Source organism: Amycolatopsis sp. NPDC004368 (assembly GCF_053602515.1).
Genome location: NZ_JBSGDT010000016.1, coordinates 56769 through 112391 on the forward strand (window position 1 = coordinate 56769; position 55623 = coordinate 112391).

Sequence of the window (55623 nt, forward strand, 5' to 3'; positions counted from 1 at the left end):
GACTTCCGATTCCGCGGCGGCCGGTAGCGGAGGCTGTGCGGACGACCGCACGAAGTGCGACGCGGTCTACAAGTACCTGTACGACAAGAGCAAAGACCTCTCGACGTACGCCACGGATCCGCTGTGGCAGGTCGTGGACGGGCCGTGGCACCTCACGTCGTTCGACGCCGAGGGCAACATCTCCTACGACCCCAACCCGTCCTACAGCGGGCCGGACAAGCCGCACCTGGCGCACTACAAGATGCAGCCGTTCACGAGCACCAGCGCGGAGTTCAACACGCTGCGCAGCGGCCGGACCATCTCCGTCGGCGGCGTTGCCGGGGCGGATCTCCCGCAGAAGAAGGCGAACGAGAAGGTGCCCGCGACGAACCCGTTGCAGGCCAACTACAACCTCGTGCCCGCCGCCGCGTGGGGGTGGAGCTCGACGATCCTGAACATGGACAACCCGAAGTTCGGTGCGGTGTTCAAGCAGCTCTACGTCCGCCAGGCCTTCCAGCAGACGCTGGACCAGGTCACGGACGTGAACGTCGCCTACCGCGGCTACGCCACCGTGACCACCGGCCCGGTGCCGATCAACCCGGACAACTCCTACGTGACCGCCGCCGAGCGCGGCGCGGGGCCGTACCCGTTCGACAAGGCGAAGGCGAAGAGCCTTCTCGCGTCCCACGGCTGGACCCTGCAGAACGGCGCCATGACGTGCACCTCGCCCGGCACCGCGCCCAACCAGTGCGGTGCCGGCGTGGCGGCGGGGACGCGGCTGGAGCTGACGTTGCAGTACTCCACCGGCAATCCCGCGTACGGGCGGATCATGCAGCAGTGGAAGTCCGACGCAGCCGAGGCGGGCATCGTGTTCGACCTCAAGGGCCAGGAGTTCAACGCGCTGCTCAACGACGTCAGCGGCTGCCACGGCTCCGGCCCGGCGTGCGAGTGGCAACTGGGCTACTTCGGCTACCAGCAGTACAACGCGGTGCCCACCGGCGACCAGCTGCTGCTGCCCGGCTCCACCGGCAACATCGGCAACTACAACGACCCGCAGCTGAACAAGCTCATCGACGCCACTCTCCACAGCGACGACAAGAACGCGTTCGCCGCCTACGAGGACTACGCCACGAAAACCCTGCCGGGGCAGATCAACATGCCCCTGCGCGGCGCGATGGAGGTCGTCGCGAAAGACCTCGGGGGCGTGTCGTTCCCCGCGGTGCAGACGGCGCGCGCCCCGGAGGAGTGGTACTTCACGAAGTAGGTCTTGTTTGCCGGGGGCCGCTCTTTTTCGGGGGCGGCCCCCTCAGTCATTTCTGCGCAGCCGCACCAGCTCGAACACGAAGATCCACACCAGCATCCCCACCATCAGGCTGCCGGCCAGCCACGTCCACCACGTCGCCTCCGCCCACCACAGGCTCGCCACCAGAAACCCCAGCCCGAGGACGATGCCCAGGCCCGCCATCTGGACCGTGCGGACTCCGGTCCTTCGGTCGTTCATGGCGGAGAAGACTACTGAGACCCAGGGTAGAGCGACGCCGCCGAACGAAGGACACGACCTCCGTCCGCTGGGCCATTCGTGTGCCACCCTTCGTGACCGCTGCCCGGAACTACCACCGAGGGTGTCTTTTCACCTCTTGCCGCGCGTTTGCGGAAATCCGTTGGGTGGTGCGGCGCGGTCCCGCTGACGTCCTCAAAGGACGGTCACGTCGTTTCATCGGGCCGCTCTGCCTGTCGCGAGCGTGGCGGGCATTCGAGAGCACTGCTCTTGACAGTTCGCGGGAGGTTGGTGAACACTGCTCATAACAGAGAGCACTGCTCTCACCGTCAAGGAGGCGACCGTGATCGAGACCGTGTGGCGCTGGGGGAACCTGGGCCTGGCTTTCCTGCTGGAGCTGGCGGCGATCGCCGCGCTGGGGTACTGGGGGTTTAACGCTGCCGAGGGAACCGCGGGAAAACTGCTGCTGGGCCTGGGTGCGCCCACCGTGGGGATCGGGCTGTGGGCGCTGTTCGCCGCGCCGACGGCGAGCCTGCGGACGCCCCTGCTCTATGCGCTCACGGTCGTCGTGGTCGTCGGGGGTGCCGGCGCGGGCCTGTGGTTCTCCGGGCTCCGGACGCTCGGGCTGCTCCTGCCCGTGCTGTTCGTCGCGAACCTCGCCGTGGTGAAACTGATGCACCTGGACGCCGCGACCGCGCCCGCCCAGGTCGCAGTCGGTCGGTGAACAACCGGCTCAGGCCTGGCGCAGCTTCCACGCCACGCACTCCGGCCGCACCCGGGTCTTCGCGAACTCCTCCACCGCCTGAAGCACCAGCTCCGCCGGCACATCACTCCCGGGCGGCTGCGGGAAGTGGCTGCCCTGCAGGCTGAAGTAGTCGGCGGCCGCCGTGCCGGAGCCGTCGGCGGGGAGGTGGGTGGTGCCGTTCTCCTGCCACACCAGGGTGCCGCGGTCGCCGCGAAGGCCGGCGACCAGGTGGGGCAGCCCGGGGCCCTGACCGGCGTAGATCCACCACACGACGCCGGCCGTGGCCGACGGGGGGACGGCCGCGCGCAGGGCGGCGAGCAGTGTCTCGGCGGGCACGCTCGTGACGTCGTACCCCGTGCGCCGGTCGCCGGTGCTGGCCATGGTCCGCTCCGCGTTCAGTGAGGATCGACGCTGATCCTAGCGGCCCTCGGGGCGAGCGCGAAGCGGCCCCACTGTCCGAAAAGGACGGTCGCTGCGCAGCCGTGCGGCGCGGACCGTCAGGAAGCGGCGTTCCGGGAGGCTGGGGGTGCGGGCGGCCGCGGCCTCGTAGCAGCGGATGGCGGCCGCGGTGTCGCCGGCGCGTTCCAGCAGGTCGGCGCGGGTGGCGTCGAGGCGGTAGTGGCCGGCGAGGCGCTCGTCGAGGGTCGCGAGCAGGTCCAGACCGGTCGCCGGGCCGTGGACCAGGGCGGTCGCGATCGCGCGGTTGAGCGTGACCATCGGGTTGTCCGCCAGGGTTTCCAGCCGCTCGTACAACGCCAGGATCCGCGGCCAGTCCGTGTCGCCGGCGCGCAACGCGATGTCGTGCGTGGCCGCGATCGCCGCCTGCAGCCCGTACTCGCCCGCGGGCCCGCCGGTGAGCGCCGCGGTGGCCAGCACCACCCCCTCGCGGATCAGCGACCGGTCCCACCGCGTGCGGTCCTGCTCCTCCAGCGGCACGAGCTCGCCGTCGGGCCGGGTCCGGGCGGGACGTCGCGCGTCGCTGAGCAGCATGAGCGCCAGCAGGCCCGTGACCTCGGCGTCGTCGGGCAGCACGGCGTGCAGCAGCCGCGCGAGCCGGATCGCCTCGCCCGAGAGGTCCGTGCGGTGCAGGCTGTCGCCGGCGCTGCTCGTGTAGCCCTCGTTGAACACGAGGTACAGCACGTGCAGCACCGACTTCAGCCGCGCCGCGCGTTCGTCGTCGGCCGGCAGCCGGAACGGCACACCGGACGCCTTGATCTTCCCCTTCGCCCGGCTGATGCGCTGCGCCATCGTCGCCTCGGGAACGAGGAACGCGGCCGCGATCTCCGCGGTGGTGAGGCCGCCGACGGCCCGCAACGTGAGCGCGATGGCCGACGCCGGCGTGAGCGCCGGGTGGCAGCACAGGAACAGCAGCGTGAGCGTGTCGTCCTGGTCCGACACCTCGGCCGGGCTCGGCGAACACCGCCAGCTCACGGCGCGCGCGGGCCTCGTCGCTGCGGAACCGGTCGGTGAGCCGCCGGGCCGCCGCCTGGATCAGCCACCCGCGCGGGTTGTCGGGCACACCGTCGGCGGGCCAGTGCAGCGCCGCGGCGAGCAGGGCCTCCTGCACGGCGTCCTCGGCCGCGCCGAAGTCGCCCGACCGCCGGGCCAGCACGCCGAGGACCTGCGGCGCGAGTGTGCGCAGCAGGTCCTCGAGCGCCTCGGGTGTCATCAGGCCGGTGCGCTCATCAGTTGACGGACCTCGATCGGCTGACGGATCGGCGTACCCCCGATCCCCGGCGCCGCCGAAAGCCGCGCGGCGATCTCGAGCACGCGGTCCTCCGAGTCGACGTCGACGATCCGGTAGCCCGCGATCAGCTCTTTGACCTCGGCGAACGGCCCGTCCGTGACCACGGTCCCGCCCGCGCCCCCGGACACGACCTTCTTCGCCGCCTCCGGCCCGGACAGGCCCTGCGCGTCCACGAGCTCACCCTTGTCGGCGAGCTCGGCGTTCAGCGCCTGCTGGAACGCGACGTGCGCCCGGATGTCCTCGGGTGACCACTCGGTCATCGGCACGTCGCAGCCTTCGCCGCCCGAGTACGTCTGGATCACCATGTACTTCGTCATCGTGGCTTCCTCCGCCCTTCCGGCGTGCCGCGTCTCGGCACGCTCACTGTAAGGACGGAGCCGCGGTTTTGTTCTCTACACGCGCCCGAGCAGCACGTCGCGGGTGAGCTCGAGGTGCCCGCGGTGCTGGGCGAGCTCCTCGTACACGTGCAGCAGCGCCGTGCCCTGATCCGCGCCGATCGGGGTGCCCCGGTACTTCGGCGGGACCTCGCCGGCCGGCGCCGCGTCCGGGACGGACCCCGCGACGTCGGCGCCGAACTGCTCCCGCACCGCCCGCAGCCGCGCCAGCAGCGGTGCGACGGGACCCGTCGCCGCGAACTCGGCGTCCCGGTCGCGCTCCACCTCGCGCCCGGCGACGACGTGGCCGCCCCAGAACGTCATCACGCCGAGACAATGCGTGACGATCGCGTACGGTGAGTTCGTCCCGGCCGCTTCGGGGCGGGCGTTCACGAGCTCGTCGCCGAGCTCGGTGAGCGTGGCGGCCATCCCGTCGAGCGCGCGGTCGACGAGGTACAGGTATCCGTCGGTGGTGATCACGCCGTGAGCCTATCCGCCGTGGTCAAGACACCGCTTGGGTCCACTGTGGACTCACCGGCCGATCGTGTCCAGCTCCGCCACCGCCTCGGCCGGCAACACGAGGTCGGCCGACGCGATGTTCTCGCGCAGGTGCCCGCGCGACGACGTGCCGGGGATCAGCACGGTCGTGGGGGACCGCTGCAGCAGCCACGCGAGCGCCACCTGCTGCGGCGACGCACCCAGGCCCGCCGCGACCTTCGCCAGCGTCTCCGACTGCACCGGCGTGAACCCGCCGAGCGGGAAGAACGCCGCGAACGCGATGTGCTCCGCGGCGCAGCGCTCGACGAGGGCGTCATCGTCGCGGGCGACCACGTTGTACAGGTTCTGCACGGTCACCACGGGCGCGATGGCCTGGGCCTCGGTGAGCTGCGCGTCCGAGACGCCACTGAGTCCCAGGTGCCGGATCCGGCCCTGCTCGCGCAGCTCGGCCAGCGCGGCGAACTCGGCGCCCAGCGGGGTGTCGTCCGGCCCCTCGTGCGCGCCCACGCGCAGGTTCACGACGTCGAGCACATCGAGCCCGAGGTGGCGCAGGTTCTCGTGCACCTGCGCCTCGAGGTCCGCGGGCTCCAGTGAGGGGAGCCACGAGCCGTCCGTGCCACGCCGCGCGCCGACCTTCGTCACGATGCGCAGGTCGGCGGGGTAGGGGTGGAGGGCTTCCTTGATCAGCTCGTTGGTGACGACCGGGCCGTAGAAGTCGCTGGTGTCGATGTGGGTGATCCCGTGCTCGACCGCTTCGCGCAATACCGCGATCGCCTCGTCGTGGTCCTTCGGCGGCCCGAGGACGCCGGGGCCGGCCAGCTGCATGGCGCCGTAGCCCATACGGGTGAGCGTGAGGTCGTCGGCGAGGGTGAGGGTGCCGCCGGGAAGGGTGTCGGCCACGGTCGGGTGCCTTTCGCGCTGGGTACCGGGCGGGTTCTGCCGCCTTCGGTTCCACGGTGCGCCCGCGGGCCGGCCGGTGGGACGGCCCCGGTTTTCCTGGGAGTGGCAGGGCCGGGATTCCGGGAACCGCCTCGATTCCGCCGCGGAGGGCGGGCGGGAACCGAGGCGGTCCCGAGCACTACCGCTAGCCGGCCGCCAGCCGCGGCCCGATCACGTCCTTGAACGCGGCCACGTCGGCCTCCGGCAGGTCGTAGCCGGACTCCGCGGTGTGGGACGGGAAGAAGAACACGTGGTCCACGCCGGACTCCTGCTTCGCCTGCAAGAGCCGCTCGGCGCAGTACTCGGCCGGGCCGAACAGGCCGAAGGCCTCGCTGATCCGCTTGGCCTCGGCGTCGGTGAAGGCCGTGGGGTCGTGGTCGGCGGGGATGTCGAGCCCGGCGGCGCGCAGCCAGCGCAGGTTGGCGGTGCTCGGGTAGTTCAGGAAGGGCTTGTCGGGGCGGAAGTAGCGGCGCACCCACTCGCGCGCGGTGTCGAACGGCTCGATCGCCGTGGGCACGATCAAGATCTCTTGCACCGACTCCGGCGTGCGCCCGGCCCGCTGCGCGCCCGCGCGCACGTGCGAGCGCGCGGCCTCGATGCTGTCCGGGTGCAGCCCCGCGAGCATCACGACGCCGTCGGCGACCTCGCCGGCGAGCTCGAGCATCTTCGGCCCGGCGGCGAGCACGAAGATGCCCGCCGCGGGCTTGGCCACATTGTTCATCTTGATCTCGTGACCGTCCACAGTGGCCTTCTCGTCGGCCACCAGCTTCCGGATGGCCGTCACGGCCTCGCCCAGCTGCGCGCGTTGCCCCTGCGGCCGCCCGGCCTTCTCGACGGAGAGGAACCCGGGCGCGAGCGTGAGCAGCACCCGGCCCGGCGCGATCTCGGCCAGCGAGTTCGCGATGGCCGCGAGCACGAGCGGGTGGCGCGTCACCGTGTTGGTGGTGGCGGGGTAGAGCTGCAGCTTCGACGTCGCCGCGGCGGCCAGCGTCAGGGCGGAGTAGACGTCGCGGCCCGAGTGGTGGTGGTCGTGCACGCCGACGCCGTTGAACCCGGCTTCCTCGCACGACACGATGAACTTCGTCAGCTCGGGCAGCGGGCGGCCGACGGGCACCCGGATGTCGACCTTCACGGTCATGGGGAAGTCCTTTCTCGACAAGGAAACAACTCAGGCGGGCAGGGGTTTGCCCTTGGTTTCGGGGAGGAACAGCACGGCGATCATGCCCAGCAGGTAGATCGGCGCGAAGATCGCGGCCGCGTGCCCGAACCCGCCCACGGCCGAGGCGAGCGGTCCGATGAGCACGGCCCCGGCCATCGCGAGGTAGCGCGAACCGCTGAACACCACGCTGATCGCCGTCGCGCGGATCGACGTGGCGAACAGCTCCGGCGTGTGCACGGTGTACCAGCTGTACACGCCACCGGTGAGGAACCCGGCGACCAGTTGCAGCCACGTCGCGGTCGACGCGTCGTGCACCAGCAGGAACACGATCGGCACGATCGCCGCGCACCCCAGGAAGTAGGCCTGGATCGACCACTTGCGGCCCCAGCTCTCGGCGAGGAACCCGAACAGCACGCAGCCCACGATCTCGCCGAGGTTGTACAGCGCCCCGGCCCATCCCGTGAAGAACGCGATGCGCTTCGGATCGTCCACGAGGCCGCCGACGAAGCTCGGCAGGAACGAGCTCACCGCCCACCAGCCGCCGGTGATCGCGATCGAGACCGCCAGCGCGCCGAGGAACTTGCGCCGCACGCCGGGTGCCAGCAGCTCCCCGACGCGGACCTTGGGCTGCCGTTGCGCGGCCCACCGCGGCGATTCGGGAATGCTGCGCCGCGCCAGCAGCACCACCACGAGCGGCAGCACCCCGAACAGGTACATCCAGCGCCACGACAGGCCCAGCGTCGACCCGAACAGCACCCACAGCCCGGACACGAGCACCCCGCCCACGGAGAACCCGGCCTGCAGCAGCCCCGCGCCCTTAGCTCGCCACTTCTGCGGCCACACCTCCTGCAACAGCGAGGTGCCCACGCCCCACTCGGCGCCGATCCCGAGCCCGGTGAGGAACCGCGTGAGCCCGAAGACCCACCAGTTCCCCGAAAGCGCCGAGCACGCCGTGAACACGCTGTACACGGCCACGGCCGCGATCATCGTGCGCCGTCGGCCCAGCCGGTCGCCGACGACACCGCCCACGATCCCGCCGGTCGCCCAGCCCGCGAGCGTGATGGCGACCAGGTAGCCCTGGTAGGTGGTGAGGTGCGGCAGCTGGTCGTGTGGCAGCAGCTCGGTGAGCGTCGGGCGCGCGGTGATCAGCAGCACGAAGGTGTCGTAGCCGTCGGCGACCCAGAACACGAGGGTCAGCGCCAGTACGCCCCACGCCTTGCGGTCGAGCCGCGTCGGGTTGGCCAGTGTGGTCATGTTTCACTCATCGAGGTAGGTCCGGATCACCGAGAAACGCAGGTATTCGTCGTTGACGTGCACGATCGTGACGGCCACCGGCCGCTCGTCCGCGTGGATGTGGGTGTGACGCAGCCGCAGCAACGGCCGTGTCACGGGGATGTTCAGCGCCGCGGCGACCTCCGGCGGCGGCAGCACCGGCCGGACCTCGGCCACGGAGTAGCACACCGGCGAGCCGATGTGGCGTTCCACGAACTCGAACGTCGACTGCAGGGGCTCCAGGGCGAGTGGGTCGTCGCCGAGCAGCCGCACGGGGAAGTGGTCGACGCTGTGCACCGCCGGCGCGCCCGCCGCGGCGAAGACCCGCTCGATCCGCAGCGCCTGCTCGCCGGCCGGGATCTCCAGCGACGCGGCCGTTTCCGCCTCGAGCCTCACCACGCGCCGGTCGGCCGTGCGCACCGACGCCGGGTGCCCGGCCTCGGCGAGCAAGTCCATGAACGCCCCCGCCTCGGCGAGGTTCGCGCCGAGGCCCAGGGCGTGGCGGTTGATGAACGTGCCGTGGCCGTGCAACCGGCGGATGCGGCCTTCCTTCTGCAGCGACTGCAGCGCGGAACGCAGCGTCGCCCGGCTCACCCCGAGAGCGGCCGAGAGCTCGGCTTCGGACGGCAGCCGCAGCCGGCCCGCCTCGCCCAGGCGCTTGATCACCTCGCGCAGCCGGTCCTTGACCTGCCGGTACGCGTCCGACGTGATCGCCGAGAGCGCGGACAGGTCACCGGGCAGCGCGGGCTCGGGATGAATCCGGGTGACCACGGGTCAGCCTTCGCTGCGGTGACCGATGGGGCCGTTGTACGTGCGCAGCCAGTCGACGAGCTCGCCGAGGCGCCCGACGATGTGGTCGTGGTAACGCTTGCCCTTGTCCTCCGACAGCCCCTTCGACGAGCTGAACGAGCCGGTCGGGGTGAACGCGCGCTGCTCGTCGCCGGACCAGATGATCTCGACGCCGTCGGGCGCCGGGCCGAACAGGTCGTTGCCGACGAACCCGCCGAAGACCTCGTCGAAGTCGACGGAGGCGTCGGTGAGGCGGTCGGTGCGGATCTTGCCGGGGTAGCGGTAGTGCACGTGGGAGAGCTCGAGCTCACCGGCGTGGTGCTCGTTGGTCTCCTTGATCGTCGGCGAGGCCGAGCGCGCCAGGTGCAGCGGGTCCGCGACGGCGAACAGCACCTCGGGCAGCTCCTCGTCGTGCAGCACGCGCACGGCGCTGTTCAGCGCGGGCAGGTTCGAGCCCTTGTGCCCGTTGAGCAGGATGATCCGGGTGAAACCGTGGCGCGCCAGGCTGCGCGCGACGTCGCGGATCAGGAGCGTGAGCGTGTCCGGCCGGACCGTGATGGTGCCGGGGAACGCGCCGTGGTGCGACGAGTCGCCGTACCAGATCGGGGGCGCGACCAGCACGCCCTTGCGCTCGGCCACGTCCTCGGCGAGCGTGATGGCCACGTACGAGTCGACACCGAGCACGCCGGCGGGGCCGTGCTGCTCGGTGCTGCCGATCGGCACGATGACGATCCGCTCGGTCTCGAGGTACGAGCTCACTTCTTCCCAGGTCAGGTCCTGGATCCAGACCGAAGGCAGGTTCTCCGCCATGGGCACCTCCCAGATGGTGAAACAGGTCGTTAGACGTCAGACGTCTAACTTAAGCTGCTTGGCAACCCCGGCCAATCGTGACCAAGGAGTGGGATGGACCGCGTGACCAAAACCGACGACCGGCAGGCCCGGCCGGGACGGCTGCGCGTGCCGCCGCTGTTCGGCGCCGCGCTGCTGATGGCCATGAGTGCGGCGGGACCGGGCTTCATCACCCAGACCGCCTCGTTCACCGTGCTCTACGGGGCCTCATTCGCGTGTGCGGTCGTGGTCTCGATGATCATCGACGTCGCCGTGCAGCTCAACGTGTGGCGCATCCTCGGCATCTCGGGGCAGCGGGCGCAGGACCTGGCGAGCAAGGTGTTCCCGGGTGCCGGCCAGGTGCTCACGGTGTTCGTGGTGCTGGGCGCGGTCGTGTTCAACATCGGCAACATCGCCGGCACCGGTCTCGGCCTGCACAACCTGCTGGGCGTCGACCCCCGCATCGGCGCGGCCATCAGCGGTGTCCTCACGATCGCGATCTTCCTCGTCCGCTCGGTGCTCACGGCTGTGGACCGCGTGATGGTGGTGCTCGGTTTCGTGAAGATCGCGCTGATCATCGCGCTCGTGATCGCCACGGCGCCGCCGGTCGGGCAGGCCGCGGTGGGTGTCGTCGACCCGAAGGGCCTGCCGTTCCTGCCGATCCTCACGCTCATCGGCGGCACGGTCGGCGGCTTCATCACCTACTCGGGCGCGCACCGGCTGATCGACGGCGGCCTGGTCGGCGTGTCGAACCTCAAGCGCATCAACCGCGGCGCGTGGACCGGCATCCTCGTGGCCTGCGTGCTGCGGATCGTGCTGTTCCTCGGGTTCTTCGGCGTCATCGCCACCGGTGCGCACCTGGCGAACAAGAACGATGCGGCGGGCTCGACGTTCCTCGCCGCGTTCGGCACGGTGGGCCTGCACCTGTTCGGCCTGGTGTTCTGGGCGGCGGGGATGACGAGCGTGATCGGCAACTCCTACACCACCGCCACGTTCCTGCAGTCCTACGTCAAGCCCGTGCGCACCCACTTCAACCGCGCGGTGATCGTGCTGATCGGCCTCGCGACGATCATCTTCATCGCCGCGGGCCAGACGCCGCAGTCGATGCTGGTGTTCGCCGGCGCCATCAACGGCCTGGTGCTGCCCATCGGCCTGGCCATCATCCTGTGGGTCGCGCTGCGCCGCCGCGACCTGATCTCCGGCTACCGCTACCCCAAAGTGCTGCTCGGCGTCGGCATCGCCGCCTGGCTGTTCACCGCCTACGCCGCGGTGGAGTCCCTGACCTCACTCGGCTCGATCTTCTCCTGAGGAGTGCGTCCATGACCATCACCCCCGCTCTCGAACCGGCCGCGGCTCGCGAAGCCTTCCGCGGCGGACTGCGTGTGCCGACCGCCGGCTGGGCGCCGGGCTACGCGCAGGCCAACCTGATCATCGTGCCGCGCGAGTACGCCTACGACGCGCTCCTGTTCGGCCAGCGCAACCCCAAGCCGTGTCCCATCATCGGCGTCACCGACACCGGCAGCCCGCACACCGACCTCGCGGCCGGCGCCGATCTGCGCACTGACCTGCCCTCCTACCGCGTCTGGCGCGACGGCGAACTGGTCGACGAGCCGGACGACGTCAAGGAGTACTGGAACGACGACCTCGTCACGTTCATGATCGGCTGCAGCTACACCTTCGAGACGCCGCTGGTCGCCGCCGGCATCGAGGTCCGCCACATCAGCAAGGGCCAGAACGTCTCGATGTACAAGACGAACCGCGCCTGCGCCCCCGCCGGACGCCTGAGCGGTCCCATGGTCGTGTCGATGCGCCCGATCGCCGCCGACCGCGTGGCCGACGCCGTGCGCATCAGCGGCCAGTTCCCGTCCGTGCACGGCGCCCCGGTCCACATCGGAGCCCCCGAGGCCCTCGGCATCGAGGACCTCTCGAAGCCCGACTTCGGCGACCCCGTTGAGATCCGCGAGGGCGAGGTCCCGGTGTTCTGGGCGTGCGGGGTCACCCCGCAGGCCGCGATCATGCAGTCGAAGCCGCCGTTCGCGATCACGCACGCGCCGGGGTACATGTTCGTGACCGACGTGCCGGACTACACGTACGCGGTGTGAGCCGGGCCGGCGAGGGCCGCCTCCCGATCGCCCTCGCCGAACCCCGGTGCATCGGCTTCTCCCGATGGTCGATCCGGCACTCCTGCGGGGCAACGGGTGCAACGCCGCCCCCGCCGTGGGGGAGATCGGCTAGCGTGGCGCCGTGCAGATCTCCGAATTCGGGTCCTGGGCCACGCCGTTCACCGCGAGCCTGATCACGCAGAGCGCCGTGCGTGTCACCGATGTGCGGGCGGACGGGGGTGCCGTCGTGTGGTCGGAGGCGCGGCCCGGCGAGGGTGGCCGCGTGCAGCTCGTGCGGCGGGCAGCCGACGGGACCACCGCCGACCTGCTGCCCGACGGTTTCGGGGCGCGCACGTCGGTGCACGAGTACGGCGGTGCCGACTGGTGGGTGCGCGACGGGGTCGTGTGGTTCGCCAACTGGCCGGACCAGCGGTTGTACCGGCTGGCCCCGGGCAGTGCGCCCGTGCCCCTCACCCCCGAACCCGAGGTGCCGCGCGGTGATCGCTACGCCGACGGCGACCTGACCGCCGACGGCACGCGCCTGGTCGTGGTGCGCGAGCACCACCCGAAAGACGGCCGCGGCGCGGTGGACGTGCGCAACGAGATCGTGGTGCTGACCGGTGACGCCGAGCCCGAACTGCTCGTGTCCGGACCGGATTTCGTGGCGAGCCCGCGGTTCTCGCCCGACGGCGGCAAGCTCGCGTGGGTCGCGTGGGACCACCCGAACATGCCGTGGGACTCGACCGAGCTGCGCGTGCGGGACCTGGCCACCGGCGAGGAGGCCGTGGTCGCCGGCGGGCCGGGGGAGTCGGTGTCCGAGCCGCGCTGGCACGCCGACGGCACGCTGTACTTCCTGTCCGACCGCAGCGGCTGGTGGAACCTGTACCGGTGCGACGCGGCCGGCACCGTGAAGCCGGTGATCCGGCTCGAAGCCGAGATCGGCGTGCCCGCGTGGGGCCTGGGCACGGGCCGGTACGTGGTGCTGGCCGACCACCGCGTGGTGTTCGCCCGCTGGTCGGGTGGCTTCGACGGGCTCGCGATCGCCACGCCCGACGGCACGGTGACCGACCTCGACACGCCGTTTTCCGCGGTCAGCGCGCTGCGCCCCGGCAGCGAAGGCGAACTGCTGCTGCTCGCCGGCTCACCCACCGCCGAGACGAGTGTGTACGCGCTCGACGCCACCGGAGCCGTCCGCACCTTGCGCGAGCCGCGCGACACCGGGATCGGCGCCGAGTACGTCTCCGTGCCCGAGGCCGTCGATTTCCCGTCGGGCGAACGCGTGTCCCACGCCTTGTTCTACCCGCCCGTGAACCCGGGCTTCTCGGGTCCGGCGGGGTCGAAGCCGCCGGTTGTCGTGATCGTCCACGGTGGACCGACGTCGCAGGCGGTTCCCGTGCTGTCCCCGGCGATCCAGTACTGGACGAGCCGCGGCTTCGGCGTGGTGGACGTGAACTACGCGGGGTCCACCGGATTCGGCCGCGCCTACCGTGAGCAGCTGCACGGCACGTGGGGCGTCCTCGACGTCGCCGACTGCATCGCGGCCGTGCGCTGGCTCGCGAGCGAGGGGCGCGTCGACGGCGGCAAGCTGCTCATCCGCGGCGGCTCCGCCGGCGGGTACACCGTGCTGGCCGCCCTTTCGCGCGCCGACACGCCCTTCGCCGCCGGCACCGACCTGTTCGGCGTCGCCGACCTGCAGGCGCTCGCGGCCGACACGCACAAGTTCGAGAGCCGCTACCTCGACCGCCTGATCGGGCCGTACCCCGAGATGCGCGAGGTCTATCTCGAACGCTCACCGATCCAGCACGTCGAAGACTTCGCGAAACCCCTGCTCGTGCTGCAGGGCGCGGACGACCCCGTGGTGCCGCCGAACCAGTCGGAGCTGATCGTCGACGCCCTGCGCTCGCGCAAGGTGCCCGTGGCCTACCTGCTGTTCGAAGGCGAGCAGCACGGCTTCCGCCGCGCCGAGAACATCCGCCGCTCCCTGGACGCCGAGCTGAGCTTCTACAGCCAGATCCTCGGCTTCGACCTCCCCGACGGCGAGGCGATCGACCCGGTCGAGGTGGAGAACCTCTGACGTAGCAGCGCCGCGAACGGCCGGAAAACCCTGACCACCGGGGATTTCCGGCCGTTTTCGCGCACCCTCCACAGAGGACCCGGCCACTGTGGATCTTCACCGGGAAATCCGTCCTTGACAACTCCCGGTCCGACCTCCACCCTCTCTAATTAACCGTACGGTACATTAGCCGACGGGCGAGGCAACGGCGCACCGCAGAGGAGAGAAACGTGAACGGTCGAGGAGATCGAGCGGCGCCTGCCGCCGGTCGGCCCGCGAAGGCGGCGCTGGCCGCCTGGATCGGCAGCGCGCTGGAGTACTACGACTTCTTCATCTACGGCACCGCCGCCGCACTGGTCTTCGGCAAGATCTTCTTCCCCTCGTCGTCGCCGGCCGCGGGCACGTTGCTCGCCCTGTCGACGTTCGGCGTCGGGTACGTGACCCGCCCGCTCGGCGCGCTGCTGCTCGGGCACCTCGGCGACCGCTTCGGCCGCAAGCGGGTGCTCATCGCGACGCTGCTGCTCATGGGCGCCTCCACGGTCCTCGTCGGCTGCCTGCCGAGCTACGCGTCGCTCGGGATCGCGTCGCCGGTGCTGCTCGTCGCTTTGCGCCTGTTGCAAGGGCTTTCCGCCGGTGGTGAGCAGGCGAGCGCGAACTCGATGAGCCTCGAGCACGCGCCGGAGGACCGCCGCGCGTACTACACGAGCTTCACCCTCAGCGGCACGCAGGCCGGGCAGATCGTGGCCACGGCGGTGTTCCTGCCGGTCGCCGCGCTGCCGCAGGACGCGCTGCTGTCGTGGGGCTGGCGGGTGCCGTTCTGGCTGAGCGCGGTGATGGTCGCGGTCGGGTACTTCATCCGCCGCTCGGTGGAGGAGACGCCGGTGTTCCGCGAGGAGGTCGCCGCCGGTGAGGTGGTGCGGCTGCCGCTCGCGGTGCTGCTGCGCGACCACTGGGCCGACGTGCTGCGGGTGATCGTCGCCGCGCTCATCGCCTCGGTCAGCACGATCTTCACCGTCTACGCGCTCAGCTACGCGGTGAACACGGTGGGGCTGAGCAAAACGCCGATGCTGTGGGTGGGTGTGCTCGCCAACGTCGCCGCGGTGATCTCGATCCCGTTGTGGGCCAAGCTTTCCGACCGCAAGGGCCGCAAGAAGATCTTCATCGCCGGCTCACTCGCCTGCGCGGTGCTGATCTTCGGCTACCTCGGCGCGATCGCCGCCGGCAGCTACGTGTGGATCTTCGTGCTCGGCATCGGCATGTTCGGCATCGTCTACACCGCCACGAGCGCCATCTGGCCGTCGTTCTACGGCGAGATGTTCCCGGCCCGCGTGCGCCTGTCGGGCACCGCGATCGGCACGCAGATCGGCTTCGCCATCAGCGGTTTCCTGCCGAGCGTGGCGGCGGCCGTCGCCGGGGACGGGCGCGGCGCGTGGCTCGGCGTCGCGATCTTCACCGCCGGGCTGTGCGTGGTCAACGCGATCGCCGTGGCCACCGGCCGCGAGACCTACCGAGTCCCGACCGCTCAGCTCGGCCTGAAGGACGCCCCGGTGCACCAGGTGAAGGAGGTCGGCGTCCAGCCGTGAGCACGTTCGAGGTCCACGCCCTGTGTTACGGCCGCCGCGAAGGCGTGCGCGGCGACCATTTCCTGGGGCACGGCAAGGATTCGACCGAACCGCACCCCACGGCGTACTACGTGTGGCTCGCCGCCTCGCCGGAGCACACGGTGCTCGTCGACACCGGGATGCACCCCGACCGCGCGGCGGGCGTGCCCGGACTGGAGTACGTGGACCCGGTGGAGCTGCTCGCCGCGTTCGGCGTGGCTCCCGAAGCCGTGGACCACGTGGTGCTCACCCACCTGCACTACGACCACGCCGGCCGGGCGAGCGCTTTTCCGAATGCGGCCGTCACCGTCCAGCGGTCCGAAGTGGACTACTGGACGGGACCGTGGGCCGAGCGCATCACGCGTGAACGCTGGCTCCTCGACGAAGCGGAACTGAAACGACTCGGCGCCTCCGGCCGGCTGAAGATCGTCGAGGGCGACGCCGAGGTCGTGCCCGGCCTCACCGTCCACCTCGTCGGCGGCCACACCGCGGGCACGCAGGTGGTGCGCGTGGCGACCGCGGCCGGCCCGGTCGTGGTCGCCTCCGACGCCAGCCACTTCTACGAGAACCTCGAAGCCGACCACCCCGCGCCGCTGCTGCACTCGACGACCGGCGTGTACGGCGCCTTCGATCGCATCCGCGAGCTGGCCGAGACGTTCCTGCCAGGCCACGATCCGCGCGTGCTGGAGCGCTACCCGACCGATCACACCGGCCGGATCGCGAGGATCGCGTGAGGGCCTCAGCCGGCGGTCAGGTAGCTCACCAGCAGGTCGCCGACCATGCGCCGGTGGTGCTCGCGGGTGGCCGGGTCGAGCAGGTCGCGGTCGAAGATCGCGTTGAACGTGTAGCGGTTGGCCGTGCGGAACACGCAGAACGCGCTGATCACCATGTGCACGTCGAGCGCGTCGGCGTCGGCGCGGAACACGCCGGCGGCGCGGCCGCGCTTCAGGATGCGGGTGAGCACGTCGAGCGCCGGGTTGGCGAGCGTCGAGAGCGTGGTGGAGCGCGTGATGTGCTGCGCGCGGTGGATGTTCTCGATGCTCACCAGCCGCACGAACCCGGGGTGCGAGTCGTGGTGGTCGAACGTGAGCTCGGCGAGCTGGCGGATCGCGTCGACCGGGTCGAGGTCGTCGACGTCGAGGTTCTGCTCCAGCTGCCGGATCACCGTGTAGGCGCGTTCCAGCACCGTGACGAAGAGCTGGTCCTTGCTGGTGAAGTAGTAGTAGATCATCCGCTTGGTGGTACGGGTCCTCGCGGCGATCTCCTCCACCCGGGCGCCGTCGTAGCCCTTCTCGGCGAACTCGACCGCGGCGACGTCGAGGATCTCCGCCTTGGTCCGCTCGGCGTCGCGGGTGCGTTCTTTCCCGGCGGCGTCTTCCGGCGACGGTGCGGCCACGGACTTCCCTTCTCGCTCCGGCTGGGTCGCGTCCCACTGTAGGCCCGCGCGGCCCCGGCTCCCGTTCAGCTCTTGTCCGCACGTCGAAAGGAACCTCGTGCACCCAGCCACGGTCGTGGACGCCGTCCGCGAGCACGCCCGCCGCGCCGGCCCCGGCGCCGTGCTCGCCGGGCTCGTCGGATCGGGCATCGGCCCGTCGCTCAGCCCGCCGCTGCACGAAGCCGAGGCGGGCCGCCTCGGCGTGCGGCTCGCGTATGGCCGCTTCGACCTCGACGACTGGGGCCTGCCCGCGAGCGCCGTGGGCGAGGTGGTCGCGGCGGCGCGCGCCGCGGGTTACGCCGGGCTCAACGTGACGCACCCGTGCAAGCAGGCCGTGCTCGCCCACCTCGACGAGCTCTCACCCGACGCGGCGGCGCTGGCCGCCGTGAACACGGTGGTGTTCGACGGTGACACGGCGGCGGGCCACAACACGGACTGGTCCGGCTTCGCCCGCGGCCTCGAAAGCGGGCTGCCCGGGGTGCCGCTCGGCTCCGTCGTGCTGCTGGGCGCGGGCGGCGCCGGCGCGGCGGTCGCCCACGGCCTGCTCACGCTGGGCGCGGGCCGCGTCCACGTGCTCGACCTGGATCCGGCGCGCGCCGACGCGCTGGCCTCAGCCCTGCGCACGAGGTTCGGGGCCGACCGGGCGTCGGCCGGGGGCTCGACGGCGTCGGCACTGGCCGGCGCCGACGGACTGGTCCACGCCACCCCGGTCGGCATGGCCGCGCACCCGGGCCTGCCGCTGCCCGCCGAGCTGCTGGACCCGCGGCTCTGGCTCGCGGAGGTCGTGTACCGGCCGCTGGAGACCGACCTCGTGCGCCTGGCCCGCCGGGTCGGCTGCCGGGTGCTCGACGGCGGCCGCATGGCCGTGTTCCAGGCCGCCGGCGCACTCGCGCTGTTCACCGGCACCGCACCGGACACCGGCCGGATGCGGCGGCACTTCGACCGGCTCACCGCTCCTGGAGAAAGGGAACCCGCCGATGTCCTCGACTGACCCCCGCCGGGCGATCGCCACCGTCTGCCTGTCCGGCACGCTGGAGGACAAGCTGACCGCCGCCGCGGCGGCCGGGTTCGACGGTGTCGAGATCTTCGAACCCGACCTGCTCGCCTCGCCGTGGTCCCCGAAACAAGTGCGGGAGCACTGCGCGGACCTCGGCCTGACCGTCGAGCTCTACCAGCCGTTCCGCGATTTCGAGGCCGTGCCGCCCCCGGTGCTCGCGGCGAACCTGCGCCGCGCCGAGCACAAGTTCGACGTGATGGCACAGCTCGGCGCCGACACGATGCTCGTGTGTTCCTCGGTGTCCCCGGACGCCGTGGACGACGACGAGCTCGCGGCCGAACAGCTGCACGCCCTGGCCGAACGCGCTGCCGAACGCGGGCTGCGGATCGCGTACGAAGCACTGGCGTGGGGCCGGTTCGTGAACACCTACGAGCACTCGTGGCGGATCGTGCGCCGGGCCGCGCACCCCGCGCTGGGGCTGTGCCTGGACAGCTTCCACATCCTCTCGCGCGGCAGCGACCCCGCCGCGATCCGCACGATCCCGGGGGAGAAGGTCTTTTTCCTGCAGCTGGCCGACGCGCCGCGCCTGGAGATGGACGTGCTGCAGTGGAGCCGCCACCACCGGCTGTTCCCGGGTCAGGGCGCGTTCGACCTCACGGACTTCACCGCTCACGTGCTCGCCGCGGGATACGCCGGGCCGTTGTCGCTGGAGGTGTTCAACGACGTCTTCCGCCAGGTCGACCCCGGTCCGGCCGCCGTCGACGCGATGCGGTCCCTGCTGGCGCTGGAGGAAACCCTCGGCACGACGGCGCTGCCCGTCGCACCGGTGCTGAGCGGGCACGCGTTCACGGAGATCGCCACGGCCGGCCCCGAGGTTTCGCAGGCGCTGGCCGGGCTCGGGTTCACACACTCGGGGCAGCACCGGACCAAACCCGTGGCGCTGTGGCAGCAGGGTGACGCGCGGATCCTGGTCAACTCCGGCGTTTCCGGGGACAGCGCGTCGGTGGCCGCGCTGGCGGTGGAGAGCGCGGATCCGCCTGCGTCGGCCGCCCGTGCGCAGCGGCTGCTCGCGCCCGTGCTGCCCCGCACGCACAGCGCGGGGGAGGCGGACCTCTCCGCCGTGGCCGCGCCGGACGGTACCTCGGTGTTCTTCTGCCGTACCGGGGGAGTCGACAGCTGGCTCGACGATTTCGCCACGGTGTCGGGAGAAACGGTCTCGGGAAAAACGGTGCCGGGTGCCGGGGTGATCGGCGTCGACCACGTGTCACTGACCCAGCCCTTCGACCACTTCGACGAGGCCACCCTCTTCTACCGCGCGGTGCTCGGCCTGGAACCGGAGCCGGTCACGGAGTTCGCCGCGCCGTTCGGGCTCGTGCGCAGCCGCACGGTCACCGGCGGCGCCGTGCGCATCGCCCTGGACTCGGCCCTGCTGCGCCGCGGCGACTGGGCACCGGGTGTCCGCGAACCGCAGCACATCGCGTTCACCACCGAAGACGCCCTGGCCAGTGCCCGCGTGATGCGTGAACTCGGCGCGCCGCTCCTGCCGATCCCCGGCAACTACTACGACGACCTCGACGCCCGCCTCGCCCCGCCGCCGGACCTGCTCGACGCCCTGCGCGCCCACTCGATCCTGTACGACCGCGACGAGCACGGCGTCTTGCTGCACTTCTTCACCGAAGTGCTGGGCGGGCGGGTGTTCTTCGAGGTCGTCCAGCGGATCGACGGCTACGCGGGCTACGGCGCCGCCAACGCGCCCGTCCGCATGGCAGCCCACCGGCGCAGCCGGCTCGCGAACCCGCGCTGAACGGACGGGTGGTCTCCGTCTCACTCGACGGGCGCGCACCGCGAGGGCGAGCTAAGTTGCGCGGAACAACCCGCTACCCGCGCGAGGAGACCACCCGGTGAGCACGACGACCTTCGCCGCGGTGTCCGCCGTCAAACGGCGGTCGCCCGGCGGTTTCGACGCGGACATCAGCCCGCTGTGGACGATCGGTGGCAAGCCCAACGGCGGTTACCTGCTCGCGTTGATCGCGCGGGCCGCCGTGGCCGACCGGGAGCACGCCGACGTGCTGGCCGCCAGCGCCCACTACCTGCGTTCGCCCGACCCGGGGCCGGCCGAGGTCGAGATCGAGACGCTGCGCACCGGCCGCAACTCGAGCCAGGTGCGCGGCCGGCTGCTGCAGGAGGGCAAGGTATCCGTCGAGGCCCTGTTCACCGTCGGCACGCTGACCGCCGGTGAGCCGTACTGGCAGGACGGCCTGCCCGACCCGCGCCTCGGCATCGAGTCGGTGGTCCGAGTTCCGGGCACCACGCCGCTCGGCCTGCCGGTGGCGATCATGGACGAGATCGAGGTCCTCCTCGACGCACCGAGCGCTCGTGTGTTCACCGAAGGCCCCTCCGGCGGCGGCGAGCTCGTCGGCCGCCTTTCGCTGCCCGGCGACGAGCCGTTCGACCCGGTGAGCCTGCTGTTCGCCGTCGACGCGTTCCCGCCGGCCACCTTCGACATCTCGGCCAGCGGCTGGGTGCCGACGCTCGAGCTCACGGCCTACGTTCGTGCCCGCCCGGCTCCCGGTCCGCTGCGGGTGCTCCACCGAGCCCACCTGATCACCGACGGCCGCGTCGACGAGTCCTGCCACATCTGGGACCGCACGGGCACCTTGGTCGCCCAGGGCACGCAGCTCGCCGGCATCCGCCTCTGACTCCTCGGCAACGCACCCGCTGTGATGTCCACATCGGACACCGCAGCGGGTGCGTTCGGGGGAGGGCGGGGAGACGATTCAGCCGAGCGAGGCCGCGCGGGCCACGCTGTTGAGCAGCGACGAGTTCATCAGGAACTTCAGTTCCAGCTCCGGATCGTCGCCGAGTGCCGCGAGCTCGGCGAGCCGTTCCTTGCGCCGCACGGGGTCCTTCTCCTCGAGCCGGCGCTTGTTGGTCACGGTCTGCTGCTGCACGAACTCGATGTTCACCGTGCGCCGTCGCAGCGTGTAGCGGTCGAGCACGGATTCGTCGCGGCTGCCGGCGAACTCGTGCAGCGAAGCGGCCAGCTCGACGGCGTCGTGGATGCCGCAGTTGAGGCCCAGTCCGCCGATGGGGTTGTTCACGTGGGCGGCGTCGCCCGCGAGGAACACCCGCCCGGAGCGGAAGTCCTTCGCCACGCGCTGGTGCACGTTGTAGAGCTTGCGGTGCACCAGCCGGCCGGCCGGGTCGCCCGACAGCGCGAGGCCGGCCAGGCGAGCGCGCGCGCCCTCGTCACCGACGGCTTCCTCGTCGGTTTCGCCGACCGTGGTGGGGAAAACGGCACGCCAGCGGCCCTTGCCGTCGTCGCCCGCGACCTTGAACAGGTTGACCCACTCGCGCGGGTCGGCCCAGTAGTTGCGGTAGCTGCAGTCCAATTCGGACTGGAAGTCGAACAGCGTGGTGAGCACCAGGAACCGCTCGGGCCAGGTGTAGCCCTCGAACTCGATCCCGAGCGCCTTGCGCACGGTGCTGCGCCCGCCGTCCGACCCGAGCACGAAGTCGGCCTCGATCGGGCCGTCGGCGGTGTGCACCGTGGCCGAGTCCGCGGTCTGCGTCACGCCCGTCACCGGCTGTCCGAACCGGACGTCCACTCCGGAGAGCCGCTCCAGCACCATGTTCACGATCTTGTGCTGTTCGATCTGGACCACGAACGGATACGGGGTCACGTCGCGCAGCACGTCGTGGTCCAACCGGGTGATCATCGATCGATCCGGCCGGTCCCAGAAGTCGAAGTACCGCGCCACGAGCCCGCGCTCCACGACGTCGTCCATCAGGCCCAGTTCGCCGAGCATAGCCAGGGTGGACGGGTGCACCGTCGCCGCGCGCGGTGCGTCCTCCACTCCCTCCTCCGCTTCGAGCAGCGTCACGTCGAACCCCCGCCGGGCGGCGGCCAGCGCGAACACCGCGCCGACCGGACCCGCACCCACGACCACAACACGCTGTCCCATGGTGTTCAAATCCCCTTTCAGCCGAGTTTCGCGAGCCAGCCGGCCACGGTGTCCACCAGCGCCTCGCCGGAGCCGTCGAAGCGGTGCCCCTCCGTGCCTTCCGGCGAGGGCAGCGACACCGACGTGACCGACGGCGAGATGCCTTGCTCCAGCGCAGCTTGAAGCCAGCCGGGCTCGAAGTCGTGGATCACGGTGTCGTGCTCGTCGCGAACCATCAGGATCGGGTTCGGCACGCGCGCGATCCAGTCGACGCTGCGCGCGCCGGCGGTGCCCGTGCGCCGGTAGGTGAGGAAGTGCTGCGCCGTCACGGACATCGACCGCCCGCCGAGCCACGACATCTTGGTCGAGAGCGTGCGCCCGAAGTCGCCGGCCTGCACGGCCGCCACGGCTTCCTCGGTGAGCGCGCGGTAGGTGGCCTCGTCGTTGATCAGCAGGTGCCGGGACTTCCACGGCAGATCCGCGAACATGCCGGTCAGCGCGATGCCCGCGATCTCGGGGTGGAAGTGCGTGGCCGCGAAGTACGTGACCTGCGAGGTGCCCAGGCTGTGCCCGTGCAGCACGATCTTCGAGTACCCGAGTGAGCGCGCCGTCCAGAACGCCGCTTCGATGTCGCGCACGGTCGCGTAGAAGCTGTCGGTGTTCACGGCTTCGCCCGACTGCCGGGTGTTGATCGCGAGCACCGGCACGCCGCGGCCGCTCAGGCCCAGCGCCAGCGTGCGCACCGGCAGGCTGCCGATGCTGCCGCCGCTGCCGTGCACACTCAGCACGAGCGGGGCGCCCGCGAGCGGCTCCGCCGGCACGAGGTGCGCGGCCGGTCCGGAGCGTCCGTCGAGGGACGTGATCTCGTAGTACTGCAGGGAAACGCCGTCGGGTGCGTGGAAGTCCTCGAGGGAGGACGGGGTGCCCGCGGGGCGGTAGGTGACCGCCGCCGCGGTGCTGTCCGTTGTAGACAACTCTGGTGCTCCTGTCACTTCGAGCCGGTGTACACGAGCTTGCTGTAGTCGACCGTGCCGCCGAAGCCGCCGAACTTCTTCATGGCGTCACCCCAGATCTTCAGGTCGTTCTGGGAGACCTCGGTGGTGAACTCGCCCAGCGGCGACTTCTTGGCCTGCTCGGCGGTCACCTTGGTGTAGCCGGCCAGTGCGACGTAGGCCTTGTCGTTGTTGTCCTTGATCCACTGCGCCGCGTCCTGCAGCGCCGCCTTGAACCCGTCGGCGAGCTTGGGGTTCGCCGAGGTCCAGTCCTTCGAGGCGATCCAGTACGTGCCACCGAGGTAGTTCGGGCTCAGCGCCCGCTCCGGGTCACCGAGGCTGCGCATGCCGGCCTGCTTGCCGACGCTGATGAAGGGGTTGATCACCTCGACGGCGTCGACCTGGCCGGCCTTCAGCTCGTCGATCATGTTCGGCGTCGGCACCTGCACGAACTGCTCGGCCGCGGGGTCCACGCCGTTGCTCGAAAGCCACGCCTTGGTGGAGATGTTGATGTTGCCCGTGAGGGTGGGGGAGCCGATGCGCTTGCCCTTGAGCTGTTTCACGTCGGTGATCTCCGGGCGCACGAAGATCTGCACGCTCTGGTCCTCGGGCGAGTCGCCGTTGTTGCCCGACACGGCCACGAGCGGAACCCCCGAGGAAGACGCGCGCAGCATGATCGGCGCGACGCTGAACCCGAGGTCGTACTGCTTGCCCAGCAGTGAGGGCACCAGCGTGATGTCGTTCAGCGTCGTCGTCTTCACGTCTTTGATGCCGTGCTTGGTGAAGAAACCCTGTTGCTGGGCGACGACGACCGCGAGCGAATCGTTGGTGTTGTTCAGCGCCACGCGGATCGTGCCGTCGCTCGATGCCGAGTCGCCGGAACCGCTGCAGCCGGACACGGCGAGCGCGCCCGCGAGAACTGCGGTGACCAGCGTGGTGATGCGGGTGCCCCTCATGACGCCTCCGTGGGAGTTGGGGGGAGTGGGGATCGGGGAGTAGTTCACTATCCGAAGTAGTTGAGCAGAGACAGTAACTCAAGTTAGCTAATCTCTCAATGGTCCAGCTCAGGGCCGTGGTAACAGACTTGTTAAGGCTGGATCGCAGACGAAAAAGCACTACTCAAGTCATTGACGTGTGGAAGGTTAGGCGCCCATCATGGCCAACGCCAGCCCTGAAGGAGGTCCCGATCCCGTGACCGTAGAAGCCACCGCACCGGCCACCGAGACGGCGGATGCGTTTTCCTGTTCGAAGCTCTTCGTCGAGTACCGCACGCGCAACAAGGTGCTGCGGGTGCTCGAAGACGTCGGGTTTTCCTGTGCCCAAGGGGAGTTCCTCAGCATTCTCGGGCCGTCGGGCACCGGGAAGACGACGCTGCTGCGGATCCTCGCCGGACTGTTGTCCCCGGGCGAGGGTTCGTCCGTGCGGTTCCGCGGGAAGGAGATCACCGGCCCGCCGACCGGCGTCGGCATCGTGTTCCAGAACTACGCCGCGTCGCTGCTGCAGTGGCGCACCGTGGAACGCAATGTCGCGCTGGGCCTGGAAGGCCGCACGAGCAAGGCCGAACGCGACGAACGCGTGCGCGAGGCGCTCGAGCTCGTCGGCCTGGCCGACCGCGGCAGGGACTACCCGTGGCAGCTCTCGGGCGGCATGCAGCAGCGCGTGCAGATCGCGCGCTCGCTCGTGATGCGGCCCGAAGTGCTGCTGATGGACGAGCCCTTCGGCGCGCTCGACGCGATGACCAAGGCGCAGCTGCAGGACGAGCTGCTCAAGGTCGCCGCGGTCACCGGCGCGACGGTCGTGTTCGTGACCCACGACATCGACGAAGCCGTGTACCTGTCCGACCGCGTGCTGGTGCTCGCCGGTCGCCCGGCCACGGTCGGGCGTGAACTGCGCATCGACCTGCCGCGCCCGCGCGACCAGGTGGCCACCAAGGAACTCCCGGCCTACCTCGCCGCCCGCCACCGCGTGTACGAGGCGCTGAAGGCCGAGTCCGAGGCCCAGGAATCGGGGGCCGAATGAGGCGCCTGATCGGGTTCGCGGTGCCGGTGGCCGTGATCCTGCTGTGGCAGCTGGTGAAATCGGCCGGGCTGCTGCCCTACGACAACGTGCCGGCCCCGTCGGACATCTGGTCGTCCACAGTGGATCTGGCCTCGTCCGGTGAGCTGATGACGAACACCTTGCACACGCTCGCCGCCTGCCTCGGTGGCTGGGCGCTGGGTTCCGTGCTGGGCCTGCTGCTCGGCTTGCTGCTGGGGCTCGTCCGTCCCGCGTGGACCTACGGCATGGCGTCGGTGGAGGTGCTGCGCGCGCTGCCCGCGATCTCGTTCGTGCCGATCGTGGTGATCCTGCTGGCGCAGACCGTGGAGATGGAGATCGTGATCGCCGCGTGGGTCGCGATCTGGCCCGTGGCGATCAGCACGATCGACGGCGTGCGTGGCGTGAACCCGGTGCACCGGGACCTCGCGCGCACCCTCGGTCTCTCGCCGGTGGCCAAGGTCGTGAAGTTCGCGCTGCCCACCGCGCTGCCGAAGATCATCGTGGCACTGCGGTTGAGCCTCTCGGCCGCGCTGGTGCTGGCGATCGTCGCGGAGATCGTCGGTGACCCCGAGGGCATCGGTTACGCGCTCGTGCAGTCGCAGCAGTCGCTGCGCCCGGCGGCGATGTTCTCCTACATCCTGCTCACCGGTGTGCTCGGCATCGTCCTCAACTTCATTCTCGTGTGGACACTCCGGTTCGTGCCGGGTGCCCGTCAAGCCGCCAGGGGAGCCGACGATGCCGCGTAAAACCCGCAAACCCGGGGTCGCGCCGCTGCGGGGCCTGCTGCCGCTGGCGCTGCTGCTCGTGCTGTGGCAAGTGATCGGCGACAGCTCGAGCACGTTCTTCCCGCCGCCGGCGCAGTGGTTCAGCCAGACGTGGGAGCTCACCTCCGGCGGTGCGTTGCTCGGCGGGCTGCTGGCCACGCTCGAGACGTTCGTGATCTCGCTGCTGGCCGCGACCGTGATCGGCGCGGTGCTCGGCCTGCTGATCGGCCACGTCCCGCTCGCGGAACGACTGCTCGGCCCGATCCTCGAGTACTTCCGGTTCCTGCCGGGGGTCGCGCTCGTGCCGCTCGCCGTGCTGCTCGTGGGCTACACGGAGTCGATGAAGCTCTACGTGGTGGTCTTCGGTGCCCTGTGGCCCGTGCTGCTGCAGGTGCGCCAGTCGGCGAAGGCGGCCGACGTGATCCTCTCCGACGTGGCCTCCACGCTGCGGCTCGGCAAGCTGGCGGCGTTCCGCAAGATCCACCTGCCCGCGATCGTGCCGGGCCTGCTGCTGGGCGTGAAGATCGCGGCGCCGCTCACGCTGGTGCTGGTGCTCGTCGTCGAGATCAGCACGCAGGTGTCCGGGCTGGGCAAGCTCATGGAGACCGCGCAGCAGAACTTCCAGTCGGCGCAGGTCTACGGGCTCGTGGTGGTGGTCGGGCTGGTGGCGCTCGTGATCAACATGCTCGTGTCGGCCGCCGAGGGTTTCCTGCTGCGGTACCGGCCGGAGCACTGAGCACGCTCGCGCTGAAGCACCACCGCGTGAAACAGACCAAGGGGCTCCGGTCCGGTGTGGACACACCCGGACCGGAGCCCTTTTCCACGGCGGCCGGGGTTCTCAGCGGTGGTGCGCGTGCGCGTGGTGCCCGGCCGCGGTGAGCAGCATCGCCAGCCGTGGGTCGGAGTCCAGTCCCAGGTAGAACGAGAACGTGGCCAGCGCGCCGAACTTGCCCTCGTCGGTGAGCTGGCGCTGGAAGTGGTTCACGTGGTGGTGCACGGCGTTGTCGATGGTGCGCAGCACCTCGATGCCGGCCTCCGACGCGTGCACGGCGATGACCCGCCGGTCGTCGGGGATCCGGGCCCGGTGCACGAGCCCCTTCTCCTCGAGCTGGCGGATCAGGCGCGACGCGAGCGCGGGCGCGATGTCGAGCCGCTCGGCGACCTTGTTCACCGGCAGCGGTCCCTCGGCGCCGAAGATCTGCAGGAGCGCCTGGTGCTGAAGTGGCTGCAGCCCGCCCGCGATGGCCTGCTCGTCGAGCAGCCGCAGGATCTTGCGCAGCACGAACCGCGCGTGGGCGATCGCCTTGACGTGGTTGGCGAAATCGAGGTCGCTCGACGCGACCGCGCCCTTACCCCACAGGGCGAGTAGCTGGGCGGTCTCGTCCTCCACCGCGATCCCCCTCCGTGCCGCGTCCTCGAGAAGCCGTGCATCTCCAAGAAGCTTCAGCTCTCAAGAAGCCATCATCAAGTCAATGACCTGAGGACACTATATCAGCAAGAGGTCAGGAATCGACGGCTGCGCGGATCGCTTCGGCGATCGCCGACTCCGGGTCGAGGCCCACGTAGAACGCGAAGATCGACAGCGCCGACAGGCGTTCGTCCTCGTTCAGCTGGTGCTGCAGGAACGCGACGCTGTGGTGCACCTCGTTGTCGATCTCCGCGAGCTTCTCCGCACCGGCGGTGGTGGCCACGACGTTGGTCGCGCGGCGGTCGCTCTCCGACGCCTCGCGCGTGACCAGGCCGAGCTCTTCGAGGCGGCGCACCATGCGGGAGGCGAACGCGGCCGCCACGTCGAGCCTGGCCGCCAGCGTGCTCACGGTGATGCCGCGGGCCTCGCCCGCGCCGTAGACCTGCAGGAGTGCCTGGTGCAGCAGGGGTTCCAGGCCGTGGTGCTTCGCCTGCTCGTCGACGATCCGCATCACGCGGCGCGTGACGTAGCGGGCGTCGGCGATGTTCTTCACGTACGCCTGGAATTCGCGGCTGCGCTTGGCGTCGCCGATGTCGGCCCACTTGGTGTAGGCGCGCATTGCGTCGTTCATGCAGTGGGCTTCCCTTCGACGAGCACGGCTTCTCGGACGAGCGCGGCGGCGACTGAACCCGGCGATCATACGTCGCACCGATTTAGTTGACTAAAGTAAGGTATTCTTGTTAGCCTTCTGCTCAGGAGGTCCCCCCATGGCTCTGCACCCCGCGGACAGTGATCCGAGCGGATTCAAGGCGGCTCTCGGGTCGTTCGCCGCGAGCGTCAACGTCATCACCCTCTCGGACGCGGCCGGTCGCCCGCTCGGCATGACCGCCACCGCGTTCTCGTCGGTGTCGGTCGAACCGCTCATGATCCTGGTCTGTGTCAACCGTTCCACCCGCACCTACGAGCGCATCGCCGAAACCCGCCGGTTCGGCGTGAACATCCTCGGCTCGCCGGCGCGCGAGATCTCGGACCACTGCGCCCGCCCGGGCGCGGACAAGGCCCTGCCCGAGGAGTGGCTCACCCGCCACGAGGGCTGGCACAGCCCGGCTCTCTCCGGCGCCCTCGCGTTCCTGGACTGTGAGATCGACCAGGACGTGCACGCGGGCACGCACGCCGTGCTCATCGCCAAAGTCGGTGGCATCGGGCTTAGCTCGGCGCTGCCGCACCACGAACCGCTCCTGCACTTCCGCGGCCGCTACCGGCAGCTGCAGGCAGGAGTCCACCACCCGCGGCCCCGGCCGCTACCGATCGCACTGGAGGAAACGGCGTGACGCGTTCCGGCAAGGACTACGTCGAAGGACTGCGCGACAACCGGCGGGTGTTCGTCGACGGCGAATACGTCTCCGATGTCGCCGCGCACCCCGCGTTCAAAGGGGCCGTCGAGTCCATCGCGCGCGTGTACGACGTGGCGCACGACCCCGCCAACGCGGCGGAGATGACGTTCCCGTCCCCGATCACCGGTGCGCCGGTGAACCTGTCGTTCCTCATCCCGCGCGGTGAGGACGACCTGCGCCGCCGCCGGGTGGCGCTGCGCAAGACGGCCGAGGCCACGTTCGGGCTCATGGGCCGCGGCCCCGAGCACGTCGCCGGCTTCCTGGCCGGCTGGGCGGGCCGCTCCGACGTCTTCGCGGCGGGGGAGCAGCGCTTCGCCGACAACGTCACGAAGTTCTACGAGTACGTGCGCGACAACGACCTGTACTGCTCGTACGCGATCGTGCCGCCGCAGATCGACCGCAGCAAGCCCGCGCACCAGCAGGCCGACCCGCACCTGTACGCGGGCGTCAAGGAGGAGCGCGAGGACGGCATCGTCATCGCCGGCGCGCAGATGCTCGGCACGGGCGCGGCCATCTCCGACTACCTCGTGCTCAGCTGTATCGTGCCGCTGCAGCCGGGTGACGAGGACCAGGCGATCTCCGTCGCCGTGCCGATCGGCGCCGAGGGCCTGAAGATCTACTCGCGCCGCAGCTACGCCGAAGCCGCGACGAGCGTGTACGACTACCCGCTCGCCACGCGCTTCGACGAGACCGACTCGCTGATCGTGTTCGACGACGTGTTCGTGCCGTGGGACAAGGTGTTCGTGTTCCGCGACCGCCAGATCACCAGCGACCAGTGGAGCCGCACCCCGGCGCACCTGCTGGGCAACAACCAGGCCCAGATCCGGTTCTCCGTGAAGCTGGACCTGCTCGCGGGCCTCGCGCTGCGCGTCGCGCGCATGAACGGCTCGGACAAGTTCCCGCCCGTGCGTGGTGTGCTCGGCGAGCTGGCCGCCCACGCGGCCATGGTGTCGGGTCTCGTCTACGCGCAGGAGCAGAACTGCGAGCTCGACGAGAAGGGCGTGGCGTGGCCTGGTCGCGAGGAGTGCTACGCGACCATGACGCTGCAGTCGGACTTCTACCCGAAGCTGCTGCACCTGGTCCGTGATCTTGTGGGTGGTGGTGTGATCCAGCTGCCGTCCTCTGCCGCCGATTTCGAGAACGCCGAGGCGCGGGCTGATTTTGAACGGTATGTGCAGTCGCCGGGGCATCCGACGGTTGAGCGGGTGAAGTTGTTGAAGCTGGTGTGGGATCTTGTCGGGTCGGAGTTTGCCAGCCGTCATCAGCAGTACGAGATGTTCTATGCGGGTGCGCCGTTCCTGGTGAAGTCGCGGATGAGTCAGATTTATGACTTCTCTCGTGCGGAGGCGCTTGTGGATGGTGCTCTGGCCGGTTACGACCTCAGTGGCCGGACGGAGACCGGGCAGGCCTGAGAGAGGCCCTGAGGGGGGCAGACAGACCGCGGGGCGCCTGGTGTATGCCGGGCGCCCCGTTTCCATGAGGTGTTGTCCTCGTGGGGCGGGTTGCGGTTGCGCATGCACCCCGAAGCTGGATTGTGCTGACGGTCGCTGAGTCGTTGTCAAGGCGGGAAAGATGCCTTGACAACGACTTGGCGACCGCAGTGAGGCTTCGGATCGGGGTGCGGGGAGGGGCCTGGGTGAGTACGGACGTGCGTTGGTAGTGGCCGTTGCGTTGGTTGGTGGTGTGTCGGCGTGACAAGAAGGGGCGCCCGGTCCGAAGAACGGGCGCCCCTTCGTCTGCTCTGGACGGTCAGCTCGCGCGGTAGCGCACCTCGAACGTGAGGCAGCCTTCCTCGCTCGTCCACGGGCCGTGCTCCATGCCCGGCGGGCGGCAGGCGTAGTCGCCGGCCGAGAAGGTCTTGCCGAGGCGCGTGTCGTGGAACGAGCCTTCGAGGATGTAGACCTCTTCCCAGAAGTCGTGCACCTGCACGCCGTTCGGGGTCGTGTCGGTGCCGGGCTCGAACCGCAGGATGCGGGTCGCGACGCCGCTGTCGCCGTCGGCCGCGAGGATGCGTTCGGTCAGCTGCGGCACGACACCCGCGCAGGGCGTGAACTCGACGGTCTTGACGGGGAAGAACTCGTGTTCCGGCTTGGCCATGGGGTTTCTCTCTCCGATACGGGGGGTCAGGACACCGAGTAGGTGTGCGTGAGCTCGGGACCGCCGGGCAGGGCCAGCGACAGCGTCCACGCCTTGCCCGGCACGAACTTGCCGTCGAGCAGGGTCAGCGTGCCGCAGAACATCACCAGGTCGCGCTCGGGGGAGCGGTCGAGCAGGTCCAGCACGTCGGTCGGGATGCGCAGCGCGCTGAGCGGACCGTGCTGGTAGCGGACGCCATCCACAGTGGACTCGGCGATGATCGCGTCCCAGTCGGGGTTGTCGACCGGCACCACGGTGGTGCCGAGCGGTTTCGGGCAGGCGGCCTTGGAGTCCTTGACGCTCGAGGTCTCGATGTCGCGGTCGGTGTGGTCGGAGCCCACCGTGAGGTAGAGCTTGCCGCCCGCGCGCACGAGCACCGGCTCGACCTCGCCGGAGGTGTTGCCACCGTCGACGGAGATGGTGGCGGCCTGCGTGGCCAGCCCCGCCTCGAGCTCGTAGAACGCCGGGACGGAGTCGGGCGGCGGCACACCGATGGCGGCGAGCTCGTCGATGTGGTGCTTCACAGCGGCCTCGTCGCGGCCGGTGTAGCCCGCGACCACGAGGTCGAAGTCGGCGACCGCGACGGTTTCGCCCGTCCCGGCCACGGTGAAGGTGAGTGCGGTCATGCGTGCGCTCCTCGGATGGTCAGGTCGGTGTAGCTGGTGAGCCGGTCGTCGAGCACGGGGAACTGCTCGCGGGTGGCCGGCACGACGGCGGGATCGACGTCGCACCAAGTGATGCCCTCGGAGGTGCCGGCCTCGGCGAGCACGGTGCCCCACGGGTCCACGACCCGGCTGTGGCCGCCGAGCTCGACGCCGCCCTGGGTGCCGGTGGCGTTGCACGCCACCACGAGCACCTGGTCCTCCACCGCTCGCGCGGTGGTGAACAGCCGCCAGTGCGCGAGCCGCGCCGCGGGCCAGGCCGCCGGCACGATCACGATCTCGGCACCGGCGTCGACGAGGCAGCGCCACAGCTCGGGGAAGCGCAGGTCGTAACACGTGGTCCCGGCGACCGCGCCGAACGGCGTCGCCACCGCGGACACGTGGTCGCCGGGCTTGAGCAGCTGCGCTTCCTTCGACTGGTAGCCGAACACGTGCACCTTGCTGTAGCTGTGCACGAGCTCGCCGGCCGGGCTGAACAGCACGGCGGTGTTGCGCAGGGCACCGTCGGGCAGGCGCTCGACGAAACTGCCGCCGTGCAGGTAGGAACCGGTTTCGCGGGCGAGCTCACCGAGCCTTGCGAGCGCCGGACCGTCGGCCGGCTCGGCGTCGCGGGCGTAGTCGTCGAACGCGAAGTACCCGGTGGCCCACAGTTCGGGCAGCACGATCAGATCGGCCTCGGCCGCCGAGCGGACGAGCCCGGCCACCCGGTCGAACCGGGCGGCGACGGGCTCGTCCTCGGGGCTCGCGACCTGGACGAGAGCGATCTTCACGAGGCCGACCACAGTCCGCGAGCGCCGGCGGCGACGATGTCGTCGTAGGACAGCTCGCGCTCGGTGAGACCGGTCGCGCGGGCGAACCCGGCGAGCCCGGCCACGGCCTCGGCGGAGATCGCCGGGTCGTAGTACGGACCGTCGCGCTCGATCAGTCCGGCGATGAGACCGGCCTCCATCTCCGGGAACAACGCGGCGCCGACCCGGGTGGCCAGCGACGGGTCCCGGACCAGCTCGCGCTGGGCCCGCAGCACACCGCGGGTGACGGCTGCCGCTTCCTCGGGCCGTTCGGCGGCCGTGCGGTCCGTGGTCATCAGGGCGGGGAAGGTGTAGAGCGAGTGCGCGGACTTGTCGCGCCGGGCATCCAGCACGACCTTGCCGACCCCGCGCTGCACCGCGACCTCGGTGCCCATCCCGTTGGCCCAGAAGGCGTCGATCTTGCCTTCGGCGAGGGCCTTGGCGGCGGTGACGCCGAACGAGACGTCGCCGGCCACCCCCGCCACGGGGGCGATGGTCACGTTCGCGCCCTTCAGGTCCACGCCCTCGGCGTCGAGCAGGCGGTGCAGGCCGAGGTCGGGGCCGGGCGCGGCACCGATGCGGACGTCGTGGAGCTTCGCGAGCGTCTCGCGGGTGATGTCGAGATCCGGCCGCACCACGAGGAACCAGTACATGTTCTGCGCGAGCGCGGCCAGCAGCTTCTGCCCGCCCCAGGTGGAGTCGGCGTAGAGCGGGGCGTGGGCGCACCCGGCGAGGTAGTCGATCCGCCCCTCGCGAAGGGCGATTGCTGCGTCGGTGACGGGGAACAGGAGTTCCAGCTCCACGTCGAGACCCTCGTCGCGAAGGTACCCGAGCTCCACGGCCGCGATGGCGGGGAAGTAGGAGTTCGAGACGAGGTCGGGCACGGCAAGGCGCATGGTGGCCTTCCTGGTCAAGAAATTAACAGTACTCAAGTAATGTACTTAGCTTAATATTTTGGGTCAAGCTGGCGCGCGAGCGGCGCCGGCTCCGGCTTCTTGACGGCCCGCAGCACCACCACGGTGATCGAGCACAGTACCGCCGGCACCGCGAAGACCAGGAAGTACACCGGGAAGGGTAGCGACGCGGCGAGCAGGTAACCGCCGATGAGCGGGCCGAGCAGCCCGCCGAGGCGGCCGATGCCCAGCGCCCAGCCGAGGCCCGTCGCGCGGGCTTCCGGTCCGTAGGTGGCCATCACGAGCGTGTGCACCACGTTCTGGCCGCCGATGATGAACGCGCCGGCCAGGGCGTTGAGCAGGTAGAGCGCGACCACCGAGCTCGCGAAACCGAACAGCACCAGGCACACACCGCCCGCGGCGAACGCGATGGCGAGCGCCGCGTACTGGTTCATGCGGTCGAGCACCCAGCCGAGGATGAACCCGCCGATCGTGGCCGCGGCGGCCTGCTCGATGGCGTAGGAGTAGCTGCCGACCAGCGACAGGCCGTGCTTCACCAGCAGCGACACCATCCAGAAGTCGAGCGCGTAGACCACGAACTGCAGGAACAGGTACAGCAGGGAGAGGGTGAGGGTGGAGTTGCGGTAGCGGGCCGTCCACAGGGTGCGGAGCTGGATCTTGCCGTTCTCGGTGCGCGGACCGGTGAAGAACGTCGCCGGGTCGGTGGCCTGCGCTGTCGGCCAGATCGCCGGGTAGACCTTCTTGACGGTCGCCAGGGCTTCCTCGTACCGGCTGCGCGTGGCGAGGAACTGGGGCGTCTCGGGCACGAACCACGCGATCAGGGCGGCGACGACGAGGGCCGCGTAGGAGATGTGGAACAGCGGGCGCCAGCCGAAGTCCGGCACCAGCAGCGTCGCGGCCACGGCCGCCACCACGAAACCGAACGTGAAGCAGCCGGCCGACACCGCGGTCATCCGGCCGCGGCGGCGGACGGGCACGTATTCGCCGAGCATCGCGATCGTCGCGGGGAGTACGCCGCCCATGCCGATGGCGGCGCAGAACCGCAGGATGGCGAACGTGGTGTAGTCGCCGGCGAACCCGGCGGTGCCCATGAACAGCGCGAACACGGACACGCCCAGCACCAGCATCCGCTTGCGGCCGAAGCGGTCGCCGAGCGCGCCGAGGCCGACGGCGCCGATGAAGAGGCCGACGAAGGTGTAGGAGGCGAGCAGCCCCGCCTGGACGGGGGAGATGTGCCACTCGGCGACGATCTTGGGCAGTGCGTACGCCAAGGACTGCAGGTCGTAGCCGTCGAAGATCACCGCGGCGCCGCCGATGGCGGCGATCGCGAGGACCTTGGGGGTCAATGGGGTCTCGGTGAGACAGTGGTCGAAAGTGGCAGCGGGTCGCATCCGCGCGCTCCTCGGCCCGGGCGGCACCCAGCACCACGACACTCGACGGTGAGTGCGGGCGGGGGACGGGTGCCGCGGGTTGATGGGATTTATTTGACTTTAGTACCTGACTTGACAGCCATAAATGATGCGGGAGACGATAGGTCGCGCCTGGTGCTGTGTCAACGCCGGACCGCGGGGGTTTCGCGGACGAAGTGGACTCTCACCGGGCCGGATGCCCTTCCTGGCAAGGAGAATCGTGATCGTGCCGTGTCCGGTCCCCGGTGGTTCCGCAGTGTGGCACGCGTTTGTTAACAGCCCCCGTAACAAGGCGTCCGTGAGTTCTTCCCGTCGACGAAAGAGGAACCGACAGCCGTGAACGACTATCCCTACGGCGACCTCCGCGAGTACCTGGCCGAGCTGGACCGGCGCGGGCTGCTGGTGCGCGTGACCCGGCCCGTCGACAAGGACACCGAGCTTGTTCCGTTGGTGCGCCTGCAGTTCCGCGGGCTGCCGGAGGCCGAGCGCAAGGCGTTCCTCTTCGAGAACGTCACCGACGGGTCGGGCAAGCGCTACGAGGGCACCGTGGTGATGGGGGCGTTCGCGTCGTCGCGCGCGGTCTACACCACGGCGCTGGCCGCGAAGCCCGACGAGGTCGCCGGGCGGTGGGCCGCGGCGCTGTCGGGTCCGGTGGAGCCGGTCGTCGTCGAGACCGGGCCGTGCAAGGAGAACGTCCTCACGGGACAGTCGATGCTGGACGCCGGCGGCGTCGACGGGTTCCCGCACCCGATCTCGACACCCGGCTTCGACCCGGCGCCGTTCCTCACCGCGCCGTACTGGATCACGAAGGATCCGGAGGACGGCACGTACAACGTCGGCATCTACCGCGGCATGGTGAAGGGGCCGGACCGCATCGGCCTGCAGATGGACACGCCCACGCAGCACATCGCGATCCACCTGGCCAAGGCGCGCCGGCTCGGCAAGAAGCTCGAGGCCGCGATCGTGCTCGGCGCCGTGCCCGCGGTCGGGTTCTCCGCCGCGCAGAAGATCCCGTTCGGCGTGAGCGAGTACGCCGTGGCGGGCGGCCTTATGGGCCGGCCGCTCGAGGTCGTGCGCTGCGAGACGGTGGACCTGGAGGTGCCCGCCCACGCGGAGATCGTGTTGGAGGGCGAGATCGATCCCGAGCACCTCGAACCCGAGGGCCCCTTCGGTGAGGCGAGCGGGTACATGGGCGCGCAGACGAGCTCGCCGGTGTTCCGGGTCCGCTGCATCACGCACCGCACGGCGCCGGTCGTGCAGGCCTTCATCAGCGAGTTCCCGCCGAGCGAGTCGACGCTGATGCGCAAGATCGCGTTCGAGAACGTGTACCTGCGGTTCCTCAAGCAGGCGTGCAACATCAACGCGGTGCAGCGTTTCGTCACGCACGAGAGCGGCACCTGCAACATGTTCTTCGTGATCCAGCTGAAGAACCCGACCCCCGGCCAGGCGCGCCAGGCGCTCTACGCCGCGTCCGGGTACGAGGCCTCGATGGGCAAGACGATCATCGCGGTGGACGACGACGTCGACCCCGAGGACCTCAGTGCCGTGGTGTGGGCGATGAGCTTCCGCATGCAGCCCGCGCGCGACGTCACGATCCTGCCGGGCAAGCTGCCGCGCCTGGACCCGTCGGCCGCCGAGGACGGGAGCCTGTCCTCGGCGCTGCTCATCGACGCCACGCGCAAGCGCCCCTACCCGCCGACCTCCCTGCCGGCCAAGGAGTTCATGGACCGCGCCCAGGACCTGTGGCAGGAACTGGGCCTGCCGGACCTGGCGCTGGCCGAGCCGTGGCACGGTTACGAACTGGGTGAGTGGTCCGACGCCGACCGGCACCGCGCGGCCGAAGCCGTGCAGGGCCGCTACGGCGTGCCCGAGGAGTGATCCCGGGGTCCACTGTGGACTCATCGGTCCACAGTGGACCTCACTCGACGTCGAACAGCTCCACCGCCCGGTCGTCCAGCAGGGGCACGATGCCCTCGAGGACGATCCGCTTGAAGTGCTCCGTCTCGCGGTGCTCCGCGAACGCCTCCCGTGAGACGTAGCGTTCGAGCAGCACCACCGAGCGCGGGTCGGTGAACGAGCGGTACACGTCGAACGCCAGGTTCCCCGGTTCCGTCCGCGCGGCCTCGGCCAGTCGCGGCACCAGCTCGGCGACCTCACCCTCCTTGCCGGCCGAAACGGTGTAGCGGGCGATCACCTGGAGCTGGGGCATGCTCGTTCTCCTTGTGGTGCTCACGACAGATTCGAGTTGTACTGTAATCGCAGTGGCTGGTCACGAGCCGGATCGGCTACCGGGTCGCCACGGTCTCGTCCGGTTCGGCCGCCGGCCGCGGGGCGAGCCACGCCGCCACCACGTGCGCCACGACGACCGCGACGATCACCAGCGGCATCACCGCGAGCCCGTCGGAGGACAGCAGGAGCGTGGCGAGCAGCACGGAGGTCAGCGGCAGCCGGAGCATGACCACGCACATCGCGCCGATCCCCATCGCCACCCCGGCGACGAGCGGCAGGCCGGGCAGGTGCGACAGGGCGATCCCGCTGGCGGCGCCGAGGAACATCGCCGGGAAGACCGGGCCGCCGCGGAACGCGGCCAGCGACACGCCGTACGCCAGGCCCTTGGTGGCCAGGAGCAGCAGGAGCAACGGCACGGAGTGGGTCGCGCTGTTCTCCAGCAGCGAGGGCAGCGCGGTCTCGCCGGAGAACAGCACGTCGGAGAGGCGTCCGCCCGCGCTGGTGTAGGCGATCGCGAGGCCGGCGACCACGAGCCCCGCGACGGGGGTGAGCACCAGGAGGTGGTTCTCGACGCGGGAGTGCAGGGCGAGCCCGATCCGGTGCACGGCGGTGCCCAGCAGCGCGGCGGCCACCCCGATCACGAGTGCCCAGCCGAACTGGGAGATGTCCGGGTGCGTGAACGGCGGCAGCTCGGGCAGCGCCAGCGACGCCGGCCCCAGGCCGGTCAGCGAGTCCAGCCCGATGAACAGTAGCGTGCCGATACCCGCGGCCAGCAGACCGGGCAGCAGCACCAGGCCGAGGGTCGCCCCGGCCAGCCCGGACACCTCCATCAGCAGGAACGCCCCGAGGATCGGCGACCCCAGCAGGGTGCTGACGGCGGCGAAGCTCCCCGTCGCCGCGACCACGGCCCCGACCCGCTTCGGCGCGTGCGGCCGCGCGAGCCGGATCGCGCACACCCCGAGCCCCGAACCGAGCGCGATCAGCGGCGCCTCGGGCCCCAGCACCGCGCCGAGCCCCAGTGTGGCCAGGGCCGCGAGGAGCACACCCGGCAACTGCGCGGGCGTCGGCGCGCCGCTGGGGGAGAAGCCGAAGGCGGGGACGTGCCCGCCATTGCCCGGCAGGTACCGCACCGCGACCGCCACGAGCACCCCGGCCGCGAACAGCATCGGCAGCGGCCACCACCACGGCGCTTCGGCGAACCCGACCGCGTGCGGCAGGTCCGTGTAGACCCAGCGCTGCAGCTCGCCGACGAACTGGAGGAAGAAGTACGCCGCGGCCGAGATCGGCACCCCGATGATCGCCGCGAGCACCAGCAGCCGCACATACGCGGCGGACCGCAGCTGCTTCGCGGGGTCCGCCTGACCCGCGGGCTCACCCGGCGGCGCGGGAGCTGCCGGGTTCGCCATGGTCGGCCTCCTGCTCGTCGGTGGGGTGGCCGGACCACCACGTGGGCACGCTCGTGTGCCACGGTCCGCGCCTGCGGTCCCCGGGGCATCGCCCGTCCGAGGTGAGGCGACCGGGCTCCCGGGGTATGGTGGTCGTTCGAACACCTGTTCCCATGCCGGGTGCGGGTCCGGACACGCTGTCTCCCCGCGGCGGTTTCACGCGAACGAGGGCAGTGCGGTGGAACAGCAACACCCCGAACACCAGCGGCGTGGTGGGTTCAACAACCCCCTCATGCGGTGGGCGGAGCTGGAGCGGATCGCGGCGGGGCGGGCGCCCGTGCGGGGCGACGGCGGGGACTCGCCCGCGTGGTCGCGCAAGCGCGAGGGGTACCGGGCGCCGGAGCGGTTGCGGCCGTGGGCGGATGTGGAGACCGACGTGCGGCGGGTGCCCTACGCGGAGCTGCACCTGCACTCGTACTTCTCGTTCCTCGACGGTGTCGCGTCGCCGGAGTCGCTCGTCGAGGAAGCCGTGCGGCTGGGTCTCGACGCGCTCGTGCTCACCGACCGGGACGGCATGTACGGCGCGGTTCGGTTCGCCGAGGCCGCGCGGGAGATCGGGGTGCGCACGGGGTACGGGGCGGAGCTCTCGCTCGGGCTGCCCGCGCCGCAGGGTGGGGTGGCCGACCCCGTCGGCACGCACCTGCAGGTGATCGCGCGTGACATCGAGGGGTACCGGCGGCTGTGCGCGGTGATCTCGCGCGGGCAGCTGGCGGGGGAGAAGGGGCGTCCGGTGCTCGCGCTCGACGACGTGGCCGAACAGCTGCGTGGCCACGCCCTCGTGCTCAGCGGGTGCCGCAAGGGCGCGGTCCGCAGCGCCCTCGCCCGCGGCGACGACGCCGGGGCGGCCGCCGCGCTGCGGACGCTGGCCGACCGGTTCGGCCGGGAGCACGTGGCCGTCGAGCTGCTGGAGGAGGGCGTGGCGCTCGACGGCGTGCACAACGATCGCCTGGCCTCGATGGCGGACGACCTGGGGCTGCCGACGGTGGCGTCGAACAACGTCCACTACGCGCGCCCCGAGCAGGCGCGGCACGCGGCGGCCGTCGCGGCGATCCGGGCGCGCCGGTCGGTCGACGACCTCGAGGGCTGGCTGCCTGCCGACGGCACAGCGTTCCTGCGCAGCGGCGCGGAGCAGGCCGACCGCTTCGCGCGGTACCCGGGCGCGGTGCAGCGGGCCGCGTTGCTGGGGGTGGAGTGCGCGTTCGATCTCGCTCTGGTGGCGCCGGCACTGCCGCCGTTCGCCGTGCCCGAGGGGTTCGCCGACGAGGACGACTACCTGCGTCACCTGACGTTCGCCGGTGCCACCGTGCGCTACGGCGGCCGCGCGGACAACCCGGAGGCCTACGCCCGGCTCGACCACGAGCTCGAAGTGATCCGGCAGCTCGGATTTCCCGGCTATTTCCTCGTGGTGTGGGACATCGTCAGGTTCTGCCGGGAATCGAACATCCTCGCGCAGGGCCGGGGTTCGGCCGCGAACTCCGCGGTGTGCTTCGCGTTGCAGATCAGCCACGCCGACCCCGTGAAGTGGGGGTTGTTGTTCGAACGGTTCCTCGCACCCGAGCGTGACGGCCCGCCGGACATCGACGTCGACATCGAGTCGGACCGGCGTGAGGAGGTGATCCAGTACGTCTACGGGAAGCACGGTCGTTTTCACACAGCGCAGGTGGCGAATGTGATCACTTACCGTTCGCGTTCCGCCATCCGCGACGCCGCGAAGGCGCTCGGGTACTCCACCGGCCAGCAGGACGCGTTCGGCAAGCGGGTGGACCGCTGGTCGTCGGTCGCGGTCGGGGCGACGCCGGGGGAGCAGGGCCACGAGATCCCCGACGACGTGCTGGAGACCGCCGCCTGGCTCGAGGACACGCCGCGGCACCTCGGGGTGCACTCGGGCGGCATGGTGATCGCGCGCACCCCCGTCTCCGAGATCGTGCCCGTGGAGTGGGCGACCGCCGCCGACCGCAGTGTGCTGCAGTGGGACAAGGACGACTGCGCCGCGATCGGGCTCACGAAGTTCGACCTGCTGGGCCTGGGCATGCTGTCCGCGCTGCACTACACGATCGATCTCGTCGCCGAGCACCACGGTGTCCACATCGGACTGCACGACCTCGATCTGGCCGACCCGCTGGTGTACGACATGCTGTGCGAGGCCGACGCCGTCGGCGTGTTCCAGGTGGAGTCCCGCGCGCAGCTCGGCACCCTGCCGCGGCTGCGGCCGCGCGAGTTCTACGACCTCGTGGTGGAGGTCGCGCTCATCCGGCCGGGCCCGATCCAGGGTGGGTCCGTGCACCCCTACATCCGGCGCCGCCGCGGTGAGGAGGAGTGGTCGCACGCGCACCCGTTGCTGGCGCCCGCCTTGGAACGCACCCTGGGCGTGCCGCTGTTCCAGGAGCAGGTGATGCAGATGGCGCGCGACGTCGCGTCGTTCACCGCCGCGGAGGCCGACCAGCTGCGCCGGGCCATGGGGGCCAAGCGATCCAGCGAGAAGATGCGCCGGCTGGCGGGCCGGTTCTTCGAGGGCGCCGCGGCCAACGGCGTGCCCCCGGAGCTGGCGGCCCGGATCTTCGAACAGATCCACGCCTTCTCCGGCTACGGTTTCCCCGAGGCGCACTCGATGTCGTTCGCCTTGCTCGTCTACGCCTCGGCGTGGTTCAAGCGCTACTACCCGGCCGCGTTCTGCGCCGGCCTGCTGCGCGCGCAGCCCATGGGGTTCTACAGCCCGCAGTCGCTCGTCGCCGACGCCCGCCACCACGGCGTCGTCACCCTCTCACCCGACCTCGGCCTCTCCCAGGCGCACGCGACGCTCGAGTCCTGTTCGGACAGTGCCGGCGGCGTCGCGATCCGCCTGGGCCTGGCCGGAATCCGCTCGGTGGGGCAGGACACCGCCGACCACATCGTCGCCGAACGCGATGCCGGCGGCCCGTACACGTCGATCGGCGACCTCACCGAACGCGTGCAGCTCGCCCGCCCGGTCGTCGAGGCCCTCGCCACGGCCGGCGTCTTCGGCGACCGCCGCCCGTCCCTCTGGGCGGCGGGCCCCGCGTCCGCCACCCGCCCCGACCACCTGCCGGGCCTGGCGCTGGGCAGCCACGCGCCCCCGCTGCCCGGCATGACGGCCTTCGAACTCGCCACCGCCGACCTCTGGGCCACCGGCATCACGCCCGAGCGCCACCCCGTCTCGTTCCTGCGCGCCCACCTCGACACCCTGGGCGCCCTCCCGGCCTCGGCGCTGCTGTCGGTCCCCGACGGCACCCGCATCCACGTCGGCGGCGCCGTCACCCACAAACAACGCCCGGCCACCGCCGGGGGCATCACGTTCCTCAACCTGGAGGACGAAACGGGCATGACCAACGTCATCGTGTCCGTCGGTGTGTGGCGCCGCCACCGCCGCCTGCTGCAGAACCACTCGGTGCTCCTGGTGCGCGGCATCGCCCAGGTGGGCCAGGGCACGGTGTCGGTGGTGGCGGACCACCTGGCGGCTCTGGATCTGAAGGGTTTGTCCTTGAGTTCACGGGATTTCCGGTGAACCGGGTCCCAGGAGGCCGACATCGTGGGGTCTCATGATTTGTTTCGTACTGAGAACCATCGTCTGGGACGGTCGTGTTGAGCCGGTTCGCGATGTGCTGGGGCAGCAGATCGCGACGTTAGGAGCTTCGATGCCGGGCGAAGCGGTCGGTGGCGGCGACGATCGCCGCGGTCATGCTGCTGCCACCGTGACCGGTGTCGTCGAGAACGACGAGCTCGCTTCCGGGCCAGGCCCGGTGCAGTGCCCAGGCTGTGCCGAGTGGACCGCTGACGTCGTAACGCCCGTGGATCAACACGGCCGGAATCCCGTGGAGCCGCTCGATGTCACGCAGTAGCTGTCCCTCGTCCAGAAAGCAGCCGTGGGACCAGTAGTGGGTCACGATGCGGGCGATGGCCAGCTGAAAAGCCGGGTCTGCGACCGACAGAGACGGTGCGGCGTCGGGAGCCAGTGACATGTGCGTGTCCTCCCACTCGCACCACCCGTGTGCGGCCTTGGCGCGGATCTCGGGGTCGGGATCGTGGAGCAGCCGGCTGTAGGCGGCGGACAGGTCGCCGTCGCGTTCGGCGGACGGTACGCCGTCGCGGAATCGTTCCCACTCGCGCGGGAAAACGCGGCCCATGTCGCGAGTGATCCAGTCAGTCTCGCTCCGGTTGCCGTTGGTCACGGCCGCGAGCACCAATTCGGTCACGCGCTCCGGATATGCCTGCGCGTAGGCAAGAGCGAGGGTGACGCCCCACGAGCCACCCTCGACCAGCCAGCGCTCGATTCCCAGGTGGGCCCGCAGCGCCTCGATGTCGGCGACAAGGTGCTGGGTGGTGTTGGCCGAAAGGTCGACGACCGGGTCGGTCGCCGAAGGGGTACTGCGCCCGGAGTTGCGCTGGTCAAACACGACCACGCGATAGCGGTCCGGGTCGAACAGGCTCCGGTACCGCGGAGAACTCCCCGAACCGGGACCGCCGTGCAGCGCGACCGCCGGCTTGCCCTCGGGGTTTCCTGACACTTCCCAATACAGCGAATGGCCGTCGCCGACCTCCAACATGCCCGACTCGTGCGGCTCGATCGATGGATAACGCCCATCGTCGGATGTATTCGCCATAGACCCATGATCGCGCACGAGCCGGCCACCCGGCTCAGAGGACCCGGGCGTCCTGGCGCGGGTATACGGCCATCACCGGCCCGTTGCGGCGATTCCGGTCGGCAGCGTTCGAAGTCGGCCGGCTTCGTCGTCACGGCGTCCAGACTGACCGTGAGGCCCTCGACTTCGCCGAGCCTGCCGTTCATGCCGGAGTCACCAGCGGTGCAGGAAGTCCCTGACGTCGTCGAAGCCGTCGAGTGCCCGTGGGTCGACGTCCGCCGGGTTCGCCTCGGCGCGCGCCGCCAGCGATGCGGCCGGCGCGAAGGCCTCGTCGCTGAGCCGGCCGAACCGCCGAGCGGTGTGTCCCAGGCACAGGCCCGCCAGGCCGAGCAGCTCGCTGCCCGGCGCGGCCCGCGTCCCGACTTCGACGCACCAGTGCTCGACGAACGCCTGGTCTTCGTCGTTCAACGCGGTTCCGACCACCACGCTCGGCGCTTCGGTCTCGTGCGCCCGGTCCGTGAGCGCGCGCTCCAACGTTTCGACGACCACCTCGTGGGCCAGAGCGGGCGGGTTCTCGAAACGCCGACGAGAGTGCACACCACGATTCTTGCGCACTCCCTCGGATGGCCGAGGTCGCTGCCTGCGAGGCAAGGGCGCACGTGTCTCAACCTCGCGGGCCTGTGCTCGGGCCGTCAGCCGTGCCGGGTGATCCGGTCCAGCAGCACGATCACGGCGCCGACCACGAGCGACAGGGCGATCATGACGACCAGCACCACGTGGTACGAGGCCGCGTACTCCGCCGCGTGGCCGCCCGCCCCGGCGGCGACCGCGTTCGCGGTGGCGGTGTCCGCGATGTCCCTGCCGAGCAACACGGTCAGCGCTGCGGAGTAGCCGCCGATGACCACCGCTTCGCTGCCCAGGCGCAGGAAGCTCAGAACGCCGGCGGCCGTGCCCGCGTTCGCCCGCGCGACCGAACCGATGGCCTCGCCGTCGACCAGGCCCAGCGGCAGCCCGAACGAGAACCCCAGCAGCAGCATCGGAACGATGATCAAGCCGAGGCTCGCGCCGCCGCCCAGCAGCAGCATTCCCGCGTCGCCGGCGACCATCAGCAGCAGGGCCGCGCGGATCACCGTCATCGGCCGCACGTCCGGGAACCGGTGCAGCACCCGGCTCGCGATCGTCGGCCCCACCAGCACCGGAGCCGTCATCGCCAGCATGACCAGACCGGACGTCGCGGTGTCGAGGCCCTTGATCGCGCTCAACGCGATCGGCAGGTAGGTCATCAGCGGCACGTATCCCACGGCCGCCGCCACCGGAACCAACGCGAACGCCAGGTACCGGGCGTTCTTCAGGAGCGAGAAGTCCACCTTCCTGCCGCCGGTCTCCGCGACTTCGCCGGAAGGCACCACCTTCACCACGAACAACGACAGCACCACCACGGCGCCGAACACCACGAAGATGCCGCGCCAGCCCACCGCTTCCGTCAGCAGACCGGCGATGGTCGGGCCCAAGGCGACGCCCGCGCCGATCGTGGTGCCCAGGAACGCGAAGTTGCGCGCACGTTTGCCCGGCGGGTAGGCGTTCGACATGATCGCCGACGCACCGGTGAACATCGCCGCGCCGGCCACCCCCGCCAGCACCCGCGCGAGGTCGAGCACCGGCAGGTTCGGTGCGACGGCGCTCAACCCCGACGCCACCACCATCAGCACCGAACCCGACACGAACGTGCGCTTGTGCCCCAGCCGGTCCGAGGCCACGCCCCACACGAGCGTGAACACGGCGAACGCCGCGTTGAACCCGTTGACCACCCACTGCAGCCCCGAAGGACTCGCGCCGAGCTCGTCGGCGATCCGTGGCACCGCGATCGCCGTGCCCGTGATGCCGATCGGCATCACGAACAACGCGAGCAACATCGCCGGCACCGCGAACCTCGACGGTTCGCCAACCTCGATTTCGTGGGTTTCCACCGTTGCCTCCGTGCTCATGAGTCCTCCTCGAACCGCGATGGTCTCGACGACCGGTTACGCGGTGACCCCGCCGTCGACGACCAGGTCGTGCCCCACCGCGAAGCCCGATTCGTCCGAGGCAAGCCACAGCACCGCGGCCGCCACCTCGTCGACCGAACCGTGGCGCCCCAGGGGAATCTCGGTGCGCAGCCGCTCCTCGCGCGCGGCCGGACTCTCGCCGGGCCGGTAGGACATCGGCGCGTCGGAGGCGCCGGGGCTCACCGCGTTGATGCGGATGCCGTCGCCGATGTGGTCGCGCGCCGCGGCGCGGGTGAGCACGCTGACGGCCGCCTTCGAAGCCGCGTACGCGCCGAGGTTCGGCCGGCGACCGTGCGCCCCGATGTTCGACGACGTGTTGACGATGACGCCGCCGCCGTGCTCACGCATGTACCGGATCTCCGCCTGCATGGAGAGGAACACGCCGGTCACGTTCACGTCCATGACGTACTGCCAGTCGGCCGGCTCGACGTCGGCCACGGGCGCCGGCTGCCCCAGGACACCGGCGTTGTTGTACGCGACATCCAATGCCCCGTAGCGCTCCACGGTCGTGTCGACCATGCGCCGCACGTCTGCTTCTTCGGTGACGTCCGCGACGACGAAGCTGCCCCTGCCCCCCGCCTCCTCGATCGCCCCCACCGTCTCGGCCAGCTGCTTCTCACCGCGCCCGGCCACCACGACCGAGGCCCCCTCGCGAGCGAACGCCACGGCCGCACCCCGGCCGATGCCGCTCCCACCCCCGGTCACCAGAACCACTTTGCCGACGAACCGCTGCGCGCTCATGTCTGCTCCTCAATTATGTATGGATTACTACAGTAATCCGTGAACGGACGTCCCGGTGTGGATATTTCGGTGATCCGGGGCGAAGTTGACAGAGGTCACACCTCGGCACCTCCGCTCGCGGAAAGTAAGCAAAAATTACAGTCAATAATCGGGACTAAACGCGATCAAGTCGCGGTTGGTCAGGTCTGAGACTGGCCACCAAGACCTTCGAAGGACCGAACATGAGCATCGGAATCAAGCCGGGCCGCTACGACATCGACGTCGCGCACTCCTCGATCGAGTTCTCGACGCGCTTCGTCGCGGCTCGGGTGCGGGGCACGTTCAGCGCGTTCTCCGGCACCATCGAGGTCGCCGAGGACCTGCTGAAGTCCTCAGTCACCGCCACGATCGACATCACGTCCCTCAGCAGCGGCAACGATGCCCGCGACGAGCACCTGCGCAGCGCGGACTACTTCGACGCCGCCGGTCACCCGCAGGCGACGTTCACCTCGACCGACCTCGAAGCCGACGGTGACCGGTTCACCCTGCGCGGCGACCTCACCATCCGCGACACGACTCTCCCGGTCGCCCTCGACCTCTACTTCACCGGCGACGGCGAAGACCACTACGACAACTTTCGCATCGGTTTCCGCGCGTCGACGCGCGTTTCGCGGTCGGCCTTCGGCGTCTCGGGCAACGCCTCGAAGCCCGGCGGCCCTCTGCTGATCGGCGACGCCACCGACCTGACCCTGGAAATCCAGGCGACGGCGACCGCCTGAGGCCCGCGCCGGATTGCCTCTTCGGGCGGGAGACGGCCGGACCGGTCGTCTCCCGCCCGGGACTGTCTCGCGCGGCACCGCGAGGAAGTACCTACCGGGTGATCAACGGCAGCGCGGAAACGTGTGGTGCGGCCAGATCAGCCGGAAGACCTCTTCCGGATACGCCGTGACGGCCGGCTCGGCGTCGAACAGCTGCACGGTGCGTTGCCGGGTGTCGTACTCGGGCCGGCCCGGCTCGCCGTGGGTGGCGAAGGCCCTCCACGCGGCTCGCATCCGGGGCGGACAGCGTTTCCGCTTCCGCGGAGGGTTCGTCGCCGATCAGCACGGCAGGCGGCCCGCCGGCCACCTGGGCCTCGGCGAGGTGCGGCGACGGCATCCGGAACAGCCAGTCGGAGTTGACCAGTTCGTACAGCTCTTCCGGGCCCGCCGCCGGGAAGCCGTCGCGGTACCGGCGGGTGCCGTCCGGGCCGGGGCCAGCGTGTTCAACCCGGCCGCTGCTCGCTCCGGTGTCACCTGACCGAACAAGCCGCCGAGGGCGGTGAACAGTCGTTGCTCGTCGCGGGTATGGCCGACGAGCAGGCCGAGGTCGCGGCCGGCGCCTGCCACGGGGTGGCGGGCAGGACCTCGCCGTCGACGACGGGCGCGAACGGGATCGTTCTGTGCGCGGCCTGCCCCCAGCGTGGGGCCCACCGATCGATCTTGGCGGTGACGGCGTCACCTGCGGCGGGCAAGCGCGACGGGTCCACAGTGGAGAGGTCGGCCACCGTGGGCCGCAGCCCCGGCTCGGCGGCGCAGGTGGCGGCGATGTCGGCGGCGAGCTCGGCCGTGAAGAACGTACCCGGCACGCTCTGCGCGACGGCCCGGCGGAAGAGCCCTGTCGCACGCGGCCTCGCCGGCAGTGCGGCGACCGATCCGCCACCCGCCGACTCGCCGGAGACCGTGACCCGGCCGGGCTTGCCGCCGAAAGCCCGGATGTTGCCGCGCACCCACTCCAGGGCGGCGACCTGGTCGAGCAGACCGCGGTTGGCGGGCGCTCCCTCGATCTGCGCGAACGCCTCGATTCCCCACCCGGTAGGTGAACGTCACCACGACGACAGCGCCCTCGCGCGTGAGGCGGCCGCCGTCGTACTCGGGGAGACCGGACGTGCCGATCACGTAGGCGTCGCCCTGGATCCACACCAGAACCGGCAGCCCCGCGCCCGGGCCGGGGTCGAGTGACCAGACGTTGATCGTCATGCCGAACACCCCGGCCTGCGGGGGTGGCGGGCCGTACGACACGGCGTCCCGGACCCCGGCCCAGCCCCGCACCGGCCGCGGTGCGGCGAACCGCAGCGCACCCACCGGCGGCTCGGCGAACGGGATGCCGCGGAACACCGCCAGCCCCGCCTCCCGGGTGCCGCGCACGACCCCCACCGCCGTGCGGACCTCGGGCTGCGACGCGGCGACGGCCATAACGATTTCCATCCGGGCGGGCCTCGGCATCATCCCCTCCGCGTCGAGGCGCGGGCGAGTCGTTTTCCCGCCCCGTCGATGGCCGTGTTCACCTGGCATTCACCTCGCAGGCGTGCACTGGCCGACGAACCTCCGGCTGGGCGCCGAGTGCGTCACCGCCTCGCGCGCCCCCTGGAACACCTGCCCTGCCGCGTGACGTCGCCGCCCGGCAGGAGGCCGCGCCGGGCCTCGCGACGGGCCCGGCGCGGCGACCGCGGGATCGGGATGCAGTGGGGCTCGAACCCGCGTTGGTGAAAACCCGGCCGGCGCGCGGCATGGAGATCCGCACGCCGGCCGGGCTCCGCCCGGCCGGGACCGGTCGCGGGGGCCCGAAAACGATCTCGGGTCAGCAGAACCAGCCGGCCTGCACCCAGCCGCGCTTGTTCACGTGGCCCATCGCGTAGCCTTCGGCCCAGCCGCCGCTGGGCGAGTAGCGCGAGAGCTCGAAGTGGTCGCCGCGGTAGAGGGTGCCGATGATGACGCCGACGGGTTCGTTGCGGACGTAGAGATCGGTCGCGCAGATCTCGTACACCGTGCCGGCGGACGCGGCGGGGGCGATGCCGATCGTGGCCGCCGCGGCGAGTGCGGTGGCCGCCAGGACCTGGACGGGACGGGGGAAGGTCATGGGACTCCTGTCCGGAGAAAGGTGGGGGGACGGGTCAGTCGAGGCTGAAGCAGCTGCGGAGCAGGAATCCCCACTTGCTCATGCCGTGCCAGAAGACGTCGGCCGAGTAGTGGTCGGCGGTGATGTAGCGCACGCCGATGTAGTTGCCCTTCACGAGCGTGTCGATCGGGTCCGAGTGCCCCTGGCCGGGCGTGTAGTTGCCGAACAGCGTGGCGGTCTCGCACGTGATGTGCGCCGGCCGGGTGGGCACCCACGGGTCGGAGAGCGTGCCGCTTCCACTCTGCGCGCTCGCTTGCGCGGGGCCGGCACCCAGCCCCGTGGCAGCGAGCACCAGTGCGGCCACGGCCAGAGCGTGACGGGGGATGAGCCGCATCATGCGTTCCTTTCCGGCCGGGAAGTCACCGGCCGCGAAAAGAAGTACCAAACCCTTGCGGCGAAAAGGAAGACCTCCGGTGTCCCTCGCCCGAACGGCTGCCGATCCTTTTCCCCACGGCGCTTTTCTTCGCGGGGAAGGAAAACTCAGTCCCCGACGAACGTCACCGTCTCCGCCAGCGGCGCCCGCCCCGTGCGGCCGAGGTCCACGCCGGTGTCCTCGTGGCCGATGGACATCCCGCAGAACAACACCAGGTCTTGCGGCGGCGACACGATCTCGGCGACCGTGCGGGGGAACTTCGCCCACGCCATCTGGGGGCAGCTGTGCAGCCCTTCGGCTCGCAGCAGGAGCATCACGGTCTGCAGGAACATCCCCGCGTCGGACCACTGCGGCCGGCCCATGGCGCGGTCGAGGTAGCAGAAGAGGGCGGCCGGGGCACCGAAACAGGCCCAGTTGCCGGCGGCGGCGCGCTGGGTCGCCTCGACGTCCTCGCGCGAGATGCCGAGCGCGCCGTACCGCTGCCGGCCGAAGTCGGCCCGACGCTCGGCATACGGCGACTTCAGCGTGGCCGGGTACTGCTCGTACTCGGCCACGTCCCACGGATCACCGTCCGCGAGCCGCCCGCCGGCCCGCTTCTTCAGCTCGGCCAACGGTGCCCCGGTCACCACGTACACCCGCCACGGCTGCAGGTTCGACCCGGACGGCGCCCACGCGGCCGCCGCCAGGACCCGCTCGAGCACCCCGGGTGCCACCGGCTCGTCCGTGAACCCCCGCACCGCGCGCCGGCTGGTGACCGCCTCGTAGACGTCCATGGTCCACCCTTCCTTATCGTTTCTGATGAGATAGTATCATTCAATACTATCTTGGCGTGGGAGGGTGCTTGCAGGGAGTTACGGGTCTACAAAGGATGGTGTTCGCGCATGTTGTTGCGGCTGGGTGTGGCGCGTTGCCATGGGTGCGTCAATGGCGTCCACTGTGGCCGGTCGTGGATTTTCGCAACCGGATGTTTACGCGCTGCCACATGGGTCAACCCGCTCCCTATGGCCTCGGCGGCAGGGCCCGGTTGCCGAGCCCCAGGTCTCGCCGGTTGAGTAGGACAGCCGGCGGGACCGCGTATAGCTTCGTGCTGCCCCGAGAAGTCTCCGGATCGCTCTTTCGGGCGGCCGTTCGGGTTCGACTGGGGGGAGTCTCAGCGAACGCGCGTCTTCGTCTTGCGCCGCCTTCGCGCCGCGAGGGCGGCCAGCAACCGCGCCACCCCTCGCCTCCGTGCGACGAACACCACCTTCTCGGCCTCGACGGGTGCGCGCTCTACTCTGTCCACATGGTGGAACCGCTCAAGACCCGTGCGGAACGCTTCGGGGTCGCCTCCCACATCGGGATGCCAGGTGCGGACGAACTGCCGAAACTCCGCCTTTTCCTCGGCCGACCAGGTGCTCCTCGGTTTGCCGGGCAGGTCCCACCTCCGTCGGGTCGTCCCAGCATATGGCCGCCCGGCAACTCGGACGGTTGAGCGGGGGAAGCTCTGGGTACCTGCACTGCGCTCTATCATCGCCCGACAGGGGAGGGGCCCAGCATGACGGAGGACTCGCGGCCACCCGGCGCCGCCACGGCCGTGTTCAACGGTCCGGACACCACGGAGGCCGCCCGGGTCACTCTGCGGGCCATGCTGGCCCACACCCCGGCCCCCCTCGTCGGCGACGCCGTGCAGCTCATGGACGAACTCCTCACCGACGCCACCCGCGACGGCGCCACCTTCCGCGCCCTGCGCCTCGGCCTGGTCGCCCACCCGCCCCGCCTCCGCATCGACGTCGAACGCGACGAACCCGACGAACCCGCGGCCACCGCCATGTCCCCCGAGCGCGCCGAGGGCCGCTTCCTGCTGGAGGAACTCGCGTCGACCTGGTGGTCGCACACACTGGGCTCGATCTCGGTGACGAGGGCGGAACTCGCCCTGCCGCCGGCTCGCTGATCAGCGAGCCCGTTCCACCCGCCGCTCGTCCCACACCGGTTCAGGGGTTTCGCGCACCACGCCGTCCGAGCCGAAGACCAGGTAGCGGTCGAAGGTGCGCGCGAACCAGCGGTCGTGGGTGACCGCCAGCACCGTGCCCTCGTAGGCTTCCAGGCCGGCTTGCAGGGCTTCGGCGGATTCGAGGTCGAGGTTGTCCGTGGGCTCGTCCAGGAGCAGGGCGGTGGCGCCGCCGAGTTCGAGGAGCAGGATCTGGAAGCGGGCCTGCTGGCCGCCGGACAGGCGGTCGAAGGCCTGGTCGCCCTGGCGTTCGAGTTCGTAGCGCCGCAGCACGGCCATGGCGCCGCCGCGGTCCTTGGCGTGGGTGGTCCACAGGATGTCGACCAGGGTGTGGCCCGTGAGCTCAGGGTGGGCGTGCGTCTGGGCGAAGTGGCCCGGCACCACGCGCGCGCCGAGCTTCCACAGCCCGGTGTGGGCGACGTCGCCGCCGGCGAGCAGGCGCAGGAAGTGCGACTTGCCGGAGCCGTTGGAGCCGAGCACGGCCACGCGTTCGCCGAAGAAGACCTCCAGCGAGAACGGTTTCATCAGCCCCGTGAGCTCCAGGTTCTCGCACGTCACGGCGCGCAGACCGGTGCGACCGCCGCGCAGGCGCATGCGAATGTCCTGGCGCCGCGGTGGTTCCGGTGGCGGGCCGGCCTCCTCGAACTTGCGCAGCCGGGTCTTCGCGGCCTTGTATCGTGACGCCATCTCGTCGCTGCGGGACGCGTACTGCTGCATGTCGAGCACCAGCTTCTTCAGCTGCGCGTACTTCTCGCTCCAGCGCCGCTGCAGTTCCTCGTAGCGGGCGAACCGGTCCTCGCGCGCTTCGTGGTAGGTGGCGAACCCGCCGCCGTGCACCCACGCGTCGCTGCCGGCCGGGCCGGGTTCGATGCTCACGATCTTCTGCGCCGCCCGCGCGAGCAGCTCCCGGTCGTGCGAAACGAACAGCACCGTCTTGCGCGTTTCCGCCAGCCGCGCCTCGAGCCAGCGTTTGCCGGGCACGTCGAGGTAGTTGTCCGGCTCGTCGAGCAGCAGCACCTCGTCCGGGCCGCGCAGCAGCGCCTCCAGCACGAGCCGCTTCTGCTCACCACCGCTCAATGTGCGCACGAGCCGCCACTGCGCCTTCTCGTACGGCACCCCGAGCGCGGCCGTCGTGCACACGTCCCACGTCGTCTCCGACTCGTAGCCGCGCACCTCCGCCCAGTCGCTCAGCGCTTGCGCGTACTTCATCTGCGCGGCCTCGTCGTCGACGGTCAGCAACCGCTCCTCGGCCGCGTCCACGGCCGCCGCCGCGGTGCGGATCCGCTCGGGCGACACCGACACGAGCAGGTCGCGCACCGTGCGCTCGTCGCGGACCGAGCCCACGAACTGCCCCATCACGCCGAGCCCGCCCGACACCGTCACCGTGCCGCCGTGCGGCTTCAGCTCACGAGAGAGCAGCCGCAGCAACGTCGTCTTCCCGGCGCCGTTGGGCCCGACCAGCGCGACGACCGCGCCGTCGCCGACCCGGAACGACACATCACCGAGCAGCGGGCGCCCGTCGGGCAGCGAGTAGTCGAGGTGCGCGACCTCCAGGTGACCCATGAGCGCGGAGTCTACCGGCGGCCCCTGCGGACACCGCCCGATTTACCGGGCGGTGACCGCAGTCCGAAGTGGACGGGTTCACGCCTTCCGCTGCATCTCGCTGCGCGCCGGGTTGCCCTGCTCCGCCGCCTTCGGGTCCTTCTCGCCGGCCTTCGCGCGCACGCCGGCCTCGACGCGCTTCCCGAGGTCCTTGTCCACGTTCTGCCAATATTCGAACGCCCGCTGGAGAACCGGCTCACTCACACCGTTCAGCAGGTGTCCGACGATGTTGGAAACCAGACGTTCGCGCGCCGCGTCGTCGAGGACCTCGCGCACCATCGTGCCCGCCTGGCCCCAGTCGTCGTCTTCGGCGTGGTCGACGTAGGCCGAGCGCGTGATCTCGCCGTCCGCGTGCCAGCCGGCCGGGGTGCCGTAGTGCTCGACGTCCGCACGTGGGCCACCCTTCGAGTTCGGCGCGTACACCGGGTCGGACACCTCGGTGTAGCGCATCGCGCCGTCCTTGCTGTAGCTGTGCACCGGCGACTTCGACGCGTTCACCGGCAGCTGCTTGTAGTTCGCGCCGATGCGGTGGCGGTGCGCGTCGGCGTAGGCGAACATCCGGCCCAGCAGCATCCGGTCCGGGCTCGGCCCCACACCGGGCACGAGGTTGTTGGGCTCGAACGCCGCCTGCTCGATCTGGGCGTGGTGGTCGGTGGGGTTGCGGTCGAGTGTCATGCGCCCGACCTCGATCAGCGGGTAGTCGCCGTGCGGCCACACCTTTGTGAGGTCGAACGGGTTGAACCGGTAGCCGGCGGCGTCGCCGAACGGCATCACCTGCACCGACAACGTCCAGCTCGGGTGGTCGCCGCGCGCGATGGCCTCGAACAGGTCGCGCGTGTGGTAGTCGGTGTCGGCCGACGCCATCTGGTCGGCTTCGTCCTGCGTGAAGAACTCGACACCCTGATCGGTTTTGAAGTGGTACTTCACCCAGAACCGTTCGCCCTGTGCGTTCACCCACAGATAGGTGTGCGAACTGTACCCGTTCATGTGCCGCCACGTGCGCGGAATGCCACGATCTCCCATCAGCCACGTCACCTGGTGCGCCGACTCGGGGGAGAGGGTCCAGAAGTCCCACTGCATGTCGTGGTCGCGCAGGTTGTTGTCGGCGCGGCGCTTCTGGGAGCGGATGAAATGTTGGAACTTCAACGGGTCTTTCACGAAGAACACCGGCGTGTTGTTGCCGACCATGTCGTACACGCCTTCGCTCGTGTAGAACTTCAGCGCGAATCCGCGGGGGTCGCGCCACGTGTCGGGGCTGCCGCGCTCACCGGCCACGGTCGAGAACCGCGCCACCATCTCGGTCTTCGTGCCCGGCTGGAACACCGCGGCCTTCGTGTACCGGCTCACGTCGGCCGTCACCTCGAACCGGCCGAACGCGCCGCTGCCCTTCGCGTGCGGCTGGCGTTCCGGCACGCGTTCCCGGTTGAACTGCGCCATCTGCTCGATGAGGTAGTGGTCCTGCAGCAGGATCGGACCACCGGGCCCCACGGTCAGCGAATGTTCGTCGCTCTCCACCGGGATTCCGGCGTCGTCGGTCGTCCGCTCCGTCTGGGTCATTGCGCCCTCGCCTCCTGCTGGGATTCGGATCGGTGAGTCATGGACAGATGACGGGTACCCGACGATCAGCCGCTCACACGGGGAATTTCACTCGCGACCCAACAGGGTGTCGGCGACGTGCTGGAGGTGGCGGCGCATGTGTTCGCCGGCGCTCACCGGATCCCGGTCGCGCAGCGCTTCGACGATCAACGTGTGTTCGTCGTGGTAACACGTCCGCAGCTCGGGCGTGGACGTGCGCCGCTTGAGGCTGCCCCACACCGGCAGCGAGCGCGCGGTGTTCATCACGTCGAACATGTTCATCAGCAACCCGTTGTGCGCGGCCGCGGCGATCGCGCGGTGCAGCGCGGCGTCCGCGCGCTCGAACCCCTCGAAGTCCCCGGCCGTCCCGCCGGCGCCGAGCGCGACGGCGATGCGGTCGAGGTCGGCCTGCGTGGCCACCCGCGCGGCCAGCGTCGCCACCTGCGGTTCGAGCAGTTGCCGCACCTGCATGATCTCCGCCGGACTGGTGTCGGCGGGGGCCGGCTGAACGTGCTGCGCCGCGACGTCGGTGAGGAATGTCCCGCGCCCGACGTGGCGGATCACGAGCCCGTCGCGTTCCAGTGCGTCGAGCGCACGCCGCACGGCACTGCGCGGCGCGGAAAGCCGCTGCACGAGGTCGCGTTCGGTGGGCAGCTTCGCGCCAGGGCCGAGGCTGCCGTCTGCCGCGCCTTCGTCGAGCAGCGCGCGCAGGGCGTGTTCCACCGTGGTCATGGCCGTACTCTACCGGACGCCTTGAGACCAATCGAGACCAATGAACCACTTGCCCACCAGGCTATCGACAACATCCGCTTCGACGCGTACGGTCAAACGCGTCCAGATTGGTTCACATTGGTTCAGATTGGTCTCGCATGAAGCTGGTGACCTTCTCCGCTGGGGACTCCACTGGGGACGCCGAGCGCGTCGGGATCGTGACCGGCACCGACGAGGTCCGCGACGTCACCGATCTCGTGCCGGGCGGAACGCTCCTCGATGCCGTCGAACGCTGGGACGAGGTCGGGACCATCCTCACCGACCAGGTCGCGGACCGCACGCCGGTACCCTTCGCCGACGTGCGGCTCCGCGCGCCGTTCCCCACCCCGCGGCGCAACATCTTCTGCGTCGGCAAGAACTACCGCGACCACGCCGCCGAGTTCGGCCGCAGCGGCTACGACAGCCCGGACCGCTCGGAGGACCTGCCCACCCGGCCGATCCTGTTCACCAAGGCCACCACGGCCGTGGTCGGCCCCGGCGACGACATCGACCCGCACACCGGCCTCACGGCCGAGCTCGACTACGAGGGCGAGCTCGCCGTGATCATCGGCCGCGGCGGCCGGCGCATCACCCGGGAAAACGCTTTCGCGCACGTCTGGGGTTACACGATCCTCGACGACGTGACCGCCCGCGACCTGCAGCGCGACCACAAGCAGTGGCTGCTCGGCAAGTCGCTCGACACGCACTGCCCCATGGGCCCCTACGCCGTGACCGCCGACGAGGTCCCCGACGTCACCACGCTGGAGCTCGAAACCACCGTGAACGGCGAACGCCGCCAGCACGCCGTGGTGAACGACCTCATCTTCGACATCCCGGAGCTGATCGCCACCCTCTCGGCCGGCACCACCCTGCTGCCCGGCGACGTGATCGCCACCGGCACCCC

The 55623-nt window shown here is 70.5% G+C and carries 54 protein-coding genes and 2 pseudogenes (2 of these 56 running past the window's edge); 20 read left to right on the forward strand and 36 right to left on the reverse strand.

Annotated features, from left to right (window positions below; all coding sequences use genetic code 11):
* On the forward strand, nucleotides 1-1243 hold the 3' portion of the coding sequence (locus tag ACWEOE_RS22495; protein WP_452012230.1) for an ABC transporter substrate-binding protein. 590 nt of this gene lie to the left of the window's left edge; only the last 1243 of its 1833 coding nucleotides appear in the window; its start codon lies beyond the left edge, outside the window; it ends in the stop codon at nucleotides 1241-1243.
* A gap of 42 nt (nucleotides 1244-1285) precedes the next feature.
* Here the strand turns inward: ACWEOE_RS22495 and ACWEOE_RS22500 are convergent, their stop codons facing one another.
* Entirely contained in the window at nucleotides 1286-1480 is a 195-nt protein-coding gene (locus ACWEOE_RS22500; protein ID WP_452012231.1) for a hypothetical protein, read from the reverse strand.
* Between the two features lie 340 nt (nucleotides 1481-1820).
* Here ACWEOE_RS22500 and ACWEOE_RS22505 point away from each other — a divergent pair, with 340 nt between their 5' ends.
* Entirely contained in the window at nucleotides 1821-2201 is a 381-nt protein-coding gene (locus ACWEOE_RS22505) for a DUF2568 domain-containing protein (protein WP_452012233.1), read from the forward strand.
* A gap of 9 nt (nucleotides 2202-2210) precedes the next feature.
* Here the strand turns inward: ACWEOE_RS22505 and ACWEOE_RS22510 are convergent, their stop codons facing one another.
* The 9 genes and pseudogenes from ACWEOE_RS22510 to ACWEOE_RS22550 form a co-directional block, all read right to left on the reverse strand.
* Complete coding sequence (locus ACWEOE_RS22510) at nucleotides 2211-2603, reverse strand: Imm1 family immunity protein (protein WP_452012234.1); 393 nt, start codon at nucleotides 2601-2603, stop codon at nucleotides 2211-2213.
* Nucleotides 2604-2639: 36 nt separating this feature from the next.
* Nucleotides 2640-3891, reverse strand: a pseudogene (locus ACWEOE_RS22515) (RNA polymerase sigma factor).
* Complete coding sequence (locus ACWEOE_RS22520; protein ID WP_452012236.1) at nucleotides 3891-4286, reverse strand: YciI family protein; 396 nt, start codon at nucleotides 4284-4286, stop codon at nucleotides 3891-3893. The pseudogene ACWEOE_RS22515 and the gene ACWEOE_RS22520 overlap by 1 nt, the downstream one beginning before the upstream one ends.
* Nucleotides 4287-4361: 75 nt before the next feature.
* Complete coding sequence (locus ACWEOE_RS22525; protein ID WP_452012237.1) at nucleotides 4362-4823, reverse strand: mycothiol transferase; 462 nt, start codon at nucleotides 4821-4823, stop codon at nucleotides 4362-4364.
* Between the two features lie 51 nt (nucleotides 4824-4874).
* A complete protein-coding gene (locus ACWEOE_RS22530; protein WP_452012239.1) occupies nucleotides 4875-5741 on the reverse strand; it encodes an oxidoreductase in 867 nt (288 codons plus the stop codon).
* A 184-nt stretch (nucleotides 5742-5925) separates the two neighbouring features.
* Nucleotides 5926-6918, reverse strand: coding sequence for an LLM class flavin-dependent oxidoreductase (locus tag ACWEOE_RS22535; protein WP_452012240.1), 993 nt, complete (start codon nucleotides 6916-6918; stop codon nucleotides 5926-5928).
* 30 nt (nucleotides 6919-6948) lie between these two features.
* On the reverse strand, nucleotides 6949-8193 hold the full coding sequence (locus ACWEOE_RS22540; protein WP_452012242.1) for an MFS transporter: 1245 nt from the start codon (nucleotides 8191-8193) through the stop codon (nucleotides 6949-6951).
* Between the two features lie 3 nt (nucleotides 8194-8196).
* Nucleotides 8197-8982 carry a GntR family transcriptional regulator gene (locus tag ACWEOE_RS22545; protein WP_452012243.1) on the reverse strand — a complete coding sequence of 262 codons (786 nt, stop codon included), beginning with the start codon at nucleotides 8980-8982 and terminating at the stop codon, nucleotides 8197-8199.
* A gap of 3 nt (nucleotides 8983-8985) precedes the next feature.
* The gene (locus ACWEOE_RS22550; RefSeq protein WP_452012244.1) at nucleotides 8986-9810 is read right to left on the reverse strand and encodes a creatininase family protein; all 825 of its coding nucleotides are present in this window, start codon (nucleotides 9808-9810) and stop codon (nucleotides 8986-8988) included.
* 93 nt (nucleotides 9811-9903) lie between these two features.
* Here ACWEOE_RS22550 and ACWEOE_RS22555 point away from each other — a divergent pair, with 93 nt between their 5' ends.
* The 5 genes from ACWEOE_RS22555 to ACWEOE_RS22575 all read left to right on the forward strand — a co-directional run bounded on the left by ACWEOE_RS22555 (nucleotide 9904) and on the right by ACWEOE_RS22575 (nucleotide 16318).
* The gene (locus ACWEOE_RS22555; protein ID WP_452012246.1) at nucleotides 9904-11136 is read left to right on the forward strand and encodes an NRAMP family divalent metal transporter; all 1233 of its coding nucleotides are present in this window, start codon (nucleotides 9904-9906) and stop codon (nucleotides 11134-11136) included.
* Between the two features lie 11 nt (nucleotides 11137-11147).
* Nucleotides 11148-11930, forward strand: a complete 783-nt coding sequence (locus tag ACWEOE_RS22560) for a putative hydro-lyase (RefSeq protein WP_452012247.1) — start codon at nucleotides 11148-11150, stop codon at nucleotides 11928-11930.
* A gap of 142 nt (nucleotides 11931-12072) precedes the next feature.
* Nucleotides 12073-14004 carry a prolyl oligopeptidase family serine peptidase gene (locus tag ACWEOE_RS22565; protein WP_452012249.1) on the forward strand — a complete coding sequence of 644 codons (1932 nt, stop codon included), beginning with the start codon at nucleotides 12073-12075 and terminating at the stop codon, nucleotides 14002-14004.
* 209 nt (nucleotides 14005-14213) lie between these two features.
* A complete protein-coding gene (locus ACWEOE_RS22570; RefSeq protein ID WP_452012251.1) occupies nucleotides 14214-15566 on the forward strand; it encodes an MFS transporter in 1353 nt (450 codons plus the stop codon).
* Nucleotides 15563-16318, forward strand: a complete 756-nt coding sequence (locus ACWEOE_RS22575) for an N-acyl homoserine lactonase family protein (RefSeq protein ID WP_452012253.1) — start codon at nucleotides 15563-15565, stop codon at nucleotides 16316-16318. Before ACWEOE_RS22570 ends, ACWEOE_RS22575 begins: the two co-directional genes overlap by 4 nt.
* A gap of 5 nt (nucleotides 16319-16323) precedes the next feature.
* Here ACWEOE_RS22575 and ACWEOE_RS22580 read toward each other — a convergent pair whose 3' ends face one another.
* Nucleotides 16324-16980, reverse strand: a complete 657-nt coding sequence (locus ACWEOE_RS22580; protein ID WP_452012254.1) for a TetR/AcrR family transcriptional regulator — start codon at nucleotides 16978-16980, stop codon at nucleotides 16324-16326.
* Nucleotides 16981-17140: 160 nt separating this feature from the next.
* Here ACWEOE_RS22580 and ACWEOE_RS22585 point away from each other — a divergent pair, with 160 nt between their 5' ends.
* From ACWEOE_RS22585 to ACWEOE_RS22595, 3 genes are all read left to right on the forward strand, one after another.
* Nucleotides 17141-18010 (forward strand): shikimate dehydrogenase, encoded by an 870-nt coding sequence (locus tag ACWEOE_RS22585; protein WP_452012401.1) that lies wholly within the window; start codon nucleotides 17141-17143, stop codon nucleotides 18008-18010.
* On the forward strand, nucleotides 17997-19820 hold the full coding sequence (locus ACWEOE_RS22590) for a bifunctional sugar phosphate isomerase/epimerase/4-hydroxyphenylpyruvate dioxygenase family protein (RefSeq protein WP_452012255.1): 1824 nt from the start codon (nucleotides 17997-17999) through the stop codon (nucleotides 19818-19820). Before ACWEOE_RS22585 ends, ACWEOE_RS22590 begins: the two co-directional genes overlap by 14 nt.
* Before the next feature lie 97 nt (nucleotides 19821-19917).
* On the forward strand, nucleotides 19918-20715 hold the full coding sequence (locus ACWEOE_RS22595) for a thioesterase family protein (protein WP_452012256.1): 798 nt from the start codon (nucleotides 19918-19920) through the stop codon (nucleotides 20713-20715).
* A 78-nt stretch (nucleotides 20716-20793) separates the two neighbouring features.
* Here the strand turns inward: ACWEOE_RS22595 and ACWEOE_RS22600 are convergent, their stop codons facing one another.
* The 3 genes from ACWEOE_RS22600 to ACWEOE_RS22610 are packed head-to-tail and all read right to left on the reverse strand — an operon-like array spanning nucleotide 20794 to nucleotide 23908.
* Nucleotides 20794-21981: an FAD-dependent oxidoreductase gene (locus ACWEOE_RS22600; protein ID WP_452012258.1), complete on the reverse strand. Its 1188-nt coding sequence runs from the start codon at nucleotides 21979-21981 to the stop codon at nucleotides 20794-20796.
* Between the two features lie 17 nt (nucleotides 21982-21998).
* Nucleotides 21999-22934: an alpha/beta fold hydrolase gene (locus tag ACWEOE_RS22605; RefSeq protein WP_452012259.1), complete on the reverse strand. Its 936-nt coding sequence runs from the start codon at nucleotides 22932-22934 to the stop codon at nucleotides 21999-22001.
* Nucleotides 22935-22948: 14 nt separating this feature from the next.
* Nucleotides 22949-23908 (reverse strand): ABC transporter substrate-binding protein, encoded by a 960-nt coding sequence (locus tag ACWEOE_RS22610; protein WP_452012261.1) that lies wholly within the window; start codon nucleotides 23906-23908, stop codon nucleotides 22949-22951.
* Nucleotides 23909-24143: 235 nt separating this feature from the next.
* Between ACWEOE_RS22610 and ACWEOE_RS22615 the strand changes: the two genes are divergently transcribed.
* Genes ACWEOE_RS22615 through ACWEOE_RS22625 form a run of 3 tightly spaced genes read left to right on the forward strand, consistent with a single transcriptional unit; the run spans nucleotide 24144 to nucleotide 26489 of the window.
* Nucleotides 24144-24971: an ABC transporter ATP-binding protein gene (locus tag ACWEOE_RS22615; RefSeq protein WP_452012263.1), complete on the forward strand. Its 828-nt coding sequence runs from the start codon at nucleotides 24144-24146 to the stop codon at nucleotides 24969-24971.
* Entirely contained in the window at nucleotides 24968-25735 is a 768-nt protein-coding gene (locus tag ACWEOE_RS22620; protein ID WP_452012264.1) for an ABC transporter permease, read from the forward strand. Before ACWEOE_RS22615 ends, ACWEOE_RS22620 begins: the two co-directional genes overlap by 4 nt.
* Nucleotides 25725-26489: an ABC transporter permease gene (locus ACWEOE_RS22625; RefSeq protein WP_452012265.1), complete on the forward strand. Its 765-nt coding sequence runs from the start codon at nucleotides 25725-25727 to the stop codon at nucleotides 26487-26489. The genes ACWEOE_RS22620 and ACWEOE_RS22625 overlap by 11 nt, the downstream gene beginning before the upstream one ends.
* 102 nt (nucleotides 26490-26591) lie before the next feature.
* On the opposite strand, the gene ACWEOE_RS22630 is transcribed toward ACWEOE_RS22625, so the two are convergent.
* Both ACWEOE_RS22630 and ACWEOE_RS22635 read right to left on the reverse strand, forming a co-directional pair.
* Nucleotides 26592-27143 carry a MarR family winged helix-turn-helix transcriptional regulator gene (locus ACWEOE_RS22630; protein ID WP_452012267.1) on the reverse strand — a complete coding sequence of 184 codons (552 nt, stop codon included), beginning with the start codon at nucleotides 27141-27143 and terminating at the stop codon, nucleotides 26592-26594.
* A gap of 112 nt (nucleotides 27144-27255) precedes the next feature.
* Complete coding sequence (locus tag ACWEOE_RS22635; protein ID WP_452012268.1) at nucleotides 27256-27792, reverse strand: MarR family winged helix-turn-helix transcriptional regulator; 537 nt, start codon at nucleotides 27790-27792, stop codon at nucleotides 27256-27258.
* A gap of 136 nt (nucleotides 27793-27928) precedes the next feature.
* On the opposite strand from ACWEOE_RS22635, the gene ACWEOE_RS22640 reads away from it, so the two are divergent.
* Together ACWEOE_RS22640 and ACWEOE_RS22645 are read left to right on the forward strand one after the other, a co-directional pair.
* Complete coding sequence (locus ACWEOE_RS22640; protein WP_452012270.1) at nucleotides 27929-28492, forward strand: flavin reductase family protein; 564 nt, start codon at nucleotides 27929-27931, stop codon at nucleotides 28490-28492.
* On the forward strand, nucleotides 28489-29967 hold the full coding sequence (locus ACWEOE_RS22645; protein WP_452012271.1) for a 4-hydroxyphenylacetate 3-hydroxylase family protein: 1479 nt from the start codon (nucleotides 28489-28491) through the stop codon (nucleotides 29965-29967). The genes ACWEOE_RS22640 and ACWEOE_RS22645 overlap by 4 nt, the downstream gene beginning before the upstream one ends.
* Nucleotides 29968-30304: 337 nt before the next feature.
* On the opposite strand, the gene ACWEOE_RS22650 is transcribed toward ACWEOE_RS22645, so the two are convergent.
* The 5 genes from ACWEOE_RS22650 to ACWEOE_RS22670 are packed head-to-tail and all read right to left on the reverse strand — an operon-like array spanning nucleotide 30305 to nucleotide 34446.
* Nucleotides 30305-30652 carry a cupin domain-containing protein gene (locus ACWEOE_RS22650; protein ID WP_452012273.1) on the reverse strand — a complete coding sequence of 116 codons (348 nt, stop codon included), beginning with the start codon at nucleotides 30650-30652 and terminating at the stop codon, nucleotides 30305-30307.
* 26 nt (nucleotides 30653-30678) lie between these two features.
* The gene (locus ACWEOE_RS22655; protein ID WP_452012274.1) at nucleotides 30679-31317 is read right to left on the reverse strand and encodes a DUF2848 family protein; all 639 of its coding nucleotides are present in this window, start codon (nucleotides 31315-31317) and stop codon (nucleotides 30679-30681) included.
* Nucleotides 31314-32123, reverse strand: a complete 810-nt coding sequence (locus ACWEOE_RS22660; RefSeq protein WP_452012275.1) for a carbon-nitrogen family hydrolase — start codon at nucleotides 32121-32123, stop codon at nucleotides 31314-31316. The genes ACWEOE_RS22655 and ACWEOE_RS22660 overlap by 4 nt, the downstream gene beginning before the upstream one ends.
* Entirely contained in the window at nucleotides 32120-33055 is a 936-nt protein-coding gene (locus ACWEOE_RS22665; RefSeq protein ID WP_452012277.1) for an ABC transporter substrate-binding protein, read from the reverse strand. Before ACWEOE_RS22665 ends, ACWEOE_RS22660 begins: the two co-directional genes overlap by 4 nt.
* 32 nt (nucleotides 33056-33087) lie before the next feature.
* Nucleotides 33088-34446, reverse strand: a complete 1359-nt coding sequence (locus ACWEOE_RS22670; protein WP_452012279.1) for an MFS transporter — start codon at nucleotides 34444-34446, stop codon at nucleotides 33088-33090.
* A 354-nt stretch (nucleotides 34447-34800) separates the two neighbouring features.
* On the opposite strand from ACWEOE_RS22670, the gene ACWEOE_RS22675 reads away from it, so the two are divergent.
* Nucleotides 34801-36342 (forward strand): UbiD family decarboxylase, encoded by a 1542-nt coding sequence (locus ACWEOE_RS22675; RefSeq protein WP_452012280.1) that lies wholly within the window; start codon nucleotides 34801-34803, stop codon nucleotides 36340-36342.
* 40 nt (nucleotides 36343-36382) lie between these two features.
* Here the strand turns inward: ACWEOE_RS22675 and ACWEOE_RS22680 are convergent, their stop codons facing one another.
* Entirely contained in the window at nucleotides 36383-36673 is a 291-nt protein-coding gene (locus ACWEOE_RS22680; RefSeq protein WP_452012282.1) for a putative quinol monooxygenase, read from the reverse strand.
* 76 nt (nucleotides 36674-36749) lie between these two features.
* Entirely contained in the window at nucleotides 36750-38099 is a 1350-nt protein-coding gene (locus ACWEOE_RS22685) for a chloride channel protein (protein WP_452012283.1), read from the reverse strand.
* Between the two features lie 271 nt (nucleotides 38100-38370).
* On the opposite strand from ACWEOE_RS22685, the gene ACWEOE_RS22690 reads away from it, so the two are divergent.
* Nucleotides 38371-41658: an error-prone DNA polymerase gene (locus tag ACWEOE_RS22690; RefSeq protein WP_452012403.1), complete on the forward strand. Its 3288-nt coding sequence runs from the start codon at nucleotides 38371-38373 to the stop codon at nucleotides 41656-41658.
* A gap of 118 nt (nucleotides 41659-41776) precedes the next feature.
* Here ACWEOE_RS22690 and pip read toward each other — a convergent pair whose 3' ends face one another.
* The 4 genes from pip to ACWEOE_RS22710 all read right to left on the reverse strand — a co-directional run bounded on the left by pip (nucleotide 41777) and on the right by ACWEOE_RS22710 (nucleotide 45519).
* Nucleotides 41777-42754 (reverse strand): prolyl aminopeptidase, encoded by a 978-nt coding sequence (gene pip, locus ACWEOE_RS22695; RefSeq protein WP_452012404.1) that lies wholly within the window; start codon nucleotides 42752-42754, stop codon nucleotides 41777-41779.
* Nucleotides 42755-42946: 192 nt separating this feature from the next.
* Nucleotides 42947-43330: a hypothetical protein gene (locus tag ACWEOE_RS22700; RefSeq protein WP_452012285.1), complete on the reverse strand. Its 384-nt coding sequence runs from the start codon at nucleotides 43328-43330 to the stop codon at nucleotides 42947-42949.
* A gap of 95 nt (nucleotides 43331-43425) precedes the next feature.
* Nucleotides 43426-44718: an MFS transporter gene (locus ACWEOE_RS22705; RefSeq protein WP_452012287.1), complete on the reverse strand. Its 1293-nt coding sequence runs from the start codon at nucleotides 44716-44718 to the stop codon at nucleotides 43426-43428.
* A gap of 36 nt (nucleotides 44719-44754) precedes the next feature.
* Nucleotides 44755-45519: an SDR family NAD(P)-dependent oxidoreductase gene (locus ACWEOE_RS22710; protein ID WP_452012289.1), complete on the reverse strand. Its 765-nt coding sequence runs from the start codon at nucleotides 45517-45519 to the stop codon at nucleotides 44755-44757.
* Nucleotides 45520-45740: 221 nt separating this feature from the next.
* Here ACWEOE_RS22710 and ACWEOE_RS22715 point away from each other — a divergent pair, with 221 nt between their 5' ends.
* Nucleotides 45741-46277, forward strand: a complete 537-nt coding sequence (locus ACWEOE_RS22715; protein WP_452012291.1) for a YceI family protein — start codon at nucleotides 45741-45743, stop codon at nucleotides 46275-46277.
* Nucleotides 46278-46379: 102 nt separating this feature from the next.
* Here ACWEOE_RS22715 and ACWEOE_RS22720 read toward each other — a convergent pair whose 3' ends face one another.
* From ACWEOE_RS22720 to ACWEOE_RS22745, 6 genes and pseudogenes are all read right to left on the reverse strand, one after another.
* Complete coding sequence (locus ACWEOE_RS22720; protein ID WP_452012292.1) at nucleotides 46380-46550, reverse strand: hypothetical protein; 171 nt, start codon at nucleotides 46548-46550, stop codon at nucleotides 46380-46382.
* 236 nt (nucleotides 46551-46786) lie between these two features.
* Entirely contained in the window at nucleotides 46787-47263 is a 477-nt protein-coding gene (locus ACWEOE_RS22725; RefSeq protein ID WP_452012294.1) for a carboxylesterase family protein, read from the reverse strand.
* A 133-nt stretch (nucleotides 47264-47396) separates the two neighbouring features.
* Nucleotides 47397-47828: pseudogene (locus tag ACWEOE_RS22730) on the reverse strand (carboxylesterase family protein); the annotation flags it as partial.
* A 286-nt stretch (nucleotides 47829-48114) separates the two neighbouring features.
* Nucleotides 48115-48393 carry a hypothetical protein gene (locus ACWEOE_RS22735; protein WP_452012295.1) on the reverse strand — a complete coding sequence of 93 codons (279 nt, stop codon included), beginning with the start codon at nucleotides 48391-48393 and terminating at the stop codon, nucleotides 48115-48117.
* A gap of 34 nt (nucleotides 48394-48427) precedes the next feature.
* Nucleotides 48428-48766, reverse strand: coding sequence for a hypothetical protein (locus ACWEOE_RS22740; RefSeq protein ID WP_452012297.1), 339 nt, complete (start codon nucleotides 48764-48766; stop codon nucleotides 48428-48430).
* A gap of 146 nt (nucleotides 48767-48912) precedes the next feature.
* Entirely contained in the window at nucleotides 48913-49578 is a 666-nt protein-coding gene (locus ACWEOE_RS22745) for a nitroreductase (protein WP_452012298.1), read from the reverse strand.
* Between the two features lie 761 nt (nucleotides 49579-50339).
* Between ACWEOE_RS22745 and ACWEOE_RS22750 the strand changes: the two genes are divergently transcribed.
* The gene (locus ACWEOE_RS22750) at nucleotides 50340-50735 is read left to right on the forward strand and encodes a hypothetical protein (protein WP_452012300.1); all 396 of its coding nucleotides are present in this window, start codon (nucleotides 50340-50342) and stop codon (nucleotides 50733-50735) included.
* Here ACWEOE_RS22750 and ACWEOE_RS22755 read toward each other — a convergent pair whose 3' ends face one another.
* The 3 genes from ACWEOE_RS22755 to ACWEOE_RS22765 form a co-directional block, all read right to left on the reverse strand.
* Nucleotides 50736-52355: an ABC-F family ATP-binding cassette domain-containing protein gene (locus tag ACWEOE_RS22755; RefSeq protein WP_452012302.1), complete on the reverse strand. Its 1620-nt coding sequence runs from the start codon at nucleotides 52353-52355 to the stop codon at nucleotides 50736-50738.
* Nucleotides 52356-52433: 78 nt separating this feature from the next.
* Nucleotides 52434-53951: a catalase gene (locus ACWEOE_RS22760; RefSeq protein WP_452012304.1), complete on the reverse strand. Its 1518-nt coding sequence runs from the start codon at nucleotides 53949-53951 to the stop codon at nucleotides 52434-52436.
* Between the two features lie 87 nt (nucleotides 53952-54038).
* Nucleotides 54039-54701, reverse strand: coding sequence for a FadR/GntR family transcriptional regulator (locus ACWEOE_RS22765; RefSeq protein WP_452012305.1), 663 nt, complete (start codon nucleotides 54699-54701; stop codon nucleotides 54039-54041).
* Between the two features lie 137 nt (nucleotides 54702-54838).
* On the opposite strand from ACWEOE_RS22765, the gene ACWEOE_RS22770 reads away from it, so the two are divergent.
* A protein-coding gene (locus ACWEOE_RS22770; protein ID WP_452012306.1) for a fumarylacetoacetate hydrolase family protein crosses the window boundary here: on the forward strand, nucleotides 54839-55623 show its 5' portion. 106 nt of this gene lie beyond the right edge of the window; the window shows 785 of its 891 coding nt (coding positions 1-785); the start codon lies at nucleotides 54839-54841; its stop codon lies beyond the right edge, outside the window.

What these genes read in the sequence shown, in the direction of transcription:
- ACWEOE_RS22500 (WP_452012231.1), bottom strand. Translation starts at nt 1,480, where the DNA reads ATGAACGACCGAAGGACCGGAGTCCGCACGGTCCAGATGGCGGGCCTG.
- ACWEOE_RS22510 (WP_452012234.1), bottom strand. Translation starts at nt 2,603, where the DNA reads ATGGCCAGCACCGGCGACCGGCGCACGGGGTACGACGTCACGAGCGTG.
- ACWEOE_RS22520 (WP_452012236.1), bottom strand. Translation starts at nt 4,286, where the DNA reads ATGACGAAGTACATGGTGATCCAGACGTACTCGGGCGGCGAAGGCTGC.
- ACWEOE_RS22535 (WP_452012240.1), bottom strand. Translation starts at nt 6,918, where the DNA reads ATGACCGTGAAGGTCGACATCCGGGTGCCCGTCGGCCGCCCGCTGCCC.
- ACWEOE_RS22540 (WP_452012242.1), bottom strand. Translation starts at nt 8,193, where the DNA reads ATGACCACACTGGCCAACCCGACGCGGCTCGACCGCAAGGCGTGGGGC.
- ACWEOE_RS22550 (WP_452012244.1), bottom strand. Translation starts at nt 9,810, where the DNA reads ATGGCGGAGAACCTGCCTTCGGTCTGGATCCAGGACCTGACCTGGGAA.
- ACWEOE_RS22555 (WP_452012246.1), top strand. Translation starts at nt 9,904, where the DNA reads ATGGACCGCGTGACCAAAACCGACGACCGGCAGGCCCGGCCGGGACGG.
- ACWEOE_RS22560 (WP_452012247.1), top strand. Translation starts at nt 11,148, where the DNA reads ATGACCATCACCCCCGCTCTCGAACCGGCCGCGGCTCGCGAAGCCTTC.
- ACWEOE_RS22590 (WP_452012255.1), top strand. Translation starts at nt 17,997, where the DNA reads ATGTCCTCGACTGACCCCCGCCGGGCGATCGCCACCGTCTGCCTGTCC.
- ACWEOE_RS22600 (WP_452012258.1), bottom strand. Translation starts at nt 21,981, where the DNA reads ATGGGACAGCGTGTTGTGGTCGTGGGTGCGGGTCCGGTCGGCGCGGTG.
- ACWEOE_RS22610 (WP_452012261.1), bottom strand. Translation starts at nt 23,908, where the DNA reads ATGAGGGGCACCCGCATCACCACGCTGGTCACCGCAGTTCTCGCGGGC.
- ACWEOE_RS22620 (WP_452012264.1), top strand. Translation starts at nt 24,968, where the DNA reads ATGAGGCGCCTGATCGGGTTCGCGGTGCCGGTGGCCGTGATCCTGCTG.
- ACWEOE_RS22625 (WP_452012265.1), top strand. Translation starts at nt 25,725, where the DNA reads ATGCCGCGTAAAACCCGCAAACCCGGGGTCGCGCCGCTGCGGGGCCTG.
- ACWEOE_RS22635 (WP_452012268.1), bottom strand. Translation starts at nt 27,792, where the DNA reads ATGAACGACGCAATGCGCGCCTACACCAAGTGGGCCGACATCGGCGAC.
- ACWEOE_RS22640 (WP_452012270.1), top strand. Translation starts at nt 27,929, where the DNA reads ATGGCTCTGCACCCCGCGGACAGTGATCCGAGCGGATTCAAGGCGGCT.
- ACWEOE_RS22650 (WP_452012273.1), bottom strand. Translation starts at nt 30,652, where the DNA reads ATGGCCAAGCCGGAACACGAGTTCTTCCCCGTCAAGACCGTCGAGTTC.
- ACWEOE_RS22655 (WP_452012274.1), bottom strand. Translation starts at nt 31,317, where the DNA reads ATGACCGCACTCACCTTCACCGTGGCCGGGACGGGCGAAACCGTCGCG.
- ACWEOE_RS22670 (WP_452012279.1), bottom strand. Translation starts at nt 34,446, where the DNA reads ATGCGACCCGCTGCCACTTTCGACCACTGTCTCACCGAGACCCCATTG.
- ACWEOE_RS22680 (WP_452012282.1), bottom strand. Translation starts at nt 36,673, where the DNA reads ATGCCCCAGCTCCAGGTGATCGCCCGCTACACCGTTTCGGCCGGCAAG.
- ACWEOE_RS22685 (WP_452012283.1), bottom strand. Translation starts at nt 38,099, where the DNA reads ATGGCGAACCCGGCAGCTCCCGCGCCGCCGGGTGAGCCCGCGGGTCAG.
- ACWEOE_RS22690 (WP_452012403.1), top strand. Translation starts at nt 38,371, where the DNA reads ATGCGGTGGGCGGAGCTGGAGCGGATCGCGGCGGGGCGGGCGCCCGTG.
- pip (WP_452012404.1), bottom strand. Translation starts at nt 42,754, where the DNA reads ATGGCGAATACATCCGACGATGGGCGTTATCCATCGATCGAGCCGCAC.
- ACWEOE_RS22705 (WP_452012287.1), bottom strand. Translation starts at nt 44,718, where the DNA reads ATGAGCACGGAGGCAACGGTGGAAACCCACGAAATCGAGGTTGGCGAA.
- ACWEOE_RS22710 (WP_452012289.1), bottom strand. Translation starts at nt 45,519, where the DNA reads ATGAGCGCGCAGCGGTTCGTCGGCAAAGTGGTTCTGGTGACCGGGGGT.
- ACWEOE_RS22715 (WP_452012291.1), top strand. Translation starts at nt 45,741, where the DNA reads ATGAGCATCGGAATCAAGCCGGGCCGCTACGACATCGACGTCGCGCAC.
- ACWEOE_RS22720 (WP_452012292.1), bottom strand. Translation starts at nt 46,550, where the DNA reads ATGCGAGCCGCGTGGAGGGCCTTCGCCACCCACGGCGAGCCGGGCCGG.
- ACWEOE_RS22735 (WP_452012295.1), bottom strand. Translation starts at nt 48,393, where the DNA reads ATGACCTTCCCCCGTCCCGTCCAGGTCCTGGCGGCCACCGCACTCGCC.
- ACWEOE_RS22740 (WP_452012297.1), bottom strand. Translation starts at nt 48,766, where the DNA reads ATGCGGCTCATCCCCCGTCACGCTCTGGCCGTGGCCGCACTGGTGCTC.
- ACWEOE_RS22745 (WP_452012298.1), bottom strand. Translation starts at nt 49,578, where the DNA reads ATGGACGTCTACGAGGCGGTCACCAGCCGGCGCGCGGTGCGGGGGTTC.
- ACWEOE_RS22750 (WP_452012300.1), top strand. Translation starts at nt 50,340, where the DNA reads ATGACGGAGGACTCGCGGCCACCCGGCGCCGCCACGGCCGTGTTCAAC.
- ACWEOE_RS22755 (WP_452012302.1), bottom strand. Translation starts at nt 52,355, where the DNA reads ATGGGTCACCTGGAGGTCGCGCACCTCGACTACTCGCTGCCCGACGGG.
- ACWEOE_RS22760 (WP_452012304.1), bottom strand. Translation starts at nt 53,951, where the DNA reads ATGACCCAGACGGAGCGGACGACCGACGACGCCGGAATCCCGGTGGAG.
- ACWEOE_RS22765 (WP_452012305.1), bottom strand. Translation starts at nt 54,701, where the DNA reads ATGACCACGGTGGAACACGCCCTGCGCGCGCTGCTCGACGAAGGCGCG.